Origin of the sequence: Rhizobium sp. CB3060 (assembly GCF_025200735.1) — a bacterium.
GTDB lineage: Bacteria > Pseudomonadota > Alphaproteobacteria > Rhizobiales > Rhizobiaceae > Rhizobium.
Genome location: NZ_CP104159.1, coordinates 1,323,349 through 1,381,019 on the forward strand (window position 1 = coordinate 1,323,349; position 57,671 = coordinate 1,381,019).

General features: G+C 58.7%; 47 protein-coding genes (2 of these 47 only partly in view). 25 read left to right on the forward strand and 22 right to left on the reverse strand.

Annotated elements, in window-relative coordinates:
• A protein-coding gene (locus tag N2601_RS25485) for an ABC transporter ATP-binding protein (RefSeq protein ID WP_260304145.1) crosses the window boundary here: on the forward strand, positions 1–791 show its 3' portion. 871 nt of this gene lie to the left of the window's left edge; only the last 791 of its 1,662 coding nucleotides appear in the window; the start codon falls outside the window, past its left edge; it ends in the stop codon at positions 789–791.
• A 35-nt stretch (positions 792–826) separates the two neighbouring features.
• Here N2601_RS25485 and N2601_RS25490 read toward each other — a convergent pair whose 3' ends face one another.
• Positions 827–1,303: an Lrp/AsnC family transcriptional regulator gene (locus N2601_RS25490; RefSeq protein WP_028752029.1), complete on the reverse strand. Its 477-nt coding sequence runs from the start codon at positions 1,301–1,303 to the stop codon at positions 827–829.
• A 250-nt stretch (positions 1,304–1,553) separates the two neighbouring features.
• Between N2601_RS25490 and N2601_RS25495 the strand changes: the two genes are divergently transcribed.
• The 3 genes from N2601_RS25495 (at position 1,554) to N2601_RS25505 (ending at position 3,932) form a co-directional block, all read left to right on the forward strand.
• A complete protein-coding gene (locus N2601_RS25495; RefSeq protein ID WP_260304146.1) occupies positions 1,554–2,879 on the forward strand; it encodes an NAD(P)/FAD-dependent oxidoreductase in 1,326 nt (441 codons plus the stop codon).
• A gap of 285 nt (positions 2,880–3,164) precedes the next feature.
• Complete coding sequence (locus tag N2601_RS25500) at positions 3,165–3,407, forward strand: DUF982 domain-containing protein (protein WP_104827176.1); 243 nt, start codon at positions 3,165–3,167, stop codon at positions 3,405–3,407.
• 270 nt (positions 3,408–3,677) lie between these two features.
• Positions 3,678–3,932 (forward strand): DUF982 domain-containing protein, encoded by a 255-nt coding sequence (locus tag N2601_RS25505; protein WP_104827177.1) that lies wholly within the window; start codon positions 3,678–3,680, stop codon positions 3,930–3,932.
• 348 nt (positions 3,933–4,280) lie between these two features.
• On the opposite strand, the gene N2601_RS25510 is transcribed toward N2601_RS25505, so the two are convergent.
• The gene (locus N2601_RS25510; protein WP_046610246.1) at positions 4,281–4,544 is read right to left on the reverse strand and encodes a hypothetical protein; all 264 of its coding nucleotides are present in this window, start codon (positions 4,542–4,544) and stop codon (positions 4,281–4,283) included.
• Between the two features lie 399 nt (positions 4,545–4,943).
• Here N2601_RS25510 and N2601_RS25515 point away from each other — a divergent pair, with 399 nt between their 5' ends.
• Complete coding sequence (locus N2601_RS25515; protein ID WP_260304147.1) at positions 4,944–6,374, forward strand: family 16 glycosylhydrolase; 1,431 nt, start codon at positions 4,944–4,946, stop codon at positions 6,372–6,374.
• An 84-nt stretch (positions 6,375–6,458) separates the two neighbouring features.
• Here the strand turns inward: N2601_RS25515 and N2601_RS25520 are convergent, their stop codons facing one another.
• Both N2601_RS25520 and N2601_RS25525 read right to left on the reverse strand, forming a co-directional pair.
• A complete protein-coding gene (locus tag N2601_RS25520; protein ID WP_260304148.1) occupies positions 6,459–7,769 on the reverse strand; it encodes an HlyD family type I secretion periplasmic adaptor subunit in 1,311 nt (436 codons plus the stop codon).
• Positions 7,766–9,511, reverse strand: a complete 1,746-nt coding sequence (locus N2601_RS25525; protein ID WP_260304149.1) for a type I secretion system permease/ATPase — start codon at positions 9,509–9,511, stop codon at positions 7,766–7,768. The genes N2601_RS25520 and N2601_RS25525 overlap by 4 nt, the downstream gene beginning before the upstream one ends.
• 550 nt (positions 9,512–10,061) lie before the next feature.
• On the opposite strand from N2601_RS25525, the gene N2601_RS25530 reads away from it, so the two are divergent.
• Entirely contained in the window at positions 10,062–11,429 is a 1,368-nt protein-coding gene (locus tag N2601_RS25530; RefSeq protein WP_260304150.1) for an FAD-containing oxidoreductase, read from the forward strand.
• Positions 11,430–11,548: 119 nt separating this feature from the next.
• Here N2601_RS25530 and htpG read toward each other — a convergent pair whose 3' ends face one another.
• Together htpG and N2601_RS25540 are read right to left on the reverse strand one after the other, a co-directional pair.
• Positions 11,549–13,438 (reverse strand): molecular chaperone HtpG, encoded by a 1,890-nt coding sequence (gene htpG / locus N2601_RS25535; RefSeq protein ID WP_260304151.1) that lies wholly within the window; start codon positions 13,436–13,438, stop codon positions 11,549–11,551.
• Positions 13,439–13,589: 151 nt separating this feature from the next.
• Positions 13,590–14,072, reverse strand: a complete 483-nt coding sequence (locus tag N2601_RS25540) for a hypothetical protein (protein ID WP_260304152.1) — start codon at positions 14,070–14,072, stop codon at positions 13,590–13,592.
• A 181-nt stretch (positions 14,073–14,253) separates the two neighbouring features.
• Here N2601_RS25540 and N2601_RS25545 point away from each other — a divergent pair, with 181 nt between their 5' ends.
• Positions 14,254–14,733 carry an NUDIX domain-containing protein gene (locus N2601_RS25545; RefSeq protein ID WP_260304153.1) on the forward strand — a complete coding sequence of 160 codons (480 nt, stop codon included), beginning with the start codon at positions 14,254–14,256 and terminating at the stop codon, positions 14,731–14,733.
• Positions 14,734–14,845: 112 nt separating this feature from the next.
• On the opposite strand, the gene N2601_RS25550 is transcribed toward N2601_RS25545, so the two are convergent.
• Positions 14,846–15,346, reverse strand: a complete 501-nt coding sequence (locus N2601_RS25550; protein WP_260304154.1) for a histidine kinase — start codon at positions 15,344–15,346, stop codon at positions 14,846–14,848.
• A gap of 271 nt (positions 15,347–15,617) precedes the next feature.
• Between N2601_RS25550 and N2601_RS25555 the strand changes: the two genes are divergently transcribed.
• Both N2601_RS25555 and N2601_RS25560 read left to right on the forward strand, forming a co-directional pair.
• A complete protein-coding gene (locus N2601_RS25555; protein WP_260304155.1) occupies positions 15,618–16,502 on the forward strand; it encodes a helix-turn-helix domain-containing protein in 885 nt (294 codons plus the stop codon).
• 197 nt (positions 16,503–16,699) lie between these two features.
• Positions 16,700–18,859 carry a TonB-dependent siderophore receptor gene (locus N2601_RS25560; protein WP_445945015.1) on the forward strand — a complete coding sequence of 720 codons (2,160 nt, stop codon included), beginning with the start codon at positions 16,700–16,702 and terminating at the stop codon, positions 18,857–18,859.
• A gap of 106 nt (positions 18,860–18,965) precedes the next feature.
• Here N2601_RS25560 and N2601_RS25565 read toward each other — a convergent pair whose 3' ends face one another.
• Complete coding sequence (locus N2601_RS25565) at positions 18,966–19,736, reverse strand: alpha/beta fold hydrolase (RefSeq protein ID WP_260304157.1); 771 nt, start codon at positions 19,734–19,736, stop codon at positions 18,966–18,968.
• Between the two features lie 288 nt (positions 19,737–20,024).
• On the opposite strand from N2601_RS25565, the gene N2601_RS25570 reads away from it, so the two are divergent.
• Both N2601_RS25570 and N2601_RS25575 read left to right on the forward strand, forming a co-directional pair.
• On the forward strand, positions 20,025–20,627 hold the full coding sequence (locus N2601_RS25570) for an ANTAR domain-containing response regulator (protein ID WP_104827188.1): 603 nt from the start codon (positions 20,025–20,027) through the stop codon (positions 20,625–20,627).
• A complete protein-coding gene (locus tag N2601_RS25575; protein WP_260304158.1) occupies positions 20,624–21,853 on the forward strand; it encodes a CmpA/NrtA family ABC transporter substrate-binding protein in 1,230 nt (409 codons plus the stop codon). Before N2601_RS25570 ends, N2601_RS25575 begins: the two co-directional genes overlap by 4 nt.
• A gap of 57 nt (positions 21,854–21,910) precedes the next feature.
• Here the strand turns inward: N2601_RS25575 and N2601_RS25580 are convergent, their stop codons facing one another.
• The 6 genes from N2601_RS25580 to N2601_RS25605 all read right to left on the reverse strand — a co-directional run bounded on the left by N2601_RS25580 (position 21,911) and on the right by N2601_RS25605 (position 30,117).
• Positions 21,911–23,626, reverse strand: coding sequence for a GMC oxidoreductase (locus N2601_RS25580; RefSeq protein ID WP_260304159.1), 1,716 nt, complete (start codon positions 23,624–23,626; stop codon positions 21,911–21,913).
• 177 nt (positions 23,627–23,803) lie between these two features.
• A complete protein-coding gene (locus N2601_RS25585; RefSeq protein ID WP_260304160.1) occupies positions 23,804–24,763 on the reverse strand; it encodes a glycoside hydrolase family 26 protein in 960 nt (319 codons plus the stop codon).
• Between the two features lie 54 nt (positions 24,764–24,817).
• Positions 24,818–26,686, reverse strand: a complete 1,869-nt coding sequence (locus tag N2601_RS25590; protein WP_260304161.1) for a glycosyltransferase family 2 protein — start codon at positions 26,684–26,686, stop codon at positions 24,818–24,820.
• Complete coding sequence (gene galE, locus N2601_RS25595) at positions 26,683–27,669, reverse strand: UDP-glucose 4-epimerase GalE (protein WP_260304162.1); 987 nt, start codon at positions 27,667–27,669, stop codon at positions 26,683–26,685. Before galE ends, N2601_RS25590 begins: the two co-directional genes overlap by 4 nt.
• Positions 27,669–28,682 carry a UDP-glucuronic acid decarboxylase family protein gene (locus N2601_RS25600; protein WP_445945043.1) on the reverse strand — a complete coding sequence of 338 codons (1,014 nt, stop codon included), beginning with the start codon at positions 28,680–28,682 and terminating at the stop codon, positions 27,669–27,671. Before N2601_RS25600 ends, galE begins: the two co-directional genes overlap by 1 nt.
• A 373-nt stretch (positions 28,683–29,055) precedes the next feature.
• Complete coding sequence (locus tag N2601_RS25605) at positions 29,056–30,117, reverse strand: helix-turn-helix domain-containing protein (RefSeq protein WP_445945044.1); 1,062 nt, start codon at positions 30,115–30,117, stop codon at positions 29,056–29,058.
• A 663-nt stretch (positions 30,118–30,780) separates the two neighbouring features.
• Between N2601_RS25605 and N2601_RS25610 the strand changes: the two genes are divergently transcribed.
• Positions 30,781–31,290 carry a DUF995 domain-containing protein gene (locus tag N2601_RS25610; protein ID WP_260304164.1) on the forward strand — a complete coding sequence of 170 codons (510 nt, stop codon included), beginning with the start codon at positions 30,781–30,783 and terminating at the stop codon, positions 31,288–31,290.
• A gap of 134 nt (positions 31,291–31,424) precedes the next feature.
• Here N2601_RS25610 and N2601_RS25615 read toward each other — a convergent pair whose 3' ends face one another.
• The 4 genes from N2601_RS25615 to N2601_RS25630 form a co-directional block, all read right to left on the reverse strand.
• On the reverse strand, positions 31,425–31,703 hold the full coding sequence (locus tag N2601_RS25615) for a hypothetical protein (protein ID WP_260304165.1): 279 nt from the start codon (positions 31,701–31,703) through the stop codon (positions 31,425–31,427).
• A gap of 227 nt (positions 31,704–31,930) precedes the next feature.
• On the reverse strand, positions 31,931–32,287 hold the full coding sequence (locus tag N2601_RS25620; protein WP_260304166.1) for a hypothetical protein: 357 nt from the start codon (positions 32,285–32,287) through the stop codon (positions 31,931–31,933).
• Between the two features lie 327 nt (positions 32,288–32,614).
• The gene (locus tag N2601_RS25625) at positions 32,615–33,037 is read right to left on the reverse strand and encodes a universal stress protein (protein WP_260304167.1); all 423 of its coding nucleotides are present in this window, start codon (positions 33,035–33,037) and stop codon (positions 32,615–32,617) included.
• 251 nt (positions 33,038–33,288) lie between these two features.
• Complete coding sequence (locus N2601_RS25630; RefSeq protein WP_260304168.1) at positions 33,289–34,122, reverse strand: universal stress protein; 834 nt, start codon at positions 34,120–34,122, stop codon at positions 33,289–33,291.
• 284 nt (positions 34,123–34,406) lie between these two features.
• Here N2601_RS25630 and N2601_RS25635 point away from each other — a divergent pair, with 284 nt between their 5' ends.
• Positions 34,407–35,204 (forward strand): DUF899 domain-containing protein, encoded by a 798-nt coding sequence (locus tag N2601_RS25635; protein WP_260304169.1) that lies wholly within the window; start codon positions 34,407–34,409, stop codon positions 35,202–35,204.
• 178 nt (positions 35,205–35,382) lie between these two features.
• On the opposite strand, the gene N2601_RS25640 is transcribed toward N2601_RS25635, so the two are convergent.
• Positions 35,383–36,795 (reverse strand): helix-turn-helix domain-containing protein, encoded by a 1,413-nt coding sequence (locus tag N2601_RS25640; RefSeq protein ID WP_260304170.1) that lies wholly within the window; start codon positions 36,793–36,795, stop codon positions 35,383–35,385.
• A 197-nt stretch (positions 36,796–36,992) separates the two neighbouring features.
• Here N2601_RS25640 and aceA point away from each other — a divergent pair, with 197 nt between their 5' ends.
• Together aceA and N2601_RS25650 are read left to right on the forward strand one after the other, a co-directional pair.
• Positions 36,993–38,282, forward strand: a complete 1,290-nt coding sequence (gene aceA, locus N2601_RS25645; RefSeq protein WP_260304171.1) for an isocitrate lyase — start codon at positions 36,993–36,995, stop codon at positions 38,280–38,282.
• A 27-nt stretch (positions 38,283–38,309) separates the two neighbouring features.
• Positions 38,310–38,555, forward strand: coding sequence for an SMc00767 family acetate metabolism repressor (locus N2601_RS25650; RefSeq protein ID WP_104827203.1), 246 nt, complete (start codon positions 38,310–38,312; stop codon positions 38,553–38,555).
• Positions 38,556–38,732: 177 nt separating this feature from the next.
• Here the strand turns inward: N2601_RS25650 and N2601_RS25655 are convergent, their stop codons facing one another.
• Both N2601_RS25655 and N2601_RS25660 read right to left on the reverse strand, forming a co-directional pair.
• Entirely contained in the window at positions 38,733–39,059 is a 327-nt protein-coding gene (locus N2601_RS25655; protein ID WP_104827204.1) for a hypothetical protein, read from the reverse strand.
• Between the two features lie 179 nt (positions 39,060–39,238).
• Positions 39,239–40,228, reverse strand: coding sequence for a potassium channel beta subunit family protein (locus N2601_RS25660; RefSeq protein ID WP_260304172.1), 990 nt, complete (start codon positions 40,226–40,228; stop codon positions 39,239–39,241).
• A gap of 475 nt (positions 40,229–40,703) precedes the next feature.
• Here N2601_RS25660 and N2601_RS25665 point away from each other — a divergent pair, with 475 nt between their 5' ends.
• The 10 genes from N2601_RS25665 (at position 40,704) to N2601_RS25710 (ending at position 51,592) form a co-directional block, all read left to right on the forward strand.
• Positions 40,704–41,144: a ParB N-terminal domain-containing protein gene (locus N2601_RS25665; protein WP_260304173.1), complete on the forward strand. Its 441-nt coding sequence runs from the start codon at positions 40,704–40,706 to the stop codon at positions 41,142–41,144.
• 128 nt (positions 41,145–41,272) lie between these two features.
• A complete protein-coding gene (locus N2601_RS25670; RefSeq protein ID WP_260304174.1) occupies positions 41,273–42,268 on the forward strand; it encodes an ornithine cyclodeaminase in 996 nt (331 codons plus the stop codon).
• A gap of 11 nt (positions 42,269–42,279) precedes the next feature.
• Positions 42,280–43,593 carry a Y4yA family PLP-dependent enzyme gene (locus N2601_RS25675; protein ID WP_260304175.1) on the forward strand — a complete coding sequence of 438 codons (1,314 nt, stop codon included), beginning with the start codon at positions 42,280–42,282 and terminating at the stop codon, positions 43,591–43,593.
• On the forward strand, positions 43,590–44,657 hold the full coding sequence (locus N2601_RS25680) for a PLP-dependent cysteine synthase family protein (RefSeq protein WP_260304176.1): 1,068 nt from the start codon (positions 43,590–43,592) through the stop codon (positions 44,655–44,657). The genes N2601_RS25675 and N2601_RS25680 overlap by 4 nt, the downstream gene beginning before the upstream one ends.
• A gap of 13 nt (positions 44,658–44,670) precedes the next feature.
• Positions 44,671–46,092 carry an MATE family efflux transporter gene (locus tag N2601_RS25685; RefSeq protein WP_260305248.1) on the forward strand — a complete coding sequence of 474 codons (1,422 nt, stop codon included), beginning with the start codon at positions 44,671–44,673 and terminating at the stop codon, positions 46,090–46,092.
• 240 nt (positions 46,093–46,332) lie between these two features.
• Positions 46,333–47,253, forward strand: a complete 921-nt coding sequence (locus N2601_RS25690) for an ABC transporter substrate-binding protein (RefSeq protein WP_260304177.1) — start codon at positions 46,333–46,335, stop codon at positions 47,251–47,253.
• Positions 47,254–47,303: 50 nt separating this feature from the next.
• Positions 47,304–48,281 (forward strand): FecCD family ABC transporter permease, encoded by a 978-nt coding sequence (locus N2601_RS25695; RefSeq protein ID WP_260304178.1) that lies wholly within the window; start codon positions 47,304–47,306, stop codon positions 48,279–48,281.
• A 2-nt stretch (positions 48,282–48,283) separates the two neighbouring features.
• Positions 48,284–49,318, forward strand: coding sequence for a FecCD family ABC transporter permease (locus N2601_RS25700; protein ID WP_260304179.1), 1,035 nt, complete (start codon positions 48,284–48,286; stop codon positions 49,316–49,318).
• Positions 49,319–49,325: 7 nt separating this feature from the next.
• Positions 49,326–50,114: an ABC transporter ATP-binding protein gene (locus tag N2601_RS25705; RefSeq protein ID WP_260304180.1), complete on the forward strand. Its 789-nt coding sequence runs from the start codon at positions 49,326–49,328 to the stop codon at positions 50,112–50,114.
• 488 nt (positions 50,115–50,602) lie between these two features.
• Positions 50,603–51,592: a Tim44 domain-containing protein gene (locus tag N2601_RS25710; RefSeq protein ID WP_260304181.1), complete on the forward strand. Its 990-nt coding sequence runs from the start codon at positions 50,603–50,605 to the stop codon at positions 51,590–51,592.
• Positions 51,593–51,687: 95 nt separating this feature from the next.
• Here the strand turns inward: N2601_RS25710 and N2601_RS25715 are convergent, their stop codons facing one another.
• A protein-coding gene (locus N2601_RS25715) for a beta strand repeat-containing protein (RefSeq protein ID WP_260304182.1) crosses the window boundary here: on the reverse strand, positions 51,688–57,671 show its 3' portion. It continues 1,285 nt past the right edge of the window; the window shows 5,984 of its 7,269 coding nt (coding positions 1,286–7,269); its start codon lies beyond the right edge, outside the window; the stop codon is at positions 51,688–51,690.

Sequence of the window (57,671 nt, forward strand, 5' to 3'; positions counted from 1 at the left end):
TCCAACCGAACGGTCTGCCGGCAGCGACGGCTCTCAAATCCGTGAGCCTCAGACTCGAAGCCGGCCGCAATCTCGGCGTCATCGGCGAATCCGGCTGCGGAAAATCGACGCTTGCCCGCGCCATAGCCGGCATCCTGCCGCCGGTTTCCGGAAATATCACCTTCAACGGAAAACAGCTTGCCGCCGATGCCCGGCACCGGAAGCGCGAAGAGCTGCAAAAGCTGCAGATCGTCTTTCAATTTGCCGATACGGCGCTCAATCCTGCCAAGTCGATCGGTGAAATACTCGGGCGCCCGCTTACCTTCTATCACAATCTCGGCCGCAGCGAGCGCGAGGCCCGCATCGACCAGCTCCTCGACATGGTCCACCTGCCAAAAGCCCTCAAGCATCGGCGCCCGCCGGAACTGTCCGGCGGCCAAAAGCAGCGCATCAACCTTGCGCGGGCACTTGCGGCCGAGCCGAAGCTCATCCTATGCGACGAGATCACATCAGCCCTCGACACGGTCGTTGCCGCTGCAATCCTCGACCTCCTCAAGGAATTGCAACGCGAACTCGGGCTCTCCTACATCTTCATCAGTCACGATCTGTCGACGGTGCAAGCGATCTGCGACGAGATTGCGGTGATGTATGCAGGCGAGAAGATCGAGCAACTCGCATCCGCCGATCTAGCAGGCGGCGCCAAGCACCCCTATTCCAAGCTGCTCTTCTCCTCCGTGCCGAAGCTCGACACTGGCTGGCTGGATAGCCTGGAAGAAAATCCCGAGCTGGCGCACGCCTTTGCAAAACGCTGAGGTGCGGTTCGGCACATCGACCGCCGAGAGATGGCTCAAACCGGAAACAGGCTGGTGAGCGGCATATGCGCTTTGACAATCGGCGATTTCAGCACGACGAAGCTGAAATATTTGTCGATGCCGATTTCCATGTCGATCAGGCGTTCCATGGTCGTCTGGTATTCGGCAATCCCGGCGGTCACGAACTTCACCAGATAGTCATAGCCTCCGGAAACGAGATGGCATTCCACCACAGAATCCACCTTCTCGACCGCCGCAAGAAAGCGCGCGAAATCGATCTGGCGATGATTCTTGAGGGTGACCTCAGTGAACACCGTGAGCGTCTGCCCGAGCTTGGCGATGTTGATCTGCGCCGAATAGCCGACGATATAGCCCTCCGCCTGCAGTTTCTTGACCCTCATTAGGCAGGGGCTCGGCGAGAGGTTGACGAGTTCGGCAAGTTCCACATTGGTGATACGGCCGTTTTTCTGCAATTCGTAGAGGATCTTGATATCGATCCGGTCGAGTTTCATCGGCGCGCTCCAATTTCGCGGCGGCAGGTGCCGCCTGGCGGAATAATCTTTTGTCATCTTATGCGGAAAGCCTTACTTAGCAAGAGGATTTGAACCTTTCTGCGCTGATTAAACCTCGTAAAATCCGGATCTTAGCACAAGAATTCGCCTTAGCCGCACGCGACAGAAGGAAATGCTGTCCGCTGGCGATCTGCAGCATTTGCGCGGGGAAAGCTCGACTAGAATGCTCGCTTGTAACCTGGAGAGTGCCATGCCCGCCCCGCTTCTGCACATCGAAACCACCCCCGCACTGCCCGAAAAGGCCGATGTCGTGGTGATCGGCGGCGGAATCGTCGGGACCTTTACCGCCTACTATCTCGCACGGCGGGGCTTGAAGGTCGCGCTTCTCGAAAAGGGGCGGATCGGCGCCGAACAATCCAGCCGGAATTGGGGATGGTGCCGGCAGCAGAACCGCGATGCCCGCGAACTGCCGATGGCGACGAAGAGCCTCGCTCTCTGGGAAGATTTCAGCAAGGAGAGTGGCGAGGATACGGGCTTCAGCCGCTGCGGCCTGCTCTATCTGAGCAATAACGACACGGAGCTTGCCGGCTGGGCGCGCTGGGGTGAATTTGCCCGCGGCGTCGGCGTTACCACCCATATGCTTGATCAAAAGCAAGCAAGCGAATTCGGATCGGCGACCGGCCGGCGCTGGAAGGGCGGCGTCTTTTCCCCGACCGACGGCACCGCCGATCCGTCGCGCGCTGCCCCGGTGGTCGCCCGCGCCATCATGGCGCTCGGCAGCAGCGTTCATCAGATGTGCGCTGCCCGCGGTCTTGAGACCGAAAGCGGCCATGTCAGTGCCGTCGTCACCGAGAAAGGCACGATCCGAACCCGGATGGTGGTGATGGCCGGCGGCGCCTGGGCATCGTCCTTTTGCCGGCAGCTCGGCATCCGCTTTCCGCAAGCCTCGATCCGTTCCTCGATCCTCTCGGTCGCACCCGGCGCCCGAGGACTGCCGGCGGCGCTGCATACGGCCGCGGTTTCGGCCACGCGCAGAGGCGACGGCGGTTACACGCTTGCGATCAGCGGCCGCGCCCGCGTCGATCCGACATTGCAACAGTTTCGTTTCGCCCGCCATTTTGTGCCAATGTTCGCCAAACGCTGGCGCAGCCTCGCTGCCGGCGGCTTTGAGGGTGTAAAGGGTGGGCACGAAACTTTGTCGCGCTGGCGGCTCGATCGACCGACCCCGATGGAGCGGAACCGCATTCTCGATCCTCGTCCGGATCGGAAGCAGATCGAATTGACCCTTGAGCGAGCACAAGCGTTGCTTCCAGCGCTTGCCAACATTCCCGTCTCGGCCGCATGGGCCGGCTATATCGACAGTACGCCCGACGGAGTTCCCGCGATCGGCGAAATCCGGGCACTGCCCGGACTGGTCCTGGCAGCAGGCTTCAGCGGCCACGGCTTCGGCATCGGCCCAGGCGCCGGCCATCTCGTCGCGGACCTTGTCACGGCCGCAAAACCGATCGTCGATCCAAAGCCATATCATCCGGATCGGCTGAATGGCTCGTCCTGGGGCGAGGTCGCGGAATTTTGACAGCTTCACAGATGTGCCGGCGGCGCGTAATATGACCCGCCGCCGGCACCGGAATTGTGCCCGCAAGCATCAGCGCAGAAAATGTGAACGCCAGTAGCCGTAAGTCCCGCAGCCTGACGATGGTTGCTCTTTGACATGGCGTCGTCGCAAGCAGCTCGATCTATAATCCTTGCTGACTTGCCTAGCTTTTTCGTGCGGAGATGGAATTTTTTGGTCTCACTCTTGGAACCGAGCGGCACGACCATCGTTTGCCTAACTTCACCTGAAGGACAAAGGAGGATCAGAATGAGCGCTCTCGCATGGGAGGCACCCGTCTCCGTCATTGTCAGCAGTGGGAAACAAAAGGCCGTCAAAGGCCCGGCCGAAGCTGTGGGGTGCCTGGAAAGGGAATGGCCCATAGCCGACGGCGTGTTTCTAAGGGAAGCCAAAAAGGTCTGCAGCGCCGCGCTTGAGCACGAATGTACGGCGAGCGAAGCGCGTGACGCCTTTGAAATGGCCTCGATCGAGGCACTTCTGGTTCGCCGCTGAGGCTATTTGCCGATCGCTCTCGCGCCGCCAACGACACGGCAACCTGTTCAAGCCTCATCGACATCTCTCCCTCATAGCGTGAGCTTTGGCCGCACTAGGCCGAGCCGCGCCATGTCGCTGCCGCTGTCATCGGGCGTCGGCGTAGTCGATTCTCCGGCATCATGCTCCGGCTATTTTGGCCACTATCGGGAGGCGACTAGATCGCGCCGCCTTCCGCGGAACGTTTTTTGCAAGGTTACCGAAGTCTTTATGTTTCGGAGGTAATGCGTTTTGAAACGAAACACCTTGCGGCCCTTCCCCGCCGTGACGCTCGTGATGGGAGGCGCGGAGGGCTATCGGCGCGTCAATTCGGTACAGGATGCGACCGAGACGCTGCTGGAACACTGGCCGATTGAAGATGGCGAAGAGTATGTGACCGCCGTACGAATATGCCTCGATGCGATGATGGGTGTGGTCTGTGTAGAAGCAGCGCGAGAAGCATTCATCAAGGCGGCGAAAGAAGCCGGAGTAGCTCTATTGCAGTGAGATCAGGGGCAGCTCCTCATTTTGTGGGGTGCGGCCTGCTCCGTCGCATGCAGCCGTCAGTCCGGCTGTACGAATTGTCGCACGACATGAAATCGCGGGAACCTAAGCGCTCGATATTGGTTTCATGCCTGCGGGTTGCTTGCCCGTAGCTCACGGTGCACCACGCCGGCCACTGGAGCGTGAGCCCGCCGCGACTACCGACTCCCGGTCTGCGGCGGGCTTTTCTTCGCGGCTATCGGCTCTTACGAAAGCCGCAGCCGGATTTCACGGGGCAGCCCCTCATTCGCCAACCTTTATCCGCATCAAGGCTGTCACCGCTATCGTTAGGCCCCATCTCTGCTGGGCCGCCTACGATTGAGTTAGAATCACCAAGGTCTCCGGCAATACTCCGTCATACTCCATCGCATCCGCCGCTTGCTTGGACTTCATAAATTCCGCCAGGCGGCCCATGTCGGGAACGTCCATGACCAGGCCAACTCGGTTGGACGCTTGTGGATCAACAAACGTACGAATGTTTGTGCAGCCGAGGGGTTCGAAAACCTCTTTGCGGCGCGGTGAAGTGAGCCAATGTTTGACGTCTTTGACGTCGTGATAGGCCAATATGGTAGGCATAGCATCCTCCTCTCAAAGCCAAATGGAACACTACGCCGCGATTGATCACATTGATATTACCCGGATGGGCGGGGGTCGTCGTCCGCAAATGGCAAAGATGTCGATGTTCTCGTCTGCTTGCGGCCCATAGCGGCCGTAGACCAGTCACCAAGGAGAGCTTTCGCGCCTAAAAGCGGTCATGATCGCATTTGCTACCGAACTCCGTTCATATGATGCTCAGGAACGAACAGCTTGTGATTGAGCAATGCGATCATTAGCCGGACAAACTTTATAAAAAGCTGAAATTAACGTCACAAGGGGCTGTGCTGCGCTGCGGAAAATGTTATCCCTCTAACGTAAGTACGGAGGAATATTGGCTCTGTTGGAGGAGACAGCCGAGCACAACGGAAGAGGTTTCCGATGCCCAATTCAGTTCTCAATGCACTAGGCCAACCGCTCTATTACAGCGGAACTTCGACAAGTTGGTTTTCCGCTACGGGCTCCGGTCCGACTCTTTACGGCACGGCTGGAAATGATTCGATCTGGGGCGACGCCTCCGTCAACGTCACGATGGTGGGCGGCACTGGAGACGATATCTACTATCTCTATTCGAGCATCAACCATGCGTCCGAAGCGCCTGGTGGGGGCGTAGATACCATCAATACGTGGATGGACTACACTCTGCCTGACAATTTCGAGAATCTCACGGTGACCGGCAACGGCCGCCATGCCTTCGGCAACAGCGCCGACAACATCATCACCGGCGGCACAGGCAGCCAGACCATCGATGGCGGTGCAGGCAATGACGTCCTGACCGGCGGAGGCGGCGCCGACACCTTTATCTTCACCAAGGGCAATGGCAGCGACCTCATCACTGACTTCAGCAGTGACGACAAGGTGCGCCTGAACCAATACGGGCTGACGTCCTTCGATCAGGTCGTCAGTCACCTCAGCCAGCACGGCGCCAATCTGCAACTCGATCTCGGCAACGGCGAGAGCCTGGTTTTTGCCAACAAGACTGCTGCCGACCTGAGCGCGGACCAGTTCCAGCTCGGACTCGACCGCTCCGCGCTCACGCAGACCTTCTCGGACGATTTCAACACGCTTTCGCTTCATCAGGGCACGCAAGGCACCTGGGATGCGAAATACTGGTGGGCGCCTGACAAAGGCAGCAGCATGACCGGCGAGTTGCAGTGGTATATCAATCCCTCTTATGGCCCGACCGCATCGGTCAACCCATTTTCCGTTTCCAACGGTGTATTGACGATTTCAGCCCAACCGACGCCCGATGCGCTGAAATCACTTCTGGACGGGCATAACTATACGTCCGGCATCCTGACCACCCATTCTACCTTCGCCCAGACCTATGGATATTTCGAGATGCGAGCCGAGATGCCGCATGATCAGGGCACATGGCCGGCTTTCTGGCTTCTGCCGGAAGACGGTTCCTGGCCGCCGGAACTCGATGTCGTGGAAATGCGCGGGCAGGACCCGAACACGGTCAACGCCACGGTTCACTCGAATGCAACGGGCCAGCACACGATACAATCCATTCCGGTGCAAGTTCCCAGCACCGATGGTTTCCACAATTACGGTGTGCTGTGGGATCAGGATCAAATCGTCTGGTATTTCGACGATGTGGCCATCGCGCACACCGCAACACCAGCCGATATGCACAGCCCGATGTATATGCTGGTGGACCAGGCCGTTGGCGGCACAGCCGGCACTCCGACGGCCAGCCTGACAGACTCGGAGATGAAAATCGATTACATCAAGGCCTATCAACTAAACGACCATCTCACGCAGACGGCCGCGGCAGCGGCTGCCCATACTCCGGACTGGCATATCTGATAGGACTTTAAGCTCAGCGCAGTCGTTCATAACGGCTGCGCTTCTACTTGGCGCATTCGCTTATGCAACGCCTCAGAGGAACGCCTAGTCCTCTCTGAAGGCGCGCTTTATCTGATCGGTCATCGGCTTGGTCAGATAGGCGAGAACGCTTCTTTGGCCGGTCTGCATGAATGCTTCCACCGGCATGCCCGGAAGGGGCGTCAGCTTTCCCAATCGATCCCATTCTTCCTTCGGCACTTTTGCGCGAACGATGTAATAGCTAAGCCCCGAGTGCTGGTCGGTCGTCAAATCCGCCGAAATGGTTTCGACGTTCCCATTCAGTTCGGGTGTAATGCGCTGGTTGAAGGCGGAAAATCGCAACGCGACCACCTGGCCGACGGCGATCTGATCGATGTCCTGCGGCGGAAGCTTAAGTTCGGCGACCAGCGCATCCTTGTCGGGAACGATCTGCATGATGGTTTCTTTCGGCCCGATCACGGCGCCGGCCGTATGGACACTCAACTGGTCGACAATGCCTGCCTGCGGCGCCCTTATGTCCACTCTTTTGAGATCGTCCTCGGCAGCGATCAGCCGTTCCGAAAACTGACCGGTATCGCTTTCGGCCTGCCGTAGCTGGTCGGAAACCTCGGAGCTGTGGTCATCATCGATCTGAATGATCTGAAGTTCGGTTTCGGTAATTTTGCCGTTGGTTTGAGCGATCGAGGAAACAAGGTTTCCAAGCTCTCCCGTCAGGCGAGCGCTGTCCCTTTGCAGCGAATAGACCTTGGCCGCCGGAACAATGCCTTGATCGAACAGCCGCTGAAGGCTGTTTAGCTCCTTGTTGACGAGCTCAATCTCGATCCGCTTTCCCTTCTCCTGCGCGACGAGACCATCCACTTCCTGTTTCAACTGCTGGATTCGCTCTCGGAGCTGAGACTTCTGGCCCTGTCGCGATGCCAACCGGTCGCCGAACAGTTGCCGCTCGCCGGCAAGCACGCTTGCCACGCCATCGTTGCCGGCGCTGGACAGCAGATTTGCCGGAAAGCTGATCGCACTCTTATCGTCGCGCTCCGCGGCCAGACGCGCCGTTCTGGCGGAAAGCTCATTCAAACGCTTTCTGATAATGCCGAGATTGGCTCTGGTTTGCGTGTCGTCCAGGCGGATCAATATCTGGTCGGCATCGACATGATCGCCATTCTTCACGCGGATTTCGCCAACGATCCCGCCCTTGAGGTGCTGAACGCTTTTTACATAGCTGTCGACGACCAAGGTTCCGGAGGCGATGACCGCCCCCGAAATCTTCGTTGCTGCCGCAAGACCGCCCAGAACGCCAAAAAGGAGCAGAATTGTCGCGAGCACGAACGTGGAAAGGCGGCGGATCGCGCGCTCGGTGGAAGGCAGACCTGTGTTTTTCATCCGCTCACATCCTCGCCGGCTATCATCAAACGCACCGGTCCCGGCCCCGAATGCCTCGCGGATGTGCCAAGAATCTCATCCTTGGGTCCGAATGCCTGTAACTGGCCGTTGGCAATGATCGCGACCTTATCCGCGGCGGCCAGAGCGCTCGGCCTATGAGCGACGACGATGGCTATGCCGCCCCGTGCGCGGATACCTAGCAAGGCCTTGGTCAAGGATGCCTCGCCTTCGGCATCCAGATTGGAGTTCGGCTCGTCAAGAACCACCAGGAACGGATCGTCATAAAGGGCCCGGGCCAAGGCAATGCGCTGCCTCTGACCGGCGGAAAGTCGCGAGCCGCCCTCGCCGATGACCGTGTCGAAGCCATCCGGCAGCTTGACGATCATGTCGTAGACACCCGCCGCCTTCGCCGCCGCGATAATCGGTCCAGGCTGCATGTCATTCGCGAAGCGGGAAATATTCTCGGCTATCGAACCGTCGAACAGACCGACATCCTGGGGCAGGTATCCGATATGGCGTCCCAGATCGCCTTGCTCCCATTGCGACAAGGCTGCCTGATCGAGCCTGATCGAGCCGATGATCACCGGCCACAATCCGGTGATCGCTCTGACGAGCGACGATTTTCCCGAGGCACTGGGGCCGATCACGCCCAGCACCGTGCCCGCCGATATCTGGAACGAGACATTGCGCAGGATGAAATCGCGGCTCCCGGGGGAGGTAAGGCTTATGTTTTCGACGCTGAGGTTCTTTTGCGGTGCCGGCAGGGCCATGGCCCGATGCTCGTTGGGGATCAGATCCAGCAGCTTGGCGAGGCGCGACCAGCTTTGGCGCGCGGCGACAAAACCCTTCCATTGCCCGATTGCAAGCTCCACCGGAGCGAGCGCGCGGGTGACCATGATCGAACTGGCGATGATGATGCCGCCCGTCGCCTCCTGTTTGATGACAAGGATCGCGCCGACGGCCAACACGGCGGATTGCAGCATCATCCGCCATATCTTCGCGATCGTGGTCAGCGTGCCGACGATATTACCGGCGGAGAGCTGATTTCCCAGATAGTCCTCGTTCATGGCCATCCATTTCTCGATCAGGCGGCCGCTGAAACCCATTGCGACCACCGCCTCCCAGTTTCGTCGCGCGGCTTGCGCAAAGCTGAGACGAGCCGCGGAAGATTTCGCGGCTTCGAGAGCTGGCTTTTGTGAAAGGATCTCCGCCAGCGCTGTCAGGACAATGAGCAGGATGGCGCCGCATAGGGCGGTTAAGCCGATCCAGAAATGAAACAGAAAGCACAGAATGAGATAAAAGGGCATCCAGGGCAGATCGAACAATGCCGTCGACCCGCCGCCGGACAAGAACGATCGGACCTGCTCCAAATCGCGGACGGACTGCAGCCCATCATCGGGCGCCTGCATTTTTGTCGGCAGAAGAATGAGCGAACCGAAGACCTTCCGATTCAGCCGTTGATCGAGAGAGACGCCGACGCGTGCGAGCAGCATCGAGCGCAGCAATTCCAGCGCCCCCTGGAATATGAAGAGGGTCGCGGCGATGATCGCAAGCCCGGCGAGCGTTGGAAGGCTGCGGCCCGGAATGACCCGATCGTAAACCTGCAACATGAAAAAGGAGCCGGTCAGCGCCAGCATGTTGATCGCAGCGCTCGCAATGGCAATGCTGAAAAACGCCTTTCGAAGGGACGACAGCATCAGCAGGATGAATTTCTGCGGCGGTTCTTTCGGGACAGCAGGCACGTTGCTTAGATCCTTAACTTATCGTCGCACGCGGCAGAGATGCCCCTGAAGCTTCTCAACGCTGTTCTCTTGCCGGGTGTCCGAAGCTTGGAATGCGCGCGACGAACCGGGCAGCATTCCGATGAGAACGACGGCACTTACGCCGTCGCGATTAAGCCTACAGCCTAGAAATAGACTGCTTCACAACAAAGCTTCGACCATCCTTCGTATTTACGAAGTCCAAATTTGCCTCGCTTTCAAGCTCGGTAAATTCCATCCTAGCGTTTCGCACTATGTCTCCTTTCGACACATGGTTCCCTTGCGTCAGGTATGCGGTCAGACATGGCCTAGCGGCGCTCGTCGTCAAGGCTGCAGAGCGCTTGAGCGGAGATCATGATGCGGACATTGCGTTGATTTGCCGCAGACAAGAGCCTCTGCGAAATACATTGCTGTCACTCCTGCAGGTTTTCGACCTCGGTCCGCTCAAGTCTGTTAAACTGGAATAGACTGGGCGTCGGCATTCAGTTCGACCGGGCATGAAAATCAGACATCAACTGCGGGAGGGACAAGCATGAAGACCTTCGACGCGATTATCGTCGGTGCCGGGCAAGCAGGGCCATCCCTGGCCGGACGTTTTGCGGCTGCCGGCATGACGGTGGCTCTGATCGAGCGGAAATTCGTTGGCGGGACCTGCGTCAATGCCGGCTGCATGCCGACCAAAACTCTGGTTGCCAGCGCTCGGACCGCCCAAGTGATACGGCGAAGCGCGGACTACGGCATCCGCACGGATGGCGCGCTACTGACGGATATGGCGACCGTCGAGAAGCGCGCGGCTACCGTCACAAACAACGCCAGAAATTCGCTCACGAACTGGCTCACGTCAACGGACGGAATTTCCTTGATACGGGGACACGCCCGCTTCGAGAGCGCCAAGACCGTCCGCGTCGGGGATGAAACACTGACCGCGCCGCGCATCTTTCTCAACGTCGGCGCAAGGCCGGCCATTCCTCCGCTGCCTGGCCTTTCAGACGTGGAGTACCTGACCAGTACCTCAATCATCCATCTCACGGCTCTGCCACGCCATCTCGCCATCATCGGCGGCGGCTACATTGGCCTCGAATTCGCACAGATGTACCGGCGCTTCGGCGCGGACGTCAGCATCATCGAACGCGGCCCGCGATTGGCCCCGCGGGAGGATGACGATATCTGCCAGGCGATCGGTGATGTTCTTCGCGCCGAAGGCATATCGATCCATACGAATGCGCAGGATATGAAACTATCGAAGAGCGGCCAAAACATCCGCATCTCGACGGCGAACGGCAATCCGGATGTCGAAGCAAGCCATCTCCTCATCGCCACGGGACGCCAGCCGAATACCGACGATCTTGGCCTCGCGGAGGCCGGTGTGGCCCTGGACAGTAAGGGCTATATCGTCGTCGACGATCATCTCTCCACCAATGTCGACGGCATATGGGCGCTTGGCGACTGCAACGGCCGCGGCGCCTTCACGCACACCTCGTACAATGACTTCGAAATCGTCGCGGCCAATCTCCTGGACGGCGAAGACCGGAAGGTGAGCGAACGCATCCTGGCCCATGCGCTCTATATCGACCCGCCACTCGGACGCGTCGGCATGACGGAGCGGGAAGCGCGAGCGACCGGGCGGGCGATCACGGTGTCGATCATGCCGATGAGCCGAGTGGGCCGCGCCATCGAAAAGGGGGAGACACAAGGCCTAATGAAGGTCGTCGCCGACGTGGAAACCGGACAGATCCTGGGCGCCGCAATCCTCGGCGTGGAAGGCGACGAGGCAATCCACGGCTTCATAGACGCGATGCATGCGCGCACGCCCTATCCGGTTCTCAAATGGGCCGTGCCGATCCATCCCACGGTGTCCGAACTCATTCCGACGCTTCTTGGCGGGCTGAAATCGGCTTAGCCGGTACGAACTCAATTCGTAGCGGCTGGGAAACGACCCATCCGCTGCGAAACATTGGAAGGCAAAAATCCTCCATCCTCTCCAACAGCGAACATGCCGCAGAGAGGCTGAACGTCCGCCTACTGCAGCGCTTTTTCCATGAGCCGCGCCAGCCGCTCGGCGAAGGCACGGGGATCGGCCGGTTTGTCGCCGTCCAAAACGCGTGCTTGATCGAGCAGCAGGAATGCCGCGTCGTCGCGCAGGGATGGTTGATCGCTTCTGGCGGCGATGGCCTTGACGACCGGATGATCCCCATTGATCTCCAGGATCGGCTTTGCGCCCGCCTGCAGACGGCCGGCGCCCTGCAGAATTTTTTCGAGCTGGCGATCGTAGCCCTGTTCGGGAGCGACCAGGCAGACGGCACTTTCGATCAAGCGGTCCGACGCACGCACGTCCGACACTTGGTCGGCGAGCTTCTCCTTCGCAAAATCGATGAATGCCTGAACCTCAACCGGTGCCGTCTCACTTGCCGGCGCGCCCTGCTCGACCTTGCTGAATTGCGCCAGATCGGCGGACCCCTGCGTGATCGACTTGAAGGTCTTACCCTCGAATTCCGGAGCATTGGTGACCCAGAAGCTGTCGACGGAATCCGTCAGCAGCAGAACCTCGATGCCGCGGGCGCGAAAACCCTCGAGCTGCGGCGATGCCTTCAACTGCTCCAGGCTGTCGCCGACCAGATAATAAATCGCCTGCTGGCCATCTTTCAGGTCTTTGACGTAATCGGCAAGCGAGCGATACCCCTCGCCGGACGCGGTCGTGCGAAAGCGGGACAGCGCCATCAGTTGGGTGCGCCGCTCGAAGTCTTCATAAATGCCTTCCTTGATCAGGCTTCCGAACGCTTCCCACAGCTTGAGGAACGCATCACTGTCATTTTCGGACAGCTTTTCGATGGCCGTTATGATCCTGTTGGCAACGCCTTTGCGGATCGAGGCTAGGATTGCGCTTTCCTGGATCATTTCGCGCGACACATTCAGCGGCAGGTCGGCGGTATCGACAAGGCCGCGCACGAAGCGGAGATAACGGGGCAGCAATTCCGCCTCGTCGGTAATGAAAACCCGCTTCACATAAAGCTTCATGCGGCCCTTCCGATCGGGGTCGAAGAGATCGAACGGCTGCGAGTTGGGCACGAAGGCGAGTGCGGAATATTCGTGGCGGCCTTCGGCACGGAAATGCACCGTGAGCGCCGGTTCGTCATATTGGCCGGAAATCCCGCGATAGAAGTCCGTGTACTCTTCGCTGGTAATCTCGTTCTTCGATTTGGTCCAGAGTGCGGTGCCGTCGGTGAGCTGCGTTGCTTCAGAACCGGGCTTCTCCGCGATCCTGATCGGAACCGGCACATGGCCCGACTGCTCCTTGACAATCCGCTCGATGGTCCAGCGGGATGTATAGCTCTTGGCGTCGTCCATCAGATGCAGGGTAATGCGCGTGCCGCGCGACGGCGCCTCGCTAATATCGATCGGGCTGACGCTATAGCCGCCCTTGCCGTCGGAAGACCAGAGCCAGGCATTGTCCGCGCCCGCACGGCGCGATACGACATCGACGCGATCGGCGACCATGAAGCAGGAATAGAAGCCGACGCCGAACTGTCCGATGAGTTGCGCGCCCTCGCCCTGCTTGTTTGCCTCGATGCGCTCCATGAACGCCCGCGTTCCGGAGCGAGCGATCGTTCCGAGCGCTTCGATCATCTCGTCGCGGCTCATGCCGATGCCGTTATCCTCGACGACTACCCTGCCGCCCTCCTCATCGAGCGTCAATACGATGCGGCTGTCGGGATCGCTGGCCACCAGTGCCGGCGTGGCGATGGCCTCATATCGAAGCTTTTCGCAGGCATCGGCTGCATTCGAAATCAGTTCCCGTAAGAAAACATCCTTATCCGAATAAACCGAGTGAACCATCATGTGCAGAAGGCGGGCAACGTCGGCCTCAAAGACGTGGCTCTCAGCGGAATTTTCTGCGGTGGTCGTCGTCATGGTGCGTCTGGTCTCCTGAGAATGTTAAAAGTCGCGCCGAAGAGGTGGCGGAAGACGCGCAAAAATTCAAGAGCCGTCATCCGCGCCACCTGGCGAACCAACCGCCGATTTCGGCCGCGATTCGCCTGCTTGGCGGTTCTCTTCCTGCATCTCAGTGAAGTGTTGGCTGGATGGACCCTGTGATAGGAAATTGCCTGATAAAGGGATCTTTTCGGCCATAAACGAAATAGGCCAGCAGCCTCTCGTAAATCTCTGCATTCTCTCGCGGATTACAGTGCCACATCGCTTGTTCCAGCACGTCGCCGATCGCTGCCGGTCGCTGACTTCTTGCCGAAATCGAAGAGAAAAATTGTTTGGCGATCGTGTGGAACAGGTTGAGTTGCGAATTGTTTTTCAGCTTGCCGGTCTCGTCCAGATCCTCGAAATAACCCTGGACCATATCGAGACGATGCGCCTCTCCCTGAATGTAGGCTATCATCACCTGCGCAATGACAACACGTTCATTCGCCCAGTGCGGAAATACTGCGCTTTCTTCCGGCAAGGCACCGCTGACGACATAGATGGTCCGCATATCCGGTCCGAGGACAATCGTCTTCATCTCGTAGCTGTCGACGATCTGGTGTGCCATTTTCATCGATCTACCTAGTTATCTGCGGTAACCTATAGCCGCCGTCTGACAGCGACCTGAATCACGGGCGGGCTGGTCCGACCGGCAAACAAGAGCTCTGGTAAGCTGCTTCGGCAACATGGCGATGAAGCTGTTGTAGCGTTCGGTAAAAGGACGGCTATGGCTCCAGTTGCGGGAACGATCGTCAATGAAGAGAAGCGCCGGCATCCTGATATATAGAAGGACACAAAGCGACCTGCTGGTATTGCTCGTTCACCCCGGCGGTCCCTTCTGGAGCAAAAAGGACGAAGGCGCCTGGTCCATTCCAAAAGGCGAATATCCGGAGGACGAAGCAGCCGAAACGGCCGCCCGACGCGAATTCGCCGAGGAAATGGGCCGTCTCCCCGAAGGCAAGTTGCAGCCGCTGGGAGACCTGCGTCAGAAAGGCGGAAAACGCGTGACCGCTTTCGCCCTCGAAGGCGAATTCGACGTGGCCACCCTGAGCAGCAATCTGTTCGAAATCGAATGGCCACCTGGCAGCGGACGCCTTCAGTCGTTTCCCGAAGTCGATCGTGCCGAATGGTTCACTCTTTCCGATGCCCGCCGGAAGATCCTCGGCAGCCAACTACCCTTCCTGGAACGCCTGGAAGCGCTCAGCCTTCCGACGGCACAAGACTCCGCAGGCTGAAGGTTCGAGCACCTCATCGCAACCGCAACATCCGAGGCCGAACCAACATGAGCCGAAGAAGCAAAGGCAACGACATATGCAGTTGCCTTTGCCGTCATTTTCCTGAGACAGCTCAGTCGTTGAGCGGCTTCAGCGAATTCATGATGCCCTGCACCGCTTCGTCATGCTTGTCCTGAGTTTCCTTCGATCCCCAATAGGTGACGATCAGAAGCTTGTGCTCAGACGGCTGAAGCAGGCCGAGTTCGACATCGACCGGGCCGTCCTTGTCTTTGCCATCCCATTCGAGATGCGCCATCTTCATGCCGTTGAGCACGGAGTCCGGAAATTCATGCTTGGACTTGGCGTCGATGTCGACACCGTTTTTCGACAGGAAATCAATGACGTCGTCGAGGGTCTTGTCAATCGTCTTGTCGCTGGCGATATCGATCGAGAAATAGATCGCGGAGTCCGGAGACGTTGCGTCGACGCCGGTTTCCGTCTCTTTAGGGCCCCAGGTATGCGGAATCGAAACCTCGGCGATCGGTTCGTCGCTCGGGAACTGTATGGTTTCGGCGTGAGCAAGAAGCGGAAAAGCTGCTGCGAATGCCGCGGCGATGAGAAGCGTTTTTTTCACGGAGAGGTCCTGTCAGCGTCGGTTGTATGCTGTTTTGTCAGCGGCAAGCGTGAGACTCACGTTGCTAGGGCAAAACTATCGGCAAGCCATTACGAACACGAGACAAAGTTGGATCGCCCCAAGGCTCAAAATTGGGTTGTTTTCCGATAGCGAGTGTCCTCCTTCCCGCGGACCTTCGCCAACCAGCGCGCATTGCCATAGGAATTTCGCTGATATAATAACTTGAGTTTATAACGAAGGATTTTAGAGCAAGGTGGAGCTGACGGCTCGGATGACGTTTCAGCCAAGGATGCAAAACAAGATCGGCGGCTTCTCCGTCATTGGCGGCGTTCATCGGCGCCGATGGAACGGGATCGTTGCCGACGTCTGGAACGTCAATTGTGCGGCCCGCGCCGGCGGCTACTACATCGCCGAAGATCCACGGCTCTTCATCCTGCTCGATCAACGCGGCTCCGGCACGAGTGGCGTCCGGCTCTCGCCGCGCGTCCAAAACCGGCGGCAGGAGTTTGAACGTGAAAGGATTTCCTACATTCCCGCGGGCATGGAGCTCTGGGCCGATCTCGACGGAATCGATTTCGTGCGCCATCTCGATATTCATTTCGATGCCGAGGTTATCGGCCAGCGGCTGACGCAGGATCTGGACCCGGCCCGTCTCGAGAGTCCGCGCCTGCATTTCTCCGATCCGCAGCTAATGGCAGTCGCCGAGTTGATTGCAGCCGAATGCGAGAATCCGGAGCCGCTGCATGATCTTTACGGCGATGGCCTGACGCTTTCGCTGCTGATCAATGTGTTGCAGCTTCGAGGATCACAGCCGCGCAGACGCAGCGAACTCGCCTCCTGGCAATTGCGCCGAGCGGTCGACTACATCGAGGAAAATTGCCTGCGGAATATCCGCCTGGAGGAGCTGGCGTCGCTGACCGGCCTGTCTCAATCGCATTTTAGCCACGCCTTCAAGGCATCGACCGGCCTGCCGCCGCACCAATGGCAGACCAAGGCACGGCTCGAACGGGCCAAGCAATTGCTGCTGAAGGGCGATACGCCGCTCACCAATGTCGCCGTCGAAACCGGCTTTGCCGACCAGGCACACTTTACCCGCGTTTTCCGCAAGAATGTCGGCACGACCCCGGCAAGCTGGAAACGCAGCCAGATTGCCTAAAAGCCATACTCTACGGGCAATTGCCGGCATTGTGGAGAATTGCCCAAAAACGTTCAATTTCCCGCATTCGAGACAAGCCGCCGCAATTAATATGAGTTAATTGCTCATCTTATTGTGAAGGAAGACACCTGGCTTGGATGCGGGGTGCCGCGAAGTTGGGGCTGGCTACGGAAATGCAGGAATTGACTGGTGTATCGATGAAACGGGTTTTGGCCGCAGGTATTGCCGTTGCGGCAATGGCGCTTGGCACGCAGGCCGCCGCGCAGGAAAACCCGACGGAGCTGAAACCGCTGGTCGTCCAATCCGGTCAGGAAAACAGCGAAGCGAGCGGCACTGCCCCTGTCAAAGGCTATGTCGCCACCAAAACGACCACCGGCTCGAAAACCGATATGCCCATCACCGAGGTGCCGCAATCGGTCTCCGTTGTCGGCCGGCAGGAAATGAACGATCGTGGCGTCACCAACAAGGTCGATGAGGCGCTGCGTTACACGCCTGGCGTGACGACGCAGCCCTTCGGCAATGACGGCGATACAGACTGGTTTTATATCCGCGGCTTCGACGCCACTCAGACGGGCGTTTTCCTGAACGGGTTGACTCTCTACAGCTATGGGTTCGGCGGCTTCCAGATCGATCCCTTCATGCTTGAACGCGTCGAGGTGTTGAAGGGGCCGGCTTCAGTGATCTATGGCGCCGCCAATCCGGGCGGCATCGTCAACATGGTACGCAAGGAGCCGACCGACGATCCCTATTATTATACCGAGATTGGCATCAACAATATCGGCAACGCCTTCCTGGGCTTCGACTTTTCCGACAAGCTCTCGGCCGATGGCGTCTATCGCTACCGCCTGACCGGCAAGATCGCGGGTGGCGATACCTATAGCGACTACACCCACGACAAGCGCGGCTTCATCATGCCGCAGCTCACCATTTCACCCGACGAATCCACCAAGCTCACCGTCTATGGCATGGTCAGCGGCCTCGATGAGGTTCACAGCGGCAACGGCTTCTTTCCCTATGTCGGCACGGTGGTCGACGCGCCTTTCGGCAAGATCGATCGCAAGGCCTTCTATGGCGAGCCGGATATCGACAACCTGAAATACGCCCAGCAGATGCTCGGTTACGAGGTCTCGCACGAATTCGATGGCGGTTGGGCCGTGTCGCAGAACGCACGCTACGGCCATCTCTACAAACGCGAGGAAGGCCCATATCTGAATGGTTACGAGAACGGCAATCCGCTCGATCCATCCTATGACGATCCGGACTTCCTGCTCGACCGCATCGGCTTCTACGAGCGGTCGAAGGTCGATACCTTTTCGGTCGATACCCGCGCACAGAACGAGTTCGATACCGGCGCGGTCAGCCATAACTTCATGATCGGCTCGGACTACTCGATCTATCGGCTGGATCAAATCCAAGCCTGCTGCGGCTCCAATCCGATCAGCGCCACCAATCCGGTCTACGGCACACCGCAAGGCGCCAATTTCGTCTATCTCGATCAGGTGCTGACGCAACAGCAGCTCGGCATCTACACTCAGGATCAGATGCGCTTCGGCGGCGGCTGGCTCGTCACGCTCAACGGCCGCTATGATTTTGTCGACACCAATTCCGATGCCACCGTCGGCACCACTTATAGTTCCAACGATAAGGCGGCGAGCGGCCGGGCGGGTCTCGCCTATGAATTCGCCAACGGCATCACGCCCTATATCAGCGCCGGCACCTTCTTCAATCCGAAAGTCGGCACCAGCGTCACCGGCGGCGGCCTGGTACCCGAAGAAGGCGCGCAATATGAAGCCGGCGTCAAATACGAGCCCGATTTCATCGACGGTCTGTTCACGGCGTCCATCTTCCAGATCGACCGCAAGAATATGGCGTTGACCGATCCGGTGACTTTCCTGCAGCGGCAGATCGGCGAAGTACGCTCCCGCGGCGTCGAATTCGAAGGCAAGGTCAACCTCGACGACAATTGGAAGCTGCTTGGTTCCTATTCTTACACCGACCTCGAAATCACCAAGGACATTGATTCCTCCGTCATCGGCAATTCGCCCTATCTCGTGCCGAATTCCACGGCGTCGCTTTGGCTCGATTATTCTTTCACCAGCGATGCGCTTGACGGCCTCAGCATCGGAGCGGGCATGCGTTATCAAGGCAAGTCCTGGGCGGACGAGGCAAACACCCTGCGCGTGCCATCGGCGACACTCTTCGACGCAGGCATCCGCTATGAAAAGAAGGGTTGGGGCGCCTCGCTCAACGTCGCCAACCTCTTCGACAAGGAATACGTCTCGGGTTGCGCCGGCGAGAATGTCTGCGGCTATGGCGACGCGCGGACCATCACTTTCAAGCTCAGCAAGAAATGGTGACGTTGGATGTGCGACAGAGGGAAAGAGGATTGTCGAATAGCAATCCTCTTTCCTCGCTTTAAAGGCAAGGTGCCTTTTCCATTCGCATGTACGCGAACGATATCTCTCACTTTGAGGCAGCCTTCGCGGCCTCCTCGATCAGCTTTGCAACCTCATTCGGCTTCGACATAAACACGACATGGCTCGCCTTGACTTCATAGGTCTTGCTTCCGGCACGTTTCGCCATGCTGCGTTCGAGCTCCGGATTGATCGATCGGTCTTCGGTTGCAACAAGCGCGAAGCTCGGCTTCTTTTTCCAAGCCGGCTCACCCGCCTCAGTGCCGAATACCTTCTGGGAGGCAAAGACCTGCGAGCGGGCGATGAAGTCGGCTTCAGCCTGCGGCAGATCGGCGGCGAATGCCTCGTGCACCGCTGCGGGATCCAAATAGAGGAAACCGTCCGCCGTTGCCCTGATGCTGTCCTTCCTCATGTTCTCGACAGGCTTGCTCTGAGCGAGCGTCGCCAGGCTTTCACCCTTGTCAGGTTCGAATGCCGCCACGTAGACGAGAGAAGCGACATTGTCGGCGTTTCCGGCATCGCTGATGACCATGCCGCCATAGCTGTGGCCGACCAAGACGCTCGGACCATCTTGCAAATCGAGGACACGTTTGGTCGCGGCAACATCGTCAGCAAGCGACGTGAGCGGCTCCTGCACGATCGTAACCTTGTAGCCGTCCTTCGCCAGGATATTGGACACGGCGCGCCAGCCGGAACCATCGGCAAAGGCGCCGTGAACGATGACGATGTTCTTCACTTCGGCAGCGGTGGCAATGGACCACGGCGCTGTTGTCGTTACCGCGAGAGCCACAGCCGCCCGGAACAGAATGTGCTTGATCATAAGGAAACCCCTTTGTCAGATAGATTGCGCGATATTGATTACGACGCAATCTATCTGCCGTGCCTCGCCGTATGTCCAGGCGCGTCTGCCGGGAACAGGCAGCCAATTTGTCCGCCAATGTGTACGGCGGGCTTCCTCATACATTGACTTACAAATTTCCCGGCAATGGACCTTATGGGCCCCCTTTGCCGTTGCGATTGCGGCAAACCGATCGTAAGGAAGCACGCGCAGCTCCGGCGTTGAACGGCGCTTCAACCTGTGAGCTTGGGCCGGAGGCGATATGAGACGATGAAATCCCATACCCTTGCCGTATTGGTCATTGACGAGAACCGCATTCGCGCATCGATCATCGAAGCGGGATTGCGCGAGGCCGGGTATGAGAACGTCACGATCGTCCATGACATCAACGGCATTGCCCGCCGGATCAGCGAGATCAATCCGGATGTGATCGTCATCGACCTGGAGAATCCCAATCGAGACATGCTCGAAAATATGTTCCAGCTCTCCCGCGCCGTAAAGCGGCCGATCGCGATGTTCGTCGACAGGTCGGACGAAGCCTCGATCGAGGCGGCCGTCGATGCCGGCGTTTCCGCCTATATCGTCGACGGGTTGAAGCAGGAGCGCGTGCGGCCGATCCTGAAGATGGCCATCAGCCGCTTCAACGCCTTCGCGCGCCTCAACCGCGAACTGGAAGAGACCCGTGGCGAGCTGGAAAACCGCAAGGTGATCGACCGCGCCAAGGGCCTGCTGATGAAATCGCGGGGCATTTCGGAAGAGGAGGCCTATGCACTGATGCGCAAGACGGCCATGAACCAGAACCGCAAGATCATCGACATCGCGCAAAGTCTGGTAACCGCGATCGGCCTGCTCGATCCAGGAGAAAATGCATGATGGAGAAACACCAGATTGTCGCCGGGTTCCTGCCCCTTCTCGACAGCGCCCTGCTCGTCATTGCCAAGGAAAAGGGTTTCGCCGAGGCCGAGGCGATCGATCTTCAGCTCGTGCGGGAGGTCTCCTGGGCCAATATTCGCGACCGGCTCGCGGTCAGCCGCTACAATGTGGCGCACATGCTCGCCCCGATGCCGATTGCCTGCAATCTCGGACTGACCCCATTGGCTCCCCGGATGATCGTGCCGATGGCGCTCGGTCTCGGCGGAAATGCCGTGACGGTATCGTCAGCGCTTTGGGACCAAATGGCTGCCGCCGGCGCGACGGATGACCTCGATGCCGGCCGCAACGGCAAGGCCCTGCATGAGGTCGTCCTTGCCCGCGCCGAACGTCCGTTGCGTTTCGCCGTCGTCCATCCCCATTCCGGGCACAATTACGAACTGCGCTATTGGCTCGCGGCATGCGATATAAATCCCGATCGCGACGTGGAGATCATCATCCTGCCGCCACCGGAGATGGCCGATGCGCTCGGCGCGGGCCAGATCGACGGATATTGCGTCGGCGAACCGTGGAATACGGCCGGTGTCCTTAGCGGCAAAGGCCATATGGCAACGGTCAAAGCTGCCATTTGGAAGTCCAGCCCGGAAAAGGTGCTCGGCGCCAATGCCGGCTGGGCGGACGATCACCCAGAGGCGATGGCCGCTCTCCTGCGAGCCTTGTACCGCTCGGCTGTCTGGTGCTCCGATCCGCAAAACCGGGAAAGCTTGGCGTCTTTCCTTTCCAAGCCCGCCTATATCGGCCGCCCCATCGATTGGCTGCTCCCTGCCCTTTCAGGCGATCTGCAGGTCGGGGGCGGGCGGATTACGAGCATCAAGGACTTCTTTGTTCCCCGTGCCAAGGCTGCCACCTTCCCGTGGAAAAGCCATGCGCTCTGGTTCTATACGCAAATGGTGCGCTGGGGACAGGTGGCTCACGACGAACACAACGAGACCATCGCCCGGAACACCTACAGGCCGGATATATACCGCTCGGCGCTGCAGGCGCTTGGTGTGCCCTTGCCAGGCGCCAGCGCCAAGGTCGAAGGCGCTCTTCGCGTGGAAACGCCGGTTGGCTCCACCGACGCCAGCCTGACGCTCGGTCCCGATGGCTTCTTCGATGGCGGCCTGTTCGATCCCGACAAGATCGATGCATATATCGATGCGCAGCGGCAGCCGAGGGCGGCTGGTTAACCCACTCCGACGATATGAGCGCCAAGCAACAACTTTCGGGCTAAGGAGGCCCGAGGCTCAAACCTTTGCCAGGTTCGAATTCAGATGATCGGCCAGCCTTATCGCAAAGGCCAGGATCATCAATGTGGGGTTTGCGTGGCCGCTGGTTGGGAACACGGATCCACCGGCAACATAAAGGTTGGATACGCCGTGGACCCTGCAATTCTCGTCGACGACGCCCGTCTTCGCGTCGGCCGACATGCGCGTCGTGCCAAGCGTATGCGCCATATCGATGATGACGATGTCTTCTGGCCGCCGCTCACGCGCCCAATCTTCCAGTATAGGAGCAGGCAGGCCGGCGCTCGTCAGGGCTTTGCGTGAGAGCTCGGCGATCCTGAGCAGCGTTTGACGTTCGGCATCGTTGATCCGCCAGGCGACTTTGGCCAATGGCACACCAAAGCGGTCCTTCCGCGAACTGAGACTGATCCTGCTCTCCGGATTCGGAATCTGTTCGGAGATCGCTTCGATCCTCAGACCGACCAGCTTATGGGGCACGCCCTGGTTCTGGAATTCATTGGCAACCAAATTCGGGGACATCCTGATTGCGCTGTTGACCACAATATCCTTGAGAGCCTTGGGCGTGCGACTGTCGGAAAGGACCCTCATTCCGAGTCCCTTGACGATAAGCCCGGAGCCTGCGGCAACCGAACGTAGATCGCGGCCGACATCTGGGCTGTGTCGGCGCAGCAGCCGCTTCAACGCATCCCATGGGTCGTCGGGCGCGCGCTCAGTGGCGAAATAGACAGCGGCGTTCAGCAGCTCCTCGCGCTCCTGTATTTCCGGCGTCAGCGCCAAGCCATGCATGAACATGTGCGCGCGGCCATGGTGATGAATACCGAAGAAGCCGAAGAGCTTGGTGAGCACAGCCATTTGATCGGTTGGGATTGCACCGATGCGAGCGCCCGGATGATCCATGAGATATCGCCCGACGACATCGTGTTGATTGCCGATTCCATTGAAATGCACGTCGTTGGATACGAGCAGCAGCCTGGCATTTTCAATCCCGCTCGCGGCCAGCACGCACATGCCGGCCTCGATGCGTGCGCGCTTGCCGTCCATGCTGGCGACCTCGAGGTCTGAAAAGCGCGATCCGTCCGGGCTCAGGCCGACATGCGTCACGGTCGCATCCAGAACAACATCAATATTATCCAGCCGTTGCGCCATGAACTCACTGCCGAAGCGCATGACGTCGAGCCGGTCTACGCGCGAGCGGGCAAACTGCCAATAAAAGGAATGAAGTCCCTCCTGGTCAAAGCGGCCCGGTGGTTCCTGGGGGCTGAGATTCAGCACCTCCATTGCACGCAGGATATAAGGATCGATTTGCTCGCGATCGACCGGCCAGCCGGAATGGGGCACCCAGGAGCGAGCCTTGAAGTCGATACCACTAAAAGGTGCAGATTTTCCCGCCCAGGCATGCGTCGATCCACCCAGCGCGCGGCAGCGAACCCCAAAGGGCTGAACCTCCTGAGACCAGAACCTGGCCTGCGGGCTGTGAAATTCGATCCGCTTGCGGCACTGCGCTTCCGATTGGGGCTGGCCGACGCTCTCGACTTCGTTGAGTGCGGAATGCTCCGAGTTTTCGAGTTCAAGCCCGCTTTCGACGATGAGTACTTTTCTGCCCGCCTTCGCACATTGGGCTGCGATTGTAAGCCCCGTGGGGCCGCCGCCTACAATTACGAGGTCCGCTGTAATAATCGAATTGTCGTCATAGTTGGACAGTTGCTCGATTTTCATCAAGGTCGGCTTTCTTTACTGCAAACAGGTAATCCGACATCAAAACGATCAGACCCGCCTTCTGCGAAATTTCGATCGATACGCAAGAAAGTGAAGGCCCCGATGCCTATATATTATGATGCGTCGGGGCCTCGCGTGGAAGATCATCTTGCGCGCCGAGATTGAAAAACTTCACAATCAGAAGCTGGCCTCCTTGACCACCCGCCAATTGGGAAGACCATAGGGTTTTGGCCAAGGATAAAGTTCCTTGTCGTTGAAGTAGACAACGGCTGTCAGGTTCGGAAATTCCGGATATCGCTTGGCAGCGTTCGCAGCCCAGTTGCTGACATAGGTAGCGTCGCCTTCATAACCGAGCTCAGCGACGGCGACAGGCTTCTTGAAGCCCTGGACCAGCCTGTATTTGGGCGTGAGCAATTGGGCAAACGTCCGGTCTGCACCGAAATGATCCTTGTCATACTGCTGCAAGCCGAACACCGAAAGACCGATGACATCGACAACGTCATCGCCGGGATAGAACTTGACGAGGCTCGGCTCGCCTTTAGGCGACCACATATATTTCGCCGATTTATCGTGCTTGCGGCAGACATTCACCATTCGCCGATAGGTGGCTATGTAGCTGCTGGGTTGCCAATGGGACCAGATGAACTGGTTGTCGGTTTCGTCCATCTCCTGCGCCCAGCGAATGGTTACATCGCTCTTCAGCGTGGCTGCAGTGTCGCAAACAGCAGCCATGTTGCGATCATACTTGCCGGCCAGAATGCCCTGGAGCAGCTCTTCGGAAGTCGATCGCCGATCGACTGCCCAAGACCACGGTTCCACGGTAATCAACAGCTTCCGCCCCCGTTTCTGGGCGTAGTCATCGGCAAGCGAGAGCGTTGCCAGATCGACATCTTCCCAAGGAAGGAAAAGATGCTCGATCTTCGAGTTCGGGTCGTCCCTGAAATCACCGTGAGGGTCATAGGCACCGAAGGTTACCGAGTCCGGGCCGATCTTCGGCCGCTTATCGGTAATCTGTCTTGCATGGGTCCCTTCGCCGGCCGGGATTCCGCGGGGAATGCTTGCCGCAAAGATTGTTCCAGTCGTCGCCAAGGTTGCAAATAAGGCGACCATAGCTGCTTTGGTTTTCCTGTTGCTCATTGGGTTTTCCTCCTGTCAACATCAGCAACTCTGCCTGCTATTCTTCCGTGATCTTCAAGATCTCGGATTTGATGCTTCTTCTTGCGGAAGCTCTTCATTCGACCTGTCGGCTAACCAATGTGGGTTGAATGTCAGCTTTTGGAGGTCCTGCCTTCCAAAGCCGGCGCCGGCCACCGCATATCGCGTTTCATAGAGCCTCAGGCGGCCGGTACCCCACGTCAGAGATGCCAGTCCTTCCGTTCCGCGCTCAATGGTGGCGAATCCGGGAGCTGCGATGAGGCAAAGAAGGCTCATAGCCATTGCCGGCCGATACGTTCTTGCGCGAATTCTGACGACATTCTCCCGAGCGTGCTGGATGACGATGATCAGCAGCAAAAGGGTGTAGAGCACGGAGTTGATAATCGCGAAGATGTAGAAACCCCGCGTTTCACCAGCCCGGTCGACAAGCAGAACCGGCAGCACGGAAGCAAGCGACAGAAAAGCGTAGGGCAATAGAACGCGCCAGGGCAGCGGATCCACTTCAGATGCGCCTTTGGGCGTGATACGGAAGTCGACATAGGAGTCGGTCATCCAGTCCCGAACGGCAGCAATCGTTCCAGCCACCGCCCAGGGCCAACGGGCGAAGAGGAAAAATACCCCCTCCCAGCTCAAGATCTTGGCATCGAACGGCCGGAATGAGCCGCTGGCTCGCCACCGATAGGCCAGCAGCATCAACGTGATGGAGAGCGGCGCGCAGTGGGCGAAAAATTCGGGATAGGTGACTGCAACAAAGTTCTGATGGAAGGCAAGCGCCAGAATTGGCATGACGAACATCAGGCACATGAACAGTGCAAAGAGCGGATACCACAACTGCGAAAACAGAAACTGGCATTTCAATCTTAGCGGCAGGCGCGCAACATAGGTCGGCGAATACCGCAGCAGCAACATGACAAGGCTGCGTGACCACTGGAATTCCTGGGTGACGAGATCGGCAAACGTGCGGGGGCCGTCGCCATGCGCAATCGCATCGAGCGCATGCACGCCACGCCAGCCATAAGCGTTCATCATCAGCGTTGTCGAATGATCTTCCGCAAGTTCCGGCCCCAGCCCTCCAATTTCCTTGAGGGCGACCGTGCGCACGGCATAGTGCGATCCGATGCAAAGGGGAGCGAGCCCGTCATTATAGCCGGCCTGGAGGGAGCCATGCATGCTCGCTTCTGCATAAAGCCGCCCGCGTGCAGCCCAGCTTTCCGATGCGTTACGATCGCAAATGCTGGGCGCCGAGACATAACCGACCTTAGGATCGGCAAACGGGCGCAGCATCTCGACGAGATAACCGGGTTCCGGAACATGATCGGCGTCGAGCTGCACGACGAAATCATAGCGATCATAGCCGAAGTGATCATAGAAGAAGGCGAGATTGCCCTCCTTGCATCGCGTACGGCGCGGCCAACTGGTCCGGTGATAGTCGGGCCTGTTCTTTCGCGTTGAAACGAGAACGCCATGCTGCCGGCACCAGTTCAGCGTCTCCGGAGTCGGATCTTCGTCCGCGAGCCATGTATCATGCGCAAAGGATTGGTCGAGCATCGCCTGCAAGGTCGTCGCCACGACAGAGAAAGGCTCGGACGGAGCTTTGGTCACGACCATGGCGACGCGGCTGCCGGCGGGAAGCCGCAACGGTCCGTTCGGCTTCTGCGCGCGATAGAATATTGCAATGAAATAGGCCGGCAGAAGAGTGACCCAAGCCAGTATGGCGGTCACCATCGTGAAGCGCCAAAAGCCGATATAGTGCTCCGGCTTCAGCCACCAGGCCCAGAAATAGATGAGCATGCCCACCCAGATTACAGCACCGGCCAGATATTCCAGCCGATCGCGACCTTGAAGAACCCGGATTTGCAGCGGTTCGGCCGTTTCTTTAGCCTTCGTGTCGGTCGTGTTCCTCATGTCCACGACTCCAGGCCAAAGAAGGGAGCGGCGGTCTTGATGATGGTGTCGATGTCGGAATATTCGGGCGAGAAGCCAAGCGCTTCGCGCGCGAAGGTCGGGTCGGTATAGAGAGCCGGCGGATCGCCAGCGCGTCTTGCATGCATCTCGACCGGGACTTCACGTTTGGTGATACGGCCGATGGCCTTCACAATCTCGTTGATGGACGAACCGCAGCCGGTTCCGAGATTGACCGAAAGGTTGCTGCCGCCGTTGACGAGGTGCTCGAGTGCCAGAACATGGGCACGCGCCAAATCCGTGACGTGAATGTAGTCACGAACGCAGGTTCCATCCTCGGTGTCATAGTCGTCGCCAAAGACGGCGAGATGGGGGATTGCCCCGCCGGCCGCGAGCAATGCTCTCGGAATGAGATGGGTCTCCGGCTCATGCCATTCGCCGAGTTCTCCATCCGGATCGGCGCCGCAGGCATTGAAGTATCGCAGCGCAACGTATTTCAGATCATAAGCTGCCGCGTAATCACTCAGAATCTGCTCAGCAATGAGTTTCGTCCGGCCATATGGATTGATCGGCAGTTGCGGCGTCGTCTCTGTTATAGGGAGCGACTCCGGAACGCCATAGGTTGCGCAGCTCGACGAGAAAATGACCTTGTCGATTCCGGCATGACGGCAGGCGTCCAGAAGGGATAGCGTGCCGCCGACATTGTTCCGATAGTATTTCGCGGGGTCTTCGACGGACTCTCCGACATAGGCGGATGCGGCAAAATGCACGACCGCATCCGGTTTGTATTGCAGAAGGGTCCGTGCCAGGCTGCTGGTATCAAGGATATCGCCATGCACGAACGGTCCCCAACGTACGGAGGAACGATGCCCCGTAACCAGATTGTCGAAGACGATCGGCTCGATATCTTTGGAACGGAGCAGCTTGGCCGTATGGCTGCCGATATATCCAGCGCCGCCGGCTACCAGAACTTTTCGCTGTGCCATCACGCAGTCCCCACCCATTCATGTGCTTCTTCGGTCAGGAGACGGTCGAAATAGCAGATCGTCTTTTCCAAGCCGGTTGATAGCGGCACCAGCGGCTGCCAACCCAGCTTCTGCTGGGCAAAGCTTATGTCGGGACGGCGCTGGCGTGGGTCGTCTTTGGGCAATGGCTTGCAAATCATCTTCGACCGGGAGCCGGTGAGCCTGATCACCTGTTCGGCGAGTTCCAGGATGGTGAATTCACCCGGATTTCCGAGGTTGACGGGCCCGGTGAATGACGGGTCGGTGGCCATCAATTGCTGAAAGCCCTCGATGAGATCATCGACGAAGCAAAATGACCGCGTCTGCGAGCCATCGCCATAGATGGTGATGTCCTGGCCCTTCAGCGCCTGCACGATGAAGTTCGAAACGACACGGCCGTCGTCGGGGCGCATGTGGGGGCCGTAAGTATTAAAGATCCGCGCAATCTTGATTTCCACATCGTATCTTTGATGAAAATCGAAGAACAACGTCTCGGCGCTGCGCTTACCCTCGTCGTAGCAGGACCGGGGGCCAAACGGGTTCACATTGCCCCAATAATTCTCGACCTGCGGGTGCACGAGCGGGTCGCCATAGACTTCGGAGGTGGATGCCTGGAAAATGCGGGCGCCGGTACGTCCGGCCAATTCCAGCAAGTTGAGTGCACCGAAGACAGACGTCTTCATCGTGTGGATCGGATCGGCCTGGTAGTGAGGCGGCGATGCCGGGCAGGCAAGGTTGTAGATTTCATCGACCTCGATGTCGATCGGATCGATGACGTCATGCCTGATGACGCTGAAGCGGTCGAAGTTGCGGAGATGGCGGATATTGCGCTCAAGTCCGGTTGAAAAATTATCAACGCAAATGATGCTGTGCCCCAATTTAAGGAGACGCTCACAAAGATGCGACCCAAGAAAGCCCGCACCACCGGCTACAAGAATGTGCCGAGGTTGCTGTTTTGAATGGAGGACACGTATGTCACCGAGAATGGTATTAATGTCGGAGCGATCAGTTGTTGGACGCATTACTTTCATCTTCCTGACCCCATAATTTGCCTATTCTTTGACTAAGTAAAAACACAAGAAATGCGCTTTCGAGTTAGGTCAAAGTGTTGTACAGCGGCGTTGTTGTTGCTGTTTTTATACTTAAGGAGTCATTAACTGTCGTTAGCTGCGCATCCTGAAATTTGCCGCAGCGTCCATATTTGCAAACACTCATACAACCGGCCGTAATTTTTGGGACAGACACCGGATCGCAGTGACCTGTTTGGGGGAAGGTCTGGTCAGATCGAAGATGGATGGGCTCGGTTAAGCCGCCGTCGCGGCATTGGGGCGTAACCCCAGCCAGATGCCGGCCGCAACTGCGCTTCTACTAATGTCCGAGGGAATTCAGCCAGTCGCCGAATGGGTTTGCGCCATCCTTCGTGTCCGCGGGTGAAACCGCGCGTGCAAGAAAGGGCGGAGCGGCGACATTTCGGGCCTCGCGCGGAGTGTAACCAAATTCCTTACTGAACGCCCGGCTGAAGTGGGCCGCAGAGGTAAACCCGGTTTCTGTGGCGATCTCCACGATCTGCTGCCGATTGACGGTGTTGCTGAGCGCGACATGCGCCGCAAAAAGGCGACGCTTTTGTATATAATGGAGCACGCCGCCACTCGACTCGAACAATTGGTAGAGTCGGGTGCGCGAAATGCCAAGCTCCCGGCATAGCGCATCCGGCGTGAGATCTTGCGAACTCAGATTGCGCTGAACGAAACGGCGTACGCGCTCCATCAGAGCCAAATTACTCTGCTGCTTCTCGGGCCCGGCATGGTCCGCCGATGACGAAATGCATGTCACCAGCATATCGTGCGTTGTTTGGACGACGCGGGGCAGGTCCGCCGCAGTCATGCTGGATAGCTTCGCCTCGACGCTGTCGAGATAATCGATCAGCAGCTTCGCATAGGTGTCGGAGAATATCGTATTGCTCTTGATCTCGTTGAACGCGGGCATGTCCAGAAACAATTCCCGCGGCAGGTAGACGGAGAGACTTTGCGCGTCAGTAGCCCTTCCCCGGAACGGATGGCCCAACGATCGCAGTTCTACCCGTCCGGGCGCGCCCTTCGACACGTTTCCATCAACCTCTGTCCAGCTTTGGCCAGCGCGCAACAACACGATATGCCAATGGTCGATTGAATTCGATCGCAGCTTTGTCACCGAACGCGAATAGGAATGTGCCGGTACCGATTGCTGGACGACCAGCATGCCGCCAAGATTCCAGGCTGTGTGATCGGCAGGAAAGCCAGCTTCCTCCGACACACCTTCCGGTAGCCTAATATCGATCAGAGACGCCAAATATGTCTGCCAGGCCGCGAATTGATCGCCCTGCGGCAAATCGTGCGTGGAGAACCGCAGGGGTTCTAGGGCCGGCGGCAAAGGCGGATTTGTTTCTTGAATAGTATCCGACGTCCGAGGCCAACGCCGGCGCTCGACTTGGAATGTAGGGTGCGTGCTCGCCTGCCCGTCTTTTTGTCCTTCGACGGGAGCCTGCGACGAATGCCCTTTCTGAGGTGAGTCAGGCAATATTTCCTCACAACTTTCGGGAGGCCATTTGTACCACTCTAAGTGTCTATCAGCAAATGATTTAAAACCAAATCGTTAATGATGAATGACGCATATATCTATTCAATCTGACGGGGAAACTAAAATGCCCTTTTGAGCCCGAAATTTTCGCGCCAATGCCGTTCCGTCTTCTTTCAGAATCATCAACCACATCAGAATAGCCAGATCGTTGGCCTGCGGCCATCGCCTTCCGTCGCAAACCCCAAGCTCAATTCAAGAACCTCGCTTTCTCTGAAGATCTCGGCATGCAGCTCATCGCGATCGGCCGAGAGATGGTCATCCGCAACAGGGCCCTCGTTTGGAGAACTGCTCTCCCTTCCCATCCACGCTTGGATGCGGCGTAGCCGCGACATCCGCCGCCGCGAAGGAATCGGCAGCTTGCAAGATCAACCGCAAGCTGCTCAAATCGACGAACAGACGGCCGGAATCTCCATTTTTACAAAGCCGCTCTGCCGTAGTTCATTCGCCGACAGACAATCAACAGACAGGAGGAAACCAATGACTGTATTCCGAACGCTGTTACTATTGGGCGTTTTTGCCGTGACCAGCACCGGTGCCTTTGCCGCCAATACCGCGCAAGATAAGATGAAAAAACCCCCAGCCATGTCAGTGCCGCTGACTGCTGAGAACGTGTTTCAACTTTATTACAATCGTACCTGGATCTGGAAAGACGGCGCAGGCTATTTTGCGGCGAAAGCGCGCGAATTCAAGGCTTGGTCTGGGGAGGGAACGGGTTCCTATGGGATTGGCCGTTGGTTTGTGACGGATGCGGGCAAACTATGCTTCAGGGCCACTTGGTACGCCAAGACAGGGAAAGCCTTGGCGTTGACGTGTTTCAGTCATCGCAAGAAAGGCGATACCATATTCCAGAAGCGCGAGCCGGACGGAGATTGGTATGCATTCAAAACTCCGGCCAATGTCGACGACGAATATCATAAAGTGCGGCCAGGAGATTACGCGACAGCGGGATACAACCGCATGCGGATCAAATTGTCGCAAAACAAATAGATCGATCACGCCTGCAGGGCATTGACCCTGCTTGACGAGGCCGTCTGTATTTGTGCTCCTTCAGGAGCGGAACGGACGGCTTCTCTGACTTTATCGCAGGGCGAACTTGATGCTGAGGCGGGTGAGGAAGCCATTCACCTCAGGAAGCATCTAGACGTATGTCCGAATCCGCTTGGCGTACAAATATACGGCGCCCCGCCGAGATAAATTGGCTTTGCGGTTTTTGCCGAAACGTTTTTGCTCTTGATTGTTTTCTTTTTTGAATCGGCCGGCTTTATAACGTTTTGATCACCCCGCTCAGCCGAGATTGATTGCGCGGCCGCCATATTCATTGGCATGGCTGCACAAACGGCGACAATCAAAGCGGGCGTTACTATCTTCAGCAATAACTTCATTCTACTGTTAGTAAACATCCCAAATCTCCCCCATAATTTGGAAGTGTTTTATCCAAGATGTATTGCAGGACGTTTAACGAATATCCTGACGAACCTTACGATTTATAGGGCAATGCTCATGTTTGGCGTCACCATGCCAAGACTGGCTAAGCCTGCCAAACTGAAGCAATCCCTGAAGGGGACGGTAGGTTGGCGGTGACGCCTATCCAAATCACATAGATATGCTGCTGTTGTTTTCGTGTCGGCTATTGCGGAGGCGCCGCCACGCGGCTCAACTGAGGGGCTGTCTCACGCGCATTGGAATCCAGTTTGGGCTGATTGCCGACAGCCTCCACGGCTGCATCGAGGAGCTGAAAAGCGTACTCCAGGGCAGCATCAGTGTCTTCGCCGCACAGCCCTGATTTCTTGCATCGATTTTGAAGTGCTTGCTTGATCCCCCGCCTTATCGAGGACAACGGTTCAGTTTCTGGTCCGGCGAGAAGTTGACGCAAGCAATTTGCGGCGACGATTTCCGAAACGATGAGTTTCCCCTCGATTTCACCGAGCGTTGGCATTGCAAATCGCTCTCCACCTCTTCGGCATTCCCGATCTGTTGTCAGCATCGTTTTTCCTCCCGTGGATTCGTTTTAACCTGCGTCCTCATCGAAGGCTCTCCCAATCCGCATGAAACGATGGAGCATGCCTTCTAATGGGCAGTCTTTCGTAGGCGTTTCCTAAATCAAGAACGATAGGCTGGTAATCGTAGTGCCGATCCGCATGCCCGGCATCGTGGCGCGGAACGGTACTGGTGTGGAGCGTGCAATTGAAGCCGCCGCCATTGTTGTCAGGCGGTAACCATCATCCAGCATCGGCACTATGATCCTTACATCGAATTTTTCCAAGGCCAGATTTTAGCTCTGCCAAGAATTCGCATCCGATGCCTTCAATCTTCATTGTTTCGCTTCAATCCGATCGACGTGCACGCAACATTTCGCATGGTGCATGATCTGATCGACGGTAGATCCGAAGACGCGATCGAGGACATCGGGCCTATGGCCCGCGACGACGATCAAATCCGCTTTGACTTCGGCTGCAATCGCCAAGATCGTATCGCCGGCACGACCGGGGCGAACATGGATAAGTGCGGGAACCGACAGTTGCTTGCAGAGCTGTGACAGCTTCTTCTCAGCCTCGTCGATAACCGAGACGGCCCAGCCGTCCGGTTCTTGACTGGTGATGGAAGGAAAACGTTCCACGACATGAACGACATGCAAGCTGCCATCGGTCTCGAGAAGCGATTGAGCCGTGCGCACCAGATGCTCTGCCCTCTCCCGTGATCCAAGGCCTACGGCGCAGACGATCGTCTTATACATATTTCACCTCAGAAGAGATCTCTGCCGCTTCCGCCGACAAATTCGGTTCGAATCCCAGAGCATGTGCTTGTTTCAAAAATCGGTCCGCGCTCAGTATATCCACTTTGAAGCCGTTGCCTAACCGTAGGCTCAGAGGAACGCACAAGTCATCCGGATCATCGATGAACTCCGGAGAGCAGCGACCTAAATATGTTCTCGCGGTTGATGATGACGGTCCAGCAAGAGGGGCGGCACGCCGCCTCTGAAGGGTATCATCGCGTCATCATCAACGGGACGGGTGCGTCCTCCAGCATCGAGCGCGTGGTGCCTCCGAAAATCCGCTCCCGCATTCGCGAATGTCCATAGGCACCCATGACGATCAGTTCGGCGCTGATATCCACCGCATGTTGCCGCAGGACTTCGGCAACGGTCCTGCCTCCGCCTGCCAGAATATCGACTGAGACATTGACGCCGTGTCGTGCAAGGAAGGCGGCGATATCCGCGCCCGGCTCCTCGCCGTTGCCGCGGGTCGATGCGCGTGGATCAACAATGACGACATGCACGTTTTCGGCTGCCGTCAGTTGCTCCATTGCAGCGCGAACGGCCTGACTTGCCTCGTTGCGGGAATCCCAGGCAACGAGCACCACGCGCGGCTGAAGCGTGGCGACGCGCCCTCTCGGTGTAATGAGAATCGGCGCCGACGAATGAAACAGCGCACCATCCAATACGCGCCATCGCATATCATTTTGGGCCAGGAGACCGCCGCCGACGAGCGTCAGGTCGGCGTAGCGAGCGCGTTCGCCAATTTCATTGTCGACCCATCCGTACTCCGTTAGCAGACTGTCCACATCAAACGAGATATTGCTCGATTGCAGCAGAGTTTTTGCGGTTGCCACCTGCTGGCTGAGGCTCTGCACCTCACGCTCGCGCTCTTCGGCCCATGCGGAGGAAGAGACTTCGCCGTATCCGCCGACAGGCGCTATCGCAAGCGCTGTCACCAGCACGGAAAGATGCGCCCCCGCCGCACGGCATAGCTCGATCGCCGAACGCAGATCCGCGTTGTCTTGATTGATGCCTATGATGCTCAAAACGGTTTTGGCTCGCATGGTGACACCTCATGTTTGAAGTTGTTCGATCAGCGCCATTCTAGGCCGATCTTGGCGCTCCGCCTTGATCCTGGTCAAGACCGTGACTAGCGCAGGACGCGGCGCCTCTCGCATGCCGGCTGCAATCAGCGGGCGCCGTTTGGAATACCGCCACACTTGTTACTCCCACTGGCCGCTCTCCGGTGCCAGACTATCTCACGACGAACAAGGAGCGTTAACCAGCGAATGAAATCGTGCCTCAACCACGAGCGCGGCAATTCGCCCAAGCCAGGAGATTCAAAGCCATGACTACATCAACCGAAAATGGTCGGAATGGTGGGCAGCCTGCGATGCATGCACCACCGGTCGTGTCGTCGCAGGAATGGGAGGCGGCCCGCCAAAAATTGCTCGTGAAGGAAAAGGAGCAGACCCGCGCCCGGGACACCCTGGCCGCCGAGCGCCGGCGAATGCCGTGGATGGAAGTGAAGACGGACTATGCATTCGAGGGGCCTTCGGGCAAGGTAAGCCTGCTCGATCTCTTCGAAGGTCGGCGGCAACTGATCGTCTATCGCGCCTTCTTTGAGCCGGGCGTATTCGGCTGGCCCGACCATGCCTGCCGGGGCTGTTCCATGGTGGCCGACCAGGTCGCCCACGTTGCCCACCTGAATGCCCGCGACACCACCCTTGTCTTCATCTCGCGTGCGCCTCAGGCGGATATCTCGCGGCTGAAGGCGCGGATGGGCTGGGAGGAGATTCCCTGGTTCACCATCACCGACAATTTCGACACGGACTTCGGCGTCGACGAGTGGCACGGCACGAACGTATTCTACCGTGACGGCGACCGCGTGTTCCGCACCTATTTCATCAACAATCGCGGCGATGAGCAGATGGGAGGCACCTGGAACTACCTCGATATCACGCCGCTCGGCCGGCAGGAGGTCTGGGAGGATTCGCCCGAGGGCTATCCTCAGACGCCGACCTACAAATGGTGGAACTGGCACGACAGCTACATTGCGGACGCAACACCCGACAAGAAGTGGGTCGAGGTGTCGGACGCCGGCGAGGCGGCGTTCCGAAACCAAGACACAAATACCAGGCCATGAGCCAAGCCTGTTCTGGTGGATCGGACAGGCGGCCGCCATTGGTCTAGGAGATCCGCGATAGTGCTAATCTCTGGCGCGAATAGCTGGAACCAGCCGAAGAGAGCCGTCACGGCAATCATGGCTGGTTCCCGCCAACGGCCTTAACGACTGTTCGATGCAACAGGACCAATTACCGGCATCACTGGAAGTCGAAGACGCTGAGCCCGGCGGCCATTTCATCGAGCCCGAGAGGCCGCGTCACCGGCGGCTCGGCCCTTGCAAGACAACCCTGACGCTCGCAGAGACGGCAGGCGGTGCCGATTGCGATCGGAGCCACGGCAAGAGCCTTGCCATAGACAATTTCCTCCCGAAATCCGAGATCGCAGCCAACGAGAAGCGCGGTGCGGCGGACCCTTTCGCCGAAATTGGCCTGCGGACCTTCGATCGTGCGCGATATCGTCAGAAAGCCGGTACCATCTGGCATTTCGACCGCTTCGACCAGAATCTGTCCAGGCTGTGCAAAAGCAGCATGGACATTGAGCTTGGGACAGCCGCCACCGAAGCGCGCCTGCGGAAAGCCTTGAGCCCCCACCTTGCGCAGGCGATGCCCTGCCCCGTCGATCTCCATCAGGAAAAAGGGAATGCCGGCCGCACCCGGCCGCTGCAGGGTCGTCAGGCGGCTGGCCACCTGCTCATAGGATGTGCCGAAACGGGCGCGCAGCGCGTCAATATCGTAATGCAAACGCTGCGCCGCGTTGTGGAAGGCGCCATAGGGCATCATCAGTGCATGGGCGGCGTAGCGCCCCAGCTCGAAACGGGCAATGCGGTTTGCTTCCGGCGTCGATAGCGATAGCGCCTCGAGTTCGGAATGGATTTCCTGGCGCAACGCCAGCAGCGAGACTTCGGTCGCAACCTCCTGCAACTGATCGAAAGGGGACAGACGCTCCGACAGAAAGAGCCGCATCGAGTGGCGGTCATAGCGCCGGCGCAGGTTCGGCATGGCGTGGACGGGCAGCGTGCGCACGGCAATGCCATGCTCGCTGCGAAGCCATGTCTTCAGCGCCGCCGCCAGGTCGTCTCCCGGCGCCAGCCTCGCATGAAAGGCCTCGGCCGCGTCTTCGATGCCGGCGAAGAAATTCGCACGATGCTCCAGCCTGTCATGCACTTCATCGAGCGGCAGGCGCGGGCCGGCCAGCGCCGGAACACGGCCCTCACGCGCGAGAAGCTCGGCCAGGTCGGACAGCCGCGCCGCCTGCTCACGATAGGCGCGGTAAAGCCTGATCATGCCATTCGCAGCATTCGGCGCCGCTTCGGCAACTTCGATCAGTTCCTGTTCTCCCGGGATTTCTCCCGCCAATAGCGGATCTGCAAAGACCTCGCGCAACTGTCCGGCGCCGCCTCCGGCCTCACCCCGGAGCTCGTCGAGATCGACCCGGTAAACCGAAGACAGCTTCAAGAGAAGCTGTACGGTCAGCGGCCGCTGATTGCGCTCGATGAGATTGAGATAAGAAGGGGAAATCTCCAGCGCCTGCGCCATGGCCGTCTGCGTCAAGCCAAGGCCGTTGCGAATGCGCCGCATGCGGGGGCCGGCAAAGATCTTGCGCTCAGCCATCTGTCATTCCTTTTACAAAATTTTCCGACCGCAAAGATTTACAGCTTTGACAAATTTACTGCACCACTCTGTCAAGCGCAAGACATCCTAACCCTTTTCAATTCGGGATTAGGCCGTTTTCATTGGCTTCACGCCGCACTGCAATGTAAATTTAGTCACATCACGAAACGCAAGCGGTTGGGAGAAGGAAAACTGCTATGACTGATTTTTACAAACTCATTTCGGCGGCGCCTGCTGGCCGCTTCGACGGCATAGAGCGACCCTATACGGCTGACGATGTCAGGCGCCTGCGCGGATCGATCTCCATTCGCCATACCCTCGCCGAAATGGGAGCAAACCGTCTTTGGCAGCTCATCCACGAGGAGGATTTCGTCAATGCGCTCGGCGCGCTGTCAGGAAACCAGGCGATGCAGATGGTTCGCGCCGGTCTGAAGGCGATCTATCTTTCCGGCTGGCAGGTTGCGGCCGATGCTAATACGGCGTCCGCCATGTATCCCGACCAGTCGCTCTATCCGGCCAATGCCGGGCCGGAGCTCGCAAAGCGGATCAACCGCACGCTGCAACGCGCCGATCAGATCGAGATTGCCGAAGGCAAGGGCCTTTCGGTCGAAAGCTGGTTCGCGCCGATCGTCGCCGATGCGGAGGCTGGTTTCGGCGGGCCGCTCAACGCTTTCGAGATCATGAAGGCCTATATCGAGGCTGGCGCTGCCGGCGTGCATTTCGAAGACCAACTCGCTTCGGAAAAGAAGTGCGGTCATCTCGGCGGCAAGGTTCTGATCCCGACTGCGGCCCATATCCGCAATCTCGATGCCGCTCGTCTGGCGGCCGATGTCATGGGTGTTTCGACACTGGTCATCGCCCGCACCGATGCCGAGGCAGCCAAGCTTCTGACCTCCGATATCGATGAACGCGATCGTCCTTTCGTCGATTACGAAGCCGGCCGCACCGTGGAGGGTTTCTATCGGGTCAGGAATGGCATCGAGCCCTGTATCGCCCGCGCCGTCGCCTATGCACCGCATTGCGACCTGATCTGGTGCGAGACATCGAAGCCGGATCTGGAGCAGGCGCGAAAATTTGCCGAAGGCGTGCACCGGGTTCATCCGGGCAAACTGCTCGCTTACAATTGCTCGCCGTCCTTCAACTGGAGCAAAAACCTCGATGACGCGACAATCGCCAAGTTCCAGCGCGAACTCGGAGCGATGGGCTACAAGTTCCAGTTCATCACGCTCGCGGGCTTCCATCAACTGAACTACGGCATGTTCGAGCTTGCCCGCGGCTACAAGGCTCGCCAGATGGCGGCCTATTCGGAACTGCAGGAAGCGGAGTTCGCGGCCGAAGCCAATGGCTACACCGCCACCAAGCATCAGCGCGAGGTCGGCACCGGCTATTTCGACGCCGTCTCACTGGCAATCACCGGCGGCCAGTCTTCGACCACCGCCATGCATGAATCGACCGAGCACGCGCAATTCAAGCCGGCTGCGGAATAAATAACCATCAATCGGAGGAGAACGACAATGCCATCCATCGCACGCATCAGCGAAAGAACCGAAGAACAGTCTTCGAGCATGAATGCCGACCAGCAGGCTGTTATCCGCATGCTGGCTAATGAGCTGCATCGCCTCAACCAGGTCGTTATGGATGCGGTCGAGGCCGGGGTCTCCGTCGAACTGGTCCGTTCCGCTCGCCATCACAGCGGCAACGGCAACTGGGGCGACCTGCTGACCCCCGTCATCGTCGCCAATGGCTCTCACACCGCCTAAGGCGTCATCGTTTGAATGAGCACAGACCGTTTTTCAAACTAGAGCACCCCGCTTTCGGTAGTTCACCAGAAAGCGGGGTGCTCTGAATTGATGCTTATGATGGCATCCGATATTTTACCGGCCATAGCAGGCCTTGGGACCGAGAGCCGATCTGCCCTTAGAGCGAAAGGAAGGCTCTTAATCGCAGACCCGCACGCGCTCGTAATGATATCCGTCGTCATATTCGTTCTGAACAGGACGGCTCTCATGCCAGCATCTCGGCGGCGGCGGTGCAGGCTCATATACTCCACCACCATTGGCGATTGCGCCGCCGATTATGCCGCCGATAAGCCCGGCTGCAACGCCGCCAGCGATTACATTTCCATCATGGTGATGATGATGACGCCGTTCCGGAGGCGGGCCGTCCCGCCAGTCATATTGCTGCGCTTGGGCAAAACCACCAATCAATGTGCTGCTTGCAAACACTGCAGTAAAGAAAACCGAAAGAACTGTCTTTTTCATCATGACCACCTCCGACGCCGCACGCCATACGATTCAAGTCTTCGACTCAGTTAAGGAACGCTTTCAAACATGATAATATTTGCCTGAATATGGCGTGAACGCGTCGTTTTGATTTAATTCATCAAAATCTCGAAGGGGTCATGATGGTATTCCGGTCATAAACCTCGCGGGCTGCTCCTGGCTCAGAACCGCTGCGGGGCCGCCGGCTTGTTTCCGGCGATGGCGTCGATACGAGCCAACACCTCGGGTGTCAGCTTGTCTCTGTGTGCCAGCGCTGCCAGGTTGTCCTCCAGTTGGCTCATGCGCGAGGCGCCGAGGATCACCGTGGACACATGGGGGTTCGAAAGGCACCAGAGCAGAGCCATATGGGTGATCGAGATGCCGATCTCTTCCGCGAGGTCAGCCAGTTCCACCACCTGGGCAAGCCGAGCGCGGCCGGTGTCGCTCGCCCACCTCTCCTTCAGCCATTCATAACCTGGCAGGTTCATGCGGCTGTCGTCCGGCACCCCCTTATTGTACTTACCGGTCAGAACGCCCGATGCGAGCGGCGACCAGATCGTGGTGCCCAAGCCCATCAGGTCATAAAGCGGCAGGTAGTCACCCTCGACCTTCTGGCGTTCGAAAATATTGTATTGCGGCTGTTCCATCGTCGGCGGCGTGATGCGCAGATCGCGGGCCACAGCATAGGCTTCGGTCAATTGCTGGGCTGACCATTCTGACGTGCCCCAGTAGAGGATTTTGCCCTGGGTAACGAGATCGTGCATGGCACGAACCGTTTCCTCGATCGGCGTATCGATGTCGGGCCGGTGGCAAAAATAGAGATCGAGATATTCCACCTGCAGGCGCTTCAGCGCAGCGTGAGCGGCGTCCGTAACATGCTTGCGCGACAGGCCCCGTTGGGTCGGCTTCTGGCCACCCCAAAACACCTTGCTCGAAACGATGAAGCTATCCCGGCTCCAGCCGAGGGTTTTCAGGGCTTCGCCCATAACGATTTCGGACTTTCCGCTCTCATAGCCCTCGGCATTGTCGAAGAAATTGATGCCGCTGTCATAAGCACGCGCCATCAGACTTACGGCATCGCTGCCTTCGACCTGCCGGCCGAAGGTAACCCACGATCCGAACGAGAATTCGCTGACCTGCAGACCCGACTTTCCAAGACGACGATATTCCATGGTGCAACTCCTCCGGGGGCAATCGATGCGGCAACATAGGCGCATAGCAGCAACAAAGACAATCACCTTCCCGTCAGCTTTCGTTGAATACAAACGCCGGATTTGCCCGTCGTCCTCCCCATTCAGCGATCCACGTTGGCGGTTGACGCAAAGGATGATCGGAACGACAAATTGCCGAGAAACTATCTGACAAGCAGAATGACGAGCACATGAGACCCCGCCGCGTGTTCCATGCCATATGGGCTTTGCGACAGCATCGCATGGCCCATTTTCGCACAACCTCTTATACTATCAATAGTTGTTATACTTTTGTTAGCCAGATTCTAACGCACTGTTTTTAGATAGATTCTTAGTTCGATTCTAAAGTTGATTATTTTCATCATCTTTTATTGACTGCAGCTTAAAAGGGTGTAAGTTACCGCTCATAAACGATCCGGCTTGCGCTCTCGCAAATCATGACGTCGGGGAGGCGTGAATGAAAACGAGCATTGTTCAGTACCAGCTTCTCGACCCCAGGAGGCTCATTCCAACCGAAGAAATCGACAGTGACAGGGTAAACGAGCTCGAACAGGAGATCGTCCAATCCGGCCGATGGACGCGGCCGATCACCGTCCATCGCGGCGATTGGTTCGTCATGGACGGGCACCACAGGCTCACCATTGCGCAACGCCTTGGCTTCAAAGTCCTGCCAGTTGTTCTTTTGGACTACGACACCGTCCGGGTGGAGGCATGGCGGCTGGGTGAGACAATCACTCCCGACATGATTTTCGAGATGGCGCGCAGCGGCCGAAAATTCCCCTGCAAAACGACGCGCCACATTTTCGAAGGCCCGCCGCCGGCTTGCGATATTCCTTTGAGGGATCTCCGGCATCCCGACATCAGCCCAAGCGCCAAACATTCAATGGCTCCCTCCTAAGGCGAGAGCGCCAAACGGCCCAGCGCAGATCCTCCCATCCCGATGGTTGGATGAGCGAAGCGCTCGCTCAGCGCCGCCCCCTTTTTTTTCACCTCACACCACATCGGCAACATCGAAAGGCATCGACGATGACCAAGACGTTCATGCACACGCCTGCCATCCATATCCTCACACGTTCCGACCTATCGGATATCGAACTGCCGCCGGCAGAGGTCATTCGGCTCGTCGAAGACGCCTACTTGTCCTATGCCAACGGACAGTCGCGTTGCCCGACCAAGCTTATGATGCCGCTCCCGAACGAGCAGCGGGACGCGGTGTCCTATTCGATGCTCGGATATGATGGCGCGCTCGAACAGGTCGGGTTCAAGACCTCCTATCGCCAAGGCAGCGAAAGCGCCGAAAAATACTACACCACGATCAGCCTCTATGACGACACGACCGGGCTTCCCTTCGCGTTCATGGATTGCCATCGCGTTGGCGGTTCGCGCACTCCGGCGACGACCGCGATCATTGCCAAGCATTGCGCCAAGGAGGACGCTCGATCGGTGCTGATGATCGGGACAGGTGCGCAGGGCATCAATACGCTACCATATCTTCTGACCGCCCTGCCCCGCCTGCAAACCCTGCGCCTCTTTGGCACGCATCCCGACGGGATTGCCGCGAGCCTCTCCACATTTGCCAAGTATTTTCCTGATCGTGAGATCGAGTTGGTGAAGGATGTCCCGGAAGCTGTCGCAGCGTCCGATATCGTCGTGGCCGCCTCCGGCCGCGCCGCCCACCCCAAAGTCCAGACCAAGTGGCTCAAGCCCGGTGGTCTATTGATCTCGGTTGCCAGCAAGGGGATTGAATCGGGCGCATTGCACGATGCGGACTATGCGATTGCGACGAACGAGGGTCAGTTGGGCGTCACCGGAAAGAGGCTCGCCGGCGCGGACGGCGTTGCCAGAATCGACGCAGAACTGCCTGAAATCGTCGGCGGCCGCAGGCCCGGACGCAACACCCAAGAGGACCGGGTGTTCGCCTTCAGCAGCGGCATGATCATCACGGATATCCCTGTCGCCCATGCATTGGCCACCAGAGGGATTGCCGCCGGCCGCGGCAAGCGGGTCGAACTATGGAGCTAATGATCAATTCGATGCGCGCTCGTGAACAGGCATGGGCGACCGCCGTCAGGCAGGACATTGAGCTACTGAGCCAGATTCACGGCGCGACGGATGGCCCGTTTCACATCATCCATCCCGAGAGCTTTGCCGACAATCTCGCGGCCTTCCAGCGCACTCTGCGGGAAAGGAACGTGGCAGGACACGTTTATTTCGGCAAGAAAGCCAATAAGGCGGGCGCATGGCTGCGTGAGGTTGCAAGGCTGCACGGATCAGTGGACGTCGCCAGCATACCCGAATTTGTTCATGCGCTGGCCAACGGCGTTCGGGGTGAGAATATTGGCGTGACGGGCGCCGCCAAGAGCAACGATCTCTTGTGGCTGGCTTGCCGCCACGGTGCAACCGTTGCCATCGACGCCCTGGACGAACTGGAGCGGGCGATCGGCATCGCGGCGGACACCGCTCCCTTGCAAATCTTGCTGCGTGTGCTGCCGCCCTCAGGGCAGAACAGCCGCTTCGGACTCAATTCAAATGACCTTCGCGTGGCGCTCGAGCGCTGCGCGAAGGCCGGAGTCCACCTGATCATGGATGGCTTTTCGTTCCACCTCGACGGCTATGCGGTGCAGCCGCGCGCCGAATTGGCATCGATGTTGATCGACCAATGCCTGGAAGCACGCCGACAGGGCTTTCCGGCATCCGCCATTTCCATAGGCGGAGGCTTTGCCTGCGCCTATGTCGAAGAGCTCGATTGGAAAGCCTTTAAGGAGCTGGTGGATCCGGCTGATTTTCACGCGGAAAAGAGCTTCAGCCACTTCTATCCCTACCACCAGGCCCCTACCGACGCCGCCATGCTCGACGCGATCCTGCAAAGCCGAGATGCAGAGGGAACGCTCGCATCGAAGCTGATCGCAGCGGACGTGCAACTATACCTCGAGCCGGGTCGAGCACTTCTCGACGGTGCGGGAATCACGGTCTTTCCGGTGCAGGGTTTCAAGAAAAATGCAGAGCACGGCATCGTTACCGTCGCCGGCCTCAGCATGAGCTTGTCGGAACAATGGAAAAACAGCGAGTTTCTGCCGGCCCCTGTTCTGGTGCAAAGGGGAGAAGCCCGCCCGCAGGAGCCCGTTCGGGCAGCGATCGGCGGCTCCAGTTGCATGGAATATGACGTTCTGACCTGGCGCAAGATCGCATTTCCCGCGGCACCTCGGTATGGCGATCTGATCATCTATCCCAATACCGCTGGCTATCAGATGGACAAGAACGAGAGTGAGTTTCACCAGCTCACCTTGCCGCCCAAGATTGTTGTGGCCCGGCAAGACGAACGTTTCACCTGGAGAATGGATCAATGACCAGACACATTAGCCGGCCTGCTGAACGAGTGGTAACCACATGCTCCGAGCTGATTGGCGACACGCCGTTGCTGGAACTTGCCCGGACGGGATCCGGCAGTCGATTGCTGCTGAAGCTGGAACAGTTCAACCCAACCGGTTCCTGCAAGGTTCGAATGGCGCGGGAAATGATCCTGGCGGCCGAGCGGGACGGAAAACTGAAGCCGGGCGGCTGCATCGTCGAGCCGACCTCGGGCAATACCGGAACGGGCCTGGCGCTTGCGGCGATCGAACGGGGCTATAAGTTTACCGCAGTCGTAGACAGCCACGCATCGCGCGACAAGCTTCGGGCGATGAAGGCCATGGGCGTCGATCTCGTTTTTATCGAGGGCAAGGGAGAAGGCCCAAGCACTGTCGAGCGGCGGCGCGTCGCGGGGGAAATTGCCAAGGAAACAGGGGCATTCTGGCCGGATCAGCACCATAACCCCAACAACAACAATGGCTATGTTGGCCTCGCGGCCGAACTGCTGCGTGACCTCGGCACGGATGTCGACTATCTCGTCGGCGCGGTCGGCACCGGCGGCACTCTATGCGGAACGGTAAGGGAGTTGCGCCGCCTCGGCTCGCAGGTAACGAGCATCGGCGTCGAACCGACAGGATCGATTATCTTCGGAGGACGACCCGGCAAGTATTGGCAGACCGGCGCCGGCGCGCCGGGCGGATTTACCGTCGGCCCCAATGTCGATCACGCTCTGATCGATGAGGGACTGACGGTCGGCGACATCGATGCGTTCACTGCTGCCCGTGTTGTCGCTCGCCGAACGGGAATGCTTGTCGGCGGCACCTCCGGCGCCGGGATCCATGTGGCGCTCAAGCGTTTGGCCCTTATCGAACCGAACAGCACGATGGTGGTCCTGGTCTGTGACGCGGGCGAAAAATATCTCGATACCATCTACGACGATGAGTGGCTTCGGGAGCGTCATCTGTTCGACGAGACGGCACATCGGCGACTGCATCGGCTCTTCGATGCATACCGGGAATCGATATATCTGGCATCTCGAACCGCCGCAGCGGTGGGAGCATAACGACGTGGCCACAATGCAATTTCGGAATTATCGGGAAATCATCGCGCTCGCCGCCCCCATTGCCGGCATTCAGTTTGCTCAGGTCGCTCTTACCAGTACCGATCTCCTGATGATGGGCTTCATCAGTGTTCAGGCGGTTGCTGCCGGCGGTCTCGCGATCCTGCTCTATAACCAACTGCGTACGATGTGCGTCGGCATGGTGACAGGCGTCGGCAACATGATTGCCGCCTCGGTCGGCCGAGGAGAAAAAAGAACCGGCACCTCATCCATTGACACCACTGCGCATGACGAAATTCGTGATTTGCTCCGGGCGTCCATGCTGCTTGCGACGATCGTCGCGATCGCCGCGGGCATTGTCCTCGTCGCGCTCAGCTATTGCCTGGTCTTTCTCGGGCAGAGCAGCGAGGTCGTCGAGCTTGCGAAGCCGATTATGTTGACCCTCGCACCGGGCTTGCTGCCAATGCTGTGGCTCAATGTCCTTCGTCAGTTTGCGGTCGGAATGCGTCGCGCTGGCTCGCTCTTGCGGGTTACGATCATCTCGATCGGCGTCAACGCCCTGCTCGACGGGGCTTTCATTTATGGATGGCTCGGCTTGCCGAAACTGGGCCTTGCAGGCATCGGTCTGGCGACCACGCTTGTCCAGATATGGACCTTTTTCGTTTATTTGCGCACGGTCCGGCGGGACGAAAAACTGAACGCCCTCCTCGCGCTGGATGGATGGCGGGCGCAGCCTGCGACGATAAGAAAAATCGCCAAGATGGGAACGCCAATCGCATTGACCTACGGTTCCGAAGCGGCAATCACCTCGATCGCGACCGTCTTCATGGGGACGTTCGGTCCGGTCGCTCTCGCCGCTTCCAACATCGTCAACCAGCTCGCCTATATCGTCTACCAAGCCAATATCGGGCTGTCTCAAGGCTCATCGATTCTAGTGAGCCGCACGGCCGGAAAAGGGCAGACGGGTGAAATCGGCGCGATCGCGAGGCGCACCTTCACGATCAGCTTCTCCATTATGACGGCTGTTGGGCTCCTCTACGCCTTGCTTCCGCAGGCGGTGCTGCGTCCCTTCCTGGGTGATGAGGCCGATCCGGCCGTGCTCGCCGCCGCAACGACGCTCCTCTGGTTCGCCATAGCCCATCAGTTCTTCAAAGGTTCTCAAAATATCTGCATCGGGCTGCTGCGGGGGCTCGGAAACACGAAGGCTGGGCTGACAAACACGCTCATCGGCTACTGGTTGATCGGCATCCCGGCCATGGCGGTCTGCGGATATTGGATCGGCTGGGGCAGTTACGGCATCTGGTTCGGCCTTTGCGTCGGATTCGGAGCGACCAGCTTTCTGCTGTGGTGGCGTTTCATTGCGGACCTGAGAATGGCATCGGCTACGTCGCAAGACCCTGAATATCGGGCACCCGCCAGGCTTGGCGGAAAGGCATGACGATATTCCGCACACCATACTAAAAGATGATTGTATTAATCATGTTTTGTCGTTAAAGCAGACAATCACGATCAAGTTTTTCAGGCAAAAGCGCTGAGATGTCGTTTCTCCTTGAGCGGTGAAAGCGACGGATAGGCTGTGCCTGTTGAATGAACACTATGTTGTAACAAATATTGACCTGGAGGATTCGCCATGAGGCGGCGCGTGTTGAGCGTGTGTAATATTGCAAGCATTATTGTCATGTTGATCTCGGGAAGCGCTTTCGCAGAGAAAAAACAGACGCTTTCGATCGTGGATGATCGTGGTGTGACCGTGCAGGCCCCGGTCAACCCCAAACGGATTGCTTCGGTTTCCTACCTCGCGGTCGATGTCGCGCTGGCCCTCGGCATCAAGCCTGTTGCGACCACCTACATGACGGCCGGACGCCAACCGGACTACCTTCTTGGCCTGACAAAGGACATGAAGCAGATCGGGCAACGGGCAAAGCCCAATCTCGAACTGCTGTCGGAAGTCCGGCCCGACGTCATCATTGCCATGAAACGCTATACCGTCGGCAACGCCGCACAGTTCGAGAAGATCGCGCCCTATGTCGCCTATAACATGGAGCTTCTGAGCCAAAGCTATCAGGAGGTCAGCGACCTTTCGAAGCTATTCGGAAATCCGCAGCGCGGCGAAGAACTGAATGCCGCTTTCAAGAAGGATCTCGAAGATTTCGCCGCGAAGGCGCCGAAGGATGTGCACCCGCGTTTCCAGATCATGTGGGCGGGCGATACCCCCTTCTCCTTCCATACTGAAAATACCGCGGCGTCGATCGTTGCAGCGCTCGGAGGCGACAATATTGCCGGCCCGATGACGCAGAACGGTAAGTTCGGCCAGGAACTGAGCCTCGAAACGATGCTGGAAAAAGATCCGCAGGTGATCTTCGTCTATGACAGCGGACCGGATCGTCCGCATGAGAACAATCCCATCTGGCAGCAGCTCTCGGCAGTCAAGAACGGTCGCGTGTTCTATGTCGGCGACGAGTGGGTGGAAACCAATGGTCCGATCGCCCGCGAGCTGGTGCTGCGTGAGGCCGCCCATTACCTCTACCCTGACACCTTCCCTGCCGTCGATGTCAAGGCGGAGGCGGCCAAGCTGATTCCGACCGAGCTGCAGAATTGATCAGGCTTGCGGCCGCCACGCGGCCACGGAATGACCTTCGATCGCTGGTGATGACAATGATGATCGTGGTCGCTGCCGCGATCGTCGTCGCCGGCGGGCTTCTGATCGGCGCAAAGCCCCTTCAGCCGCGTGCTCTTTGGACGGTCCTGTTAGCTCCCGACGGGAAAATCGATTCCATTCTCGTATGGACATTGCGGCTGCCGCGCAGCCTTGCGGCTTTCATCGGGGGCGCCGGTCTCGGCGTCTCCGGTTATCTTCTGCAGACCCTGACGCGCAACCCGCTTGCCGGGCCGGGCCTGACCGGCGTGACATCCGGAGCGGTGACACCAATCGTTTTCTGTTTCGTCTTCGTACCGTGGCTTTCGTCCGTCTATTATCCATTGGTCGGACTGGCGGGCGGTTTGGCGGCTGCGCTGTTGACCTTCTGGGTCTCACGCGGGGGCAGAGGGCGACCTTTGCATCTGGCGCTTGGCGGCATCAGCATCTCCTTGTTCCTCAGCGCGGTCACGACATACGTCCTCTTGTTGAGCGGACCGCAGGTGCCATCATTGCTTTTCTGGCTGTCCGGCGGCTTTCAGGGACGTTCGTGGACGCAGCTCACATACATGACCCCATGGGTGCTCATCGGCACCGCCGGCGCATTGGCATGCCAGCGAGTGATCGGCCTTCTCGCCCTCAGCGAACAGGCGGCGGCCGGGATGGGATTGCAGCTCTCGTTTTGGAAGCCGTTGCTACTGCTTCTGGCGGTTTTCCCCGTAGCGGGTGTTACGCCGGTGGCCGGTCCTATCGCGTTCGTCGGTTTGGCCGCGCCGCATATCGCCCGGCTTTTGAGGCCGAACGGTCCGGGATGGACCATTGCCCTGACCGCAGCGCTCGGCGGCCTGATGGTCGTTGCCGCCGATGTGATCGCGCGCAGCATTGCCGCTCCCCAAGAACTTCCGGTCGGGATCGTCACGGCGCTGATAGGAGGGCCGTTGTTCATCTACCTCGTCCAAAGCCGCAGCTTCTCGTTCAAGGGAGAAGCGTGATCATGGCCACTTCCTTGCCGCTCCGAAACACCAGCAGCACCGGGTTCCTGCTCGCCTTTGTCTTCATCGCGCTCCTCTCCTTCGTGCTGGCGGTGTTCGTTGGGGTGGCCGATATTCCGGCATCGGATGTCATCGCAGTGTTCACGGGAGGCGGCTCGCAGCAGGCGCAATCGATCATCATGGACATCCGCCTGCCTCGTATCGTCACGGGAATACTGGCTGGCATTCATCTGGCTGTTTCCGGCCTTATTCTTCAAAGCGTTACCCGCAACCCACTCGCCGATCCATCGATCATGGGTGTCTCTCAGGGGGCGACGCTTGCAGTCACCATCTTCCTGCTGTTCACAGTCTATATTCACTATACCGGATCGACGACTGTCGCCGAGCTCCCCCTTGAATGGCTGCCCGCCGTTGGCACGGTGGGTGGTCTTCTGGCCGGCGGCATCATCTATCTGCTGGCGTTTCGCCTCGATTTGGGGCCGCTTCGCATCACGCTTTGCGGCATTGCCGTGGGAGCCGTCCTGCAAGCTCTCGCCATCGGATTGATCGCAGGCTGGGGCTCTGCGCGGATCGAAGTGCTGCTGGAATGGCTTTCGGGCAGTCTCTACGCGCGGAGTTGGGAACATGCCGCATTTCTGTTTCCATATACGATTGCCGGTCTCGCCGTCTTGCCCATGATCCGACGGCCACTGGAACTCCTGCGTTTCGAAGCCCCGATGGCCCAATCCTTCGGGCTTTCTTACAAGCGGCAGTTTTCGCTTGCTCTGCTCCTGTCCTGCGCTCTTGCGGCAAGCGCGGTTGGCACGGTTGGCCCGATCGTCTTCATCGGGCTCATCGTGCCTCACCTTGCCCGCTTTCTTGCCGGCAGACGCAATGCCCTCATTCTGCCGTTGACGGTCGCCCTCGGCGCGGTGACCGTGACCCTTGGAGATCTTGTCGGCCGGCTGATAGGGCAGGCCGACGAAATCCCGATTGGCATCGTCACGGCGATCTGTGGCGTTCCTGTGCTCATCGCACTTCTTCGCAAAACCCCATGAGGATGCCATGCTGCTGTCCTGCTCCCGCCTATCCGTCGCCTATGGTCCTCGAAGAGCGCTGAACGGCCTCGATCTCTCCTTCAGGCCAGGCGAAATCCGCGCGCTGATCGGACCCAACGGCTCCGGAAAGAGCACGGCCCTGCAAGCCCTTTCCGGTCTGATCAAACCGGCCGGTGGGAACGCGGAGATCGATGGCAGGCCGATCACATCCATGTCGCGGCGACAATTGGCCAAACAGCTTGCCTTCCTGCCGCAGCAACCGGCCGCGCCTGACGAGATGACCGTGGCGCAACTGGTGCGGCAAGGTCGCTTCGCGCATGTCGGCCTGTTCAAAAGCTATGGTCCGCGGGATGAGGATGCCATTCGCTGGGCGCTGGAAAGCACAGGGCTCCACGGTTTTGCCGATAGGAGCCTGCGGGAACTGTCCGGCGGCGAGCGCCAGCGGGCTTGGATCTCGGCGGCGATTGCGCAGGAAGCACGGATTTTGCTGCTCGACGAGCCGACCTCGTTCCTCGACATCGGCTACCAGGTGGAGGTTCTCGATCTCGCCCACCGGCTCAGCCGGGAAAAGGGTGTCACCATCATCATGGCGATCCACGATCTAAACCAGGCAATGTCGGTTTGCGATCAGATCTCATTGCTCGACAGAGGCAATCTGGTCTTCGACGGTGATCCCAAGGTCCTGGCCGGCACTGGGCTCATCGAAAAAGTGTTCCGGGTGAAGGGTCGTTTTGTGCCGATCACCTCCGATGGACCCCCGCATTTCGATGTCGAGCTTGCGCATCGATATCACTAGGACGAGCGGAGTTGCAGTGGCTTCGGAGGCCGATGGCAAACATCCAATACGGAGCCGCGAAAATGTATCCGGAAGACCATGATCCGAACGCATCCTCCCAGGATTGGCGGGCGGCCGCAAACAAGAAAGCCCGCTTCCATATCTTGTCCGGGCTTCTGTCTCGCATGCATGTGATGCAACGGCTTTTGGGCAATCTGCCCGCTCGCACCGGAGGGGATCGGCGATCCAGTCCCGACTATGCCCCCGGTGAACTTCAAAACAATGAGTTGGCAGACACTGAGCTAAGCGATCTGCGCCAGAAGGCTTTCATCTCCTCGATGCTCCATGCCGCCTCTTCCCGTTGGAAACGCTGCTGACGGAGGGCAACGATCTTGCCGACACACGGAACAGGCAGGCGCAAAGGCGAACTTCCCGCCAACTTTTAATCGCAAGCCGCGTTCCTATATATACGGAACAAGTCATCTTTCTGCCTAAGGACAGGAGAAACAATGCCCGGTGCAGTTCCGCGTTTCACTCAGCTTGCAGTCATCGTCGCCCTTGCCGTTGCTACGTCCCTTGCGAGCTTCAGCGATGCCGATGCGCGTCGAGCCGGCGGTTTTAGTGGATTCGGCAGCCGCGGGACGCGAACCTTTGACTCTCCGGCCATAACCCGCACAGCTCCGACGCAGGCCGCTCCCATCGACCGAACCATGACGCCCCGGCCGCAGACCCAAACCCAAACGCAGTCGCCGATCAATACGCAGCCGCGTCCCAGCCTCTTCAACGGTTTCGGCCGGTCGATGATCGGCGGATTGATAGCGGGCGGTCTTCTCGGCATTCTGCTCGGACACGGGTTCGGCGGCGGCTTCGGTTTCCTTGGCATGCTGCTGCAGATCGGCCTGATCATCGCGGCCATCAGCTTCGCCATGCGGTTTTTCGCCAACCGGCAGCGAACCTCTTATTCGGCATCGGGATCGAACGCGTCATACAATATGAGCGCGCCGCGGCCTTCTTCCTTCTCCATTCCGACGATAGGCGGTGGCGCTGCGAGCCAGGCGCCGCAAAGACATGCCAATGACGAGATCGGGCTGTCGCAAGCCGATCTCGACCGTTTCGAACAGCTTCTGACGGAAGTCCAATCGGCTTATGGCGCCGAGGACTACAACACCCTACGCCGTCTAACCACGCCGGAGGCAATGTCCTATCTTGCCGAGGAGCTCGGAGAGAATGCAACCAAAGGCGTCCGCAACAGCGTTTCCAACGTTCGTCTGCTGCAGGGCGATATTTCAGAAGCCTGGCGCGAAGGCAATGCCGAATATGCCACTCTTGCCATGCGCTATTCGAGCGTCGACGCGCTGCTCGACCGCACGACGGGCCGACTCGTCGACGGCGACGATCGCAATGCGTCTGAGACCACCGAAGTCTGGACCTTCGTGCGCCAGCCCGGTTCCGACTGGAAGCTTTCGGCTATCCAGGGAACAGAACTCCATCACGCTTGAGCCTGCCTCGGCAGGCTCAATGCCTTGTTCTGCACAGCAATGATGACCAGCCGATCATAATAGTTGTCCATTTGCCATCTGGTCACCTCCGAACGTCAGACCGTCAGGTAGGACAAAGCGTCTGACGCGGAGCTGCTCGTCGTCAACGCCGCGAGCTGTGCCGACGTCATGGAAGCGAGCTGACCTGACGTAAAGGCTTCAGCCTGGGACGTTGACAAGGCGGCCAGCGCACTGGTGCTCAGTCCCGAAATCGCGCTCGTGCTCAGAGAGATGATCTGCTCGGTTGAAAACGCGGCGAGGTCGGTAGCATCCAGTGCTGCGGCCTGCATGACGTCGAAGGAGCCGACCTGCGATGTCGACAGCGCTTCGATTTGCGCAGTGCTCATTGCCGCCACCTGGGCGTAGCTCAGCGAAGAAATCTGGCCTGTCGTCAAAGCCGCAATCTCGTCGGAGGATAGGGACGCGATGGCGGTCGTGGACAATCCTCTGATCGCCGTCGAACTAATCGCCGTAAGTTCCTCCGTCGAGAAGGTTTCCAAATCCGTGGTGGTCAACCCGGCAAGCCCGGTGGAACTCAATGCGGAGATCTGACTGGTGGAAAGCGCTTCGACCTGCTCCTCGCTAAGAACTGCGACTTGGTCGCTGCTCAATCCCGCAACGCCTGCCGTGCTCAAGGCTGCAATTTCGGTGGCGGAAAGCGTCACGATAAAGTCCGTGGATAGCCCCTTCATCGCGCTTGAGCTAATCGCACCGAGTTCTTCCGGTGAGAAAGTGTCCAGCATATCAAGGGTCAGGCCCTTCAGCGCCTCCGAACTCAATCCAGCGATCTGACTGGTCGAGAGCGTTTCGACCTGCTCAACCGTCAAGGCGCCGGCCTGCGCGCTGCCGAGGCCTGCAACAGCCGTCGGACTTAAGGCGGTGATTTGCGCATCCGAAAGCGAGGCGATGTCGACGGTGCTCATGGCCGCAATCTGCTTCGAGGTGAGAGCGCCGACCTGAGCGGTCGTCAGGGCATCCACCTGATCGGTGCTGAGGACTGCGATCTGGTTGGTGGTCAGACCCGATATGGCGGCTGTACCCAGGGCTGCGACTTGGGACGCCGTCAGCGAGGCGACCGTTGCCGTTGACAAGCCCGAGACCGCGCTTGAACCGATCGCCGCGATCTCGGTCGTAGTGAAGGTATCCAGATCATCCGCGCTGAGGGCGGCAATCTGCTTCGAGCTGAGCGCGCTGATCTGCACGCTTGTCAGTGCCTCGACTTGATCGGTGCTCAATACCGCGATCTGATCGGTGGTCAAGCCCGCTATACCCGACGTGCCAAGTGCTGCAACCTGCTCCTCCGAAAGCGAGGCGATGTCGCCGGTGGTCATGGCCGCAATCTGCTTCGAGGTCAGAGCGCCGACCTGAGCCGTCGTCAAAGCGTCCAACTGATCGGTGCTCAGCACTGCGATCTGATCGGTGGTCAGACCCGAAATGGCGGCCGTACCCAGCGCTGCGATTTGGGCGGCCGACAGTGAGGCGATCGTTGCCGTCGACAGGCCCGAAGCCGCACTCGAACCGATTGCCGCAAGCTCGGCTGAGGTGAAGGTATCCAGATCCTGCGCGCTAAGGGCGGCAATCTGTTTCGAGCTGAGGGCGCCGATCTGCACACTGGTCAGCGCCTCGACCTGATTGGTGTTCAGGGCAGCAATCTGGCTGGTGGTCAGACCCTCTATCCCCGCCGTGCCAAGTGCCGTGACCTGTTCCAGCGAAAGCGAGGCGATGTCGGCCGTGCTCAAGGCCGCAATCTGTTTCGAGCTGAGTGCGTGCATTTGTGCCGTCGTCAAGCCGTCCACCTGATCGGTGCTCAGCACTGCGATCTGATCGGTGGTCAACCCCACTATGGCCGCCGTACCCAGGGCCGCCATCTGGGTCGCCGACAGCGAGGCGATCGTTGCCGTCGACAGGCCCGAGATCGCGCTTGAACCGATCGCGGCCATTTCGGCAGTGGTGAAGGTATCCAGATCGTCCGCACTGAGCGCCGCGATCTGCTTCGCGCTGAGCGCGCCCACTTGGGTACTGCTCAAGGCTTCAACCTGATCGGTGCTGAGCACCGCGATCTGATCCGTAGTCAGACCCTCTATTCCCGCCGTTCCAAGTGCCGCGACCTGTTCCAACGAGAGCGAGGCGATATCGCCGGTGCTGAGGACCGCAATCTGCTTCGACGTGAGAGCGCCGACCTGAGCTGTCGTCAAAGCGTCCAACTGAACGGTGCTGAGCGCGGCGATCTGATCGGTGGTCAGACCCGATATGCCCGCTGTGCCCAAGGCGGCGACCTGGGTCGCCGACAGCGAGGCGATCGTTGCCGTCGACAGGCCCGAGACCGCAATCGAAGTGATTACGGCTATCTCCGCAGCAGTGAAGGTGTCGAGATCCTCGGCGCTGAGGGAGGCAATCTGTTTCGAGCTAAGCGCGCCGACCTGTGTGCTGGTCAGGGCCTCAACCTGATCGGTGCTGAGCGCCGCGATCTGGTCGGTGGTCAGACCTGCGATGCCCGCCGTGCTCAAAGAGGTGATCTGGCTTGCCGAAAGGGTAGCGATGTCGCCGGTGCCGAAGGCCGCAACCTGCCGCGAGCCGAGCGCGCCGATCTGAGCGTTGGTCAGAGCGTCCACCTGATCGGTACTCAGGGCCGCGATCTGCTTGGTGCTCAGTCCACTGACGCCGACCGTGCTCAGCGCCGCGATTTGAGCCGTCGTCAAGGAGGCGATCGCGTCCGTCGACAGGCCTGGGATCGCATTCGAACCGATCGCTGCGATCTCCTTCGTCGAGAAGGTCGCTATATCGTCGGACCCCAATACCATAAGCTGTGTGGAACTGAGTGCTCCGATCTGGGTGCTGGTCAAAGCCTCCATCTGCGCCGTGTTCAGGGCCGCGATCTGCTTGGTGCTGAGCACATTGATATCTGCCGTACTCAACGATGCGATCTGGGTCGTCGTCAGGGAGGCGACGGTGTCTGTCGACAAGCCCGCGATGGTATCCGAACTGATCGCTGCAACGTCCTTGGTCGAAAACGTTGCTATGTCGTCCGTGCCGAGGGCTCCGATCTGCCGTGAGTTCAGCGCGCCAACCTGGGTGCTCGTCAAGGCCTCCACCTGAGCGGTGCTCAGCGCTGCAATCTGCGCCGTGCTCAAGGCGGCAATACCCTGTGTACTCAGGGCCGCGATCTGGGCTGTCGTCAGGGAGGTGATCGTCGCCGTCGACAACCCCGGGATCGCACTCGAACTGATTGCTGCAATGTCCTTGGTCGAGAAGGTTGCTATGTCGTCCGAAGTAAGCGCGGCAATCTGTGTGGAATGGAGAGCGCCGACCTCGGCGCTGGTCAAGGCTTCAGCCTGACTGGTGCTGAGCACCGCTAGTTGCTTGGTGCTCAATCCCGCAACGCCAGCCGTGCTGAGGGAAGCAATCTGGGCTGTTGAAAGAGCCGCTATGTCGTCTGTGCTCAAGGCAGCAACCTGCACCGAGCTCAGCGCCGCGATCTGCTTGGTCGACAGAAGCGCAATCTGATCGGTGCTCAGGACGGCGAGCTGCTTGGTGGAAAGTCCGGCGACGCCAGCGGTGCTCAGCGCCGCGATTTGGGTCGTTGAAAGCGACGCTATGTCGCCCGTGCTCAGCGCCGCGATCTGTGTCGAGCTGAGTGCGCCGATCTGGGTACTGGTCAGGGCGTCGAGCTGAGCCGAGCTCAGGGCGGCAATCTGATCGGCAGTCAAGCCCGTAATGCCCGATGAACTCAGCACGGCGATCTTGTCGGTGGACAAGACCGCAACATCGTCACCCAAGGCAGCGACTTGCGACGAAGTCAGCGCCTTGACCTGCGCAGCGGAGAGGAGGCCGACCTGAGTGCTGCTCAAGGCTTCGACCTGATCGGCCGTCAGGCTCACAACTGCGCTGGTGCTCAGGGCAGCAATCTGATCTTCGCTGAGAGATGCGACAACATCCGTGCTCAAGCCCGGCATGGCCTTGCTCGTGATCGACGCGATATCGGCGGTTGAGAAGGTCGCGATGTCCTCTGCGCTCAGGGCCGCAAGTTGCGTTGAACTCAGCACCTTCACCTGGGCCGTGGATAGTGCTTGGACCTGAGCTGTGCTCAAGGCGTCGATCTGGTCGGCCGTCAGGCCTACAACCGCGCTGGTGCTCAAGGCAGCAATCTGAACAGTCGACAGGGCTCCGATAATATCTTCGCTCAGGCCCGATATAGCCTTGTTCGTGATCACCGCGATATCGGCGGTCGAGAACACAGCTATGTCCTCTGCGCTCAGGGCCGCAAGTTGCGTTGAAGTCAGCGACCGCACCTGCGTCGTAGACAGGGCTCCCACCTGATCGGTGCTCAAAGCCTCGACCTGGTCGGCCGTCAAGTTTGCAACCGCGCTGGTGCTCAAGGCAGCAATCTGAACGGTCGACATGGCTTCGATCTGGTCGGCGCTCAGGGCCTGAAGCTGTACTGTCTTGAGGGCATTGATCTGGAGCGTGGTCAACACGGCGATCTGATCGTCGGAAAGCGCCGCGACGGTATCCGTGCTCAAGCCTGTCAGGGCTTTGCTGGTGATCGCCACGATATCCGCGGTGGAAAAGGTCGCTATGTCCTCCTCGCTCAGAACTGCAAGCTGCGTCGAGCTCAGCGCCTTGACCTGCGTCGGCGACAGAGCCTCGACCTGATCGGTGCTCAAGGCCGTAAGCTGTGATGTTGTGAGCGCTGCGACCTGAAGTGTCGTCAATACAGCGATCTGATTGGTACTAAGCGCAGCGACGGTGTCCGTGTTCATGCCCGGGAGGGCCTTGACCGCGATCGCCGCGATGTCAGCGGTCGAGAAGGTCGCTATATCCTCCGCGCTCAGGGCCGCAAGTTGCGTCGAGCTCAGCGACTTGACCTGTGTCGGCGTCAAAGCCTCGACCTGATCGGTGCTCAAGGCCTGGAGCTGTACTGTCGTAAGGGCACTGAGCTGAGCCGTCGTCAATGAAGCGATCTGACTTGTGGTAAAGGCGGCGACAATGTCCGTGCTCAAACCGGGCATGGCCTTGCCGGCGATCGCCGTGATATCGGCGGCCGAGAATGTCGCTATATCCTCTGCGCTCAAGGCAGAAAGTTGTGTCGAAGTCAGCGCCTTCACCTGGGTCGACGACAAGGCCTCGACCTGATCGGAGGTCAAAGCCTCGATCTGCGCTGTCTTGAGGGCAGCGATCTGGACCGTCGTCAATACGGAGATCTGCTTCGTGGAGAGCTCTGCGATGACGTCCGCGCTCAGGCCCGGTATGGCTTTGGCAGTGATGACAGCGATATCAGCGGTCGAGAAGGTCGCTATATCATCCGTGCTGAGAGCCCCAAGTTGCGTCGAAGTCAGAGCCTTGACCTGCGCCGAGGTCAGAGCCTTGACCTGATCGGTGCTCAAGGCTGCGATCTGATCGGTCGTCAGCTTTGGAACCGCGACAGTGCTCAATGCGGCGATCTGAGTGGTGGTGAGCGCTTCAAGAATGCCCGTACCCAGGCCCAAGATGCCTTTGCTCGTGATCGCCGCGATATCGGCGGTCGAGAATGTCGCTATGTCATCCGTGCTTAGGACCGCGAGCTGCGTCGAGGACAGGGCCTTGACCTGCGCCGGCGACAAGGCTTCGACCTGGGCGGTGCTCAAACCGGCGATCTGATCGGTCGTCAGGCTTGCAATCGCGGTGGTGCTGAGGGCAGCAATCTGGGCGGTCGACAGGCCATCGAACTGATCAGCGTCCAAGGCCTCGACCTGCGTTGTTTTAAGCGAGGCGACCTGGGCTGTCGTCAACACGGCAATCTTGTCGGAGGAAAGCGCTGCGATAACTTCCGTGCTCAAGCCTTTCACGGCCTTGCTGGCAATTGCCGCGATATCGGCGGTGGAGAACGTCGCGATGTCTGCTGTGCCCAGGGCCGCGAGTTGCGTCGAGCTCAGCGACGCCACCTGCGCCGACGACAGGGTTTCGACCTGCTCCGTGCTCAATGCCTCAAGTTGCTTCGTCGTGAAGCCCGTGATCTGAAGCGTCGTCAATGCGGCGATCTGATCGGTGGAGAGCTCCGCGA

Coding starts and splice junctions, on each gene's coding strand:
- N2601_RS25490 (WP_028752029.1), bottom strand. CDS start 1,303: ATGAAACTCGACCGGATCGATATCAAGATCCTCTACGAATTGCAGAAA.
- N2601_RS25495 (WP_260304146.1), top strand. CDS start 1,554: ATGCCCGCCCCGCTTCTGCACATCGAAACCACCCCCGCACTGCCCGAA.
- N2601_RS25500 (WP_104827176.1), top strand. CDS start 3,165: ATGAGCGCTCTCGCATGGGAGGCACCCGTCTCCGTCATTGTCAGCAGT.
- N2601_RS25510 (WP_046610246.1), bottom strand. CDS start 4,544: ATGCCTACCATATTGGCCTATCACGACGTCAAAGACGTCAAACATTGG.
- N2601_RS25515 (WP_260304147.1), top strand. CDS start 4,944: ATGCCCAATTCAGTTCTCAATGCACTAGGCCAACCGCTCTATTACAGC.
- N2601_RS25520 (WP_260304148.1), bottom strand. CDS start 7,769: ATGAAAAACACAGGTCTGCCTTCCACCGAGCGCGCGATCCGCCGCCTT.
- N2601_RS25530 (WP_260304150.1), top strand. CDS start 10,062: ATGAAGACCTTCGACGCGATTATCGTCGGTGCCGGGCAAGCAGGGCCA.
- htpG (WP_260304151.1), bottom strand. CDS start 13,438: ATGACGACGACCACCGCAGAAAATTCCGCTGAGAGCCACGTCTTTGAG.
- N2601_RS25540 (WP_260304152.1), bottom strand. CDS start 14,072: ATGAAAATGGCACACCAGATCGTCGACAGCTACGAGATGAAGACGATT.
- N2601_RS25545 (WP_260304153.1), top strand. CDS start 14,254: ATGAAGAGAAGCGCCGGCATCCTGATATATAGAAGGACACAAAGCGAC.
- N2601_RS25555 (WP_260304155.1), top strand. CDS start 15,618: ATGACGTTTCAGCCAAGGATGCAAAACAAGATCGGCGGCTTCTCCGTC.
- N2601_RS25560 (WP_445945015.1), top strand. CDS start 16,700: ATGAAACGGGTTTTGGCCGCAGGTATTGCCGTTGCGGCAATGGCGCTT.
- N2601_RS25565 (WP_260304157.1), bottom strand. CDS start 19,736: ATGATCAAGCACATTCTGTTCCGGGCGGCTGTGGCTCTCGCGGTAACG.
- N2601_RS25570 (WP_104827188.1), top strand. CDS start 20,025: ATGAAATCCCATACCCTTGCCGTATTGGTCATTGACGAGAACCGCATT.
- N2601_RS25575 (WP_260304158.1), top strand. CDS start 20,624: ATGATGGAGAAACACCAGATTGTCGCCGGGTTCCTGCCCCTTCTCGAC.
- N2601_RS25580 (WP_260304159.1), bottom strand. CDS start 23,626: ATGAAAATCGAGCAACTGTCCAACTATGACGACAATTCGATTATTACA.
- N2601_RS25585 (WP_260304160.1), bottom strand. CDS start 24,763: ATGAGCAACAGGAAAACCAAAGCAGCTATGGTCGCCTTATTTGCAACC.
- N2601_RS25590 (WP_260304161.1), bottom strand. CDS start 26,686: ATGAGGAACACGACCGACACGAAGGCTAAAGAAACGGCCGAACCGCTG.
- galE (WP_260304162.1), bottom strand. CDS start 27,669: ATGGCACAGCGAAAAGTTCTGGTAGCCGGCGGCGCTGGATATATCGGC.
- N2601_RS25610 (WP_260304164.1), top strand. CDS start 30,781: ATGACTGTATTCCGAACGCTGTTACTATTGGGCGTTTTTGCCGTGACC.
- N2601_RS25615 (WP_260304165.1), bottom strand. CDS start 31,703: ATGTTTACTAACAGTAGAATGAAGTTATTGCTGAAGATAGTAACGCCC.
- N2601_RS25620 (WP_260304166.1), bottom strand. CDS start 32,287: ATGCTGACAACAGATCGGGAATGCCGAAGAGGTGGAGAGCGATTTGCA.
- N2601_RS25625 (WP_260304167.1), bottom strand. CDS start 33,037: ATGTATAAGACGATCGTCTGCGCCGTAGGCCTTGGATCACGGGAGAGG.
- N2601_RS25630 (WP_260304168.1), bottom strand. CDS start 34,122: ATGCGAGCCAAAACCGTTTTGAGCATCATAGGCATCAATCAAGACAAC.
- N2601_RS25635 (WP_260304169.1), top strand. CDS start 34,407: ATGACTACATCAACCGAAAATGGTCGGAATGGTGGGCAGCCTGCGATG.
- N2601_RS25640 (WP_260304170.1), bottom strand. CDS start 36,795: ATGGCTGAGCGCAAGATCTTTGCCGGCCCCCGCATGCGGCGCATTCGC.
- aceA (WP_260304171.1), top strand. CDS start 36,993: ATGACTGATTTTTACAAACTCATTTCGGCGGCGCCTGCTGGCCGCTTC.
- N2601_RS25650 (WP_104827203.1), top strand. CDS start 38,310: ATGCCATCCATCGCACGCATCAGCGAAAGAACCGAAGAACAGTCTTCG.
- N2601_RS25655 (WP_104827204.1), bottom strand. CDS start 39,059: ATGATGAAAAAGACAGTTCTTTCGGTTTTCTTTACTGCAGTGTTTGCA.
- N2601_RS25660 (WP_260304172.1), bottom strand. CDS start 40,228: ATGGAATATCGTCGTCTTGGAAAGTCGGGTCTGCAGGTCAGCGAATTC.
- N2601_RS25665 (WP_260304173.1), top strand. CDS start 40,704: ATGAAAACGAGCATTGTTCAGTACCAGCTTCTCGACCCCAGGAGGCTC.
- N2601_RS25670 (WP_260304174.1), top strand. CDS start 41,273: ATGACCAAGACGTTCATGCACACGCCTGCCATCCATATCCTCACACGT.
- N2601_RS25675 (WP_260304175.1), top strand. CDS start 42,280: ATGCGCGCTCGTGAACAGGCATGGGCGACCGCCGTCAGGCAGGACATT.
- N2601_RS25680 (WP_260304176.1), top strand. CDS start 43,590: ATGACCAGACACATTAGCCGGCCTGCTGAACGAGTGGTAACCACATGC.
- N2601_RS25685 (WP_260305248.1), top strand. CDS start 44,671: ATGCAATTTCGGAATTATCGGGAAATCATCGCGCTCGCCGCCCCCATT.
- N2601_RS25690 (WP_260304177.1), top strand. CDS start 46,333: ATGTTGATCTCGGGAAGCGCTTTCGCAGAGAAAAAACAGACGCTTTCG.
- N2601_RS25695 (WP_260304178.1), top strand. CDS start 47,304: ATGACAATGATGATCGTGGTCGCTGCCGCGATCGTCGTCGCCGGCGGG.
- N2601_RS25700 (WP_260304179.1), top strand. CDS start 48,284: ATGGCCACTTCCTTGCCGCTCCGAAACACCAGCAGCACCGGGTTCCTG.
- N2601_RS25705 (WP_260304180.1), top strand. CDS start 49,326: ATGCTGCTGTCCTGCTCCCGCCTATCCGTCGCCTATGGTCCTCGAAGA.
- N2601_RS25710 (WP_260304181.1), top strand. CDS start 50,603: ATGCCCGGTGCAGTTCCGCGTTTCACTCAGCTTGCAGTCATCGTCGCC.